The organism is Collinsella sp. SGI.241 (assembly GCF_050312955.1).
In the GTDB taxonomy this organism is placed as follows: Bacteria; Actinomycetota; Coriobacteriia; order Coriobacteriales; family Coriobacteriaceae; genus Collinsella.
On the sequence record NZ_JBNPKM010000013.1, the window covers coordinates 1 to 57,671 of the forward strand.

49 protein-coding genes (1 of these 49 running past the window's edge) are annotated in these 57,671 nt (G+C 59.8%); 34 read left to right on the plus strand and 15 right to left on the minus strand.

The window, feature by feature from the left end; translation table 11 throughout:
- Positions 1-850: IS3 family transposase (locus ACQQ92_RS06635; protein ID WP_427796099.1), on the plus strand; the 850-nt coding region annotated here is incomplete at its 5' end.
- 483 nt (positions 851-1,333) lie between these two features.
- On the opposite strand, the gene ACQQ92_RS06640 is transcribed toward ACQQ92_RS06635, so the two are convergent.
- Positions 1,334-3,634 carry an LTA synthase family protein gene (locus tag ACQQ92_RS06640; RefSeq protein ID WP_427747794.1) on the minus strand — a complete coding sequence of 767 codons (2,301 nt, stop codon included), beginning with the start codon at positions 3,632-3,634 and terminating at the stop codon, positions 1,334-1,336.
- Between the two features lie 213 nt (positions 3,635-3,847).
- On the opposite strand from ACQQ92_RS06640, the gene ACQQ92_RS06645 reads away from it, so the two are divergent.
- The 4 genes from ACQQ92_RS06645 (at position 3,848) to ACQQ92_RS06660 (ending at position 9,435) form a co-directional block, all read left to right on the plus strand.
- Complete coding sequence (locus tag ACQQ92_RS06645; protein ID WP_427796100.1) at positions 3,848-4,717, plus strand: nitroreductase family protein; 870 nt, start codon at positions 3,848-3,850, stop codon at positions 4,715-4,717.
- A 158-nt stretch (positions 4,718-4,875) separates the two neighbouring features.
- Entirely contained in the window at positions 4,876-6,903 is a 2,028-nt protein-coding gene (locus ACQQ92_RS06650; protein WP_427727659.1) for a KUP/HAK/KT family potassium transporter, read from the plus strand.
- Positions 6,904-7,091: 188 nt separating this feature from the next.
- Positions 7,092-8,717 carry a sensor histidine kinase gene (locus ACQQ92_RS06655; protein ID WP_427747796.1) on the plus strand — a complete coding sequence of 542 codons (1,626 nt, stop codon included), beginning with the start codon at positions 7,092-7,094 and terminating at the stop codon, positions 8,715-8,717.
- Positions 8,718-8,721: 4 nt separating this feature from the next.
- Positions 8,722-9,435, plus strand: coding sequence for a response regulator (locus ACQQ92_RS06660; RefSeq protein WP_370450656.1), 714 nt, complete (start codon positions 8,722-8,724; stop codon positions 9,433-9,435).
- A gap of 95 nt (positions 9,436-9,530) precedes the next feature.
- On the opposite strand, the gene rlmKL is transcribed toward ACQQ92_RS06660, so the two are convergent.
- A complete protein-coding gene (rlmKL, locus tag ACQQ92_RS06665) occupies positions 9,531-12,098 on the minus strand; it encodes a bifunctional 23S rRNA (guanine(2069)-N(7))-methyltransferase RlmK/23S rRNA (guanine(2445)-N(2))-methyltransferase RlmL (protein WP_427796101.1) in 2,568 nt (855 codons plus the stop codon).
- A 75-nt stretch (positions 12,099-12,173) separates the two neighbouring features.
- Between rlmKL and ACQQ92_RS06670 the strand changes: the two genes are divergently transcribed.
- Both ACQQ92_RS06670 and ACQQ92_RS06675 read left to right on the plus strand, forming a co-directional pair.
- On the plus strand, positions 12,174-13,001 hold the full coding sequence (locus ACQQ92_RS06670) for an HAD-IIB family hydrolase (RefSeq protein WP_427796102.1): 828 nt from the start codon (positions 12,174-12,176) through the stop codon (positions 12,999-13,001).
- Positions 13,002-13,194: 193 nt separating this feature from the next.
- Positions 13,195-13,899 (plus strand): transaldolase, encoded by a 705-nt coding sequence (locus ACQQ92_RS06675; protein WP_427796103.1) that lies wholly within the window; start codon positions 13,195-13,197, stop codon positions 13,897-13,899.
- A gap of 224 nt (positions 13,900-14,123) precedes the next feature.
- Here the strand turns inward: ACQQ92_RS06675 and ACQQ92_RS06680 are convergent, their stop codons facing one another.
- From ACQQ92_RS06680 to ACQQ92_RS06695, 4 genes are all read right to left on the minus strand, one after another.
- Positions 14,124-16,271, minus strand: coding sequence for a Tex family protein (locus ACQQ92_RS06680; RefSeq protein ID WP_427796104.1), 2,148 nt, complete (start codon positions 16,269-16,271; stop codon positions 14,124-14,126).
- Between the two features lie 344 nt (positions 16,272-16,615).
- On the minus strand, positions 16,616-18,535 hold the full coding sequence (locus ACQQ92_RS06685; protein ID WP_427719656.1) for an ABC transporter ATP-binding protein: 1,920 nt from the start codon (positions 18,533-18,535) through the stop codon (positions 16,616-16,618).
- Positions 18,528-20,351 (minus strand): ABC transporter ATP-binding protein, encoded by a 1,824-nt coding sequence (locus ACQQ92_RS06690; protein ID WP_427796105.1) that lies wholly within the window; start codon positions 20,349-20,351, stop codon positions 18,528-18,530. Before ACQQ92_RS06690 ends, ACQQ92_RS06685 begins: the two co-directional genes overlap by 8 nt.
- Positions 20,344-20,850, minus strand: coding sequence for a MarR family winged helix-turn-helix transcriptional regulator (locus ACQQ92_RS06695; RefSeq protein ID WP_154518326.1), 507 nt, complete (start codon positions 20,848-20,850; stop codon positions 20,344-20,346). The genes ACQQ92_RS06690 and ACQQ92_RS06695 overlap by 8 nt, the downstream gene beginning before the upstream one ends.
- 675 nt (positions 20,851-21,525) lie before the next feature.
- Between ACQQ92_RS06695 and ACQQ92_RS06700 the strand changes: the two genes are divergently transcribed.
- A complete protein-coding gene (locus ACQQ92_RS06700; protein WP_427796106.1) occupies positions 21,526-22,350 on the plus strand; it encodes a PfkB family carbohydrate kinase in 825 nt (274 codons plus the stop codon).
- Positions 22,343-22,672: a TIGR04076 family protein gene (locus tag ACQQ92_RS06705; protein ID WP_427796107.1), complete on the plus strand. Its 330-nt coding sequence runs from the start codon at positions 22,343-22,345 to the stop codon at positions 22,670-22,672. The genes ACQQ92_RS06700 and ACQQ92_RS06705 overlap by 8 nt, the downstream gene beginning before the upstream one ends.
- Positions 22,673-22,842: 170 nt before the next feature.
- Here ACQQ92_RS06705 and ACQQ92_RS06710 read toward each other — a convergent pair whose 3' ends face one another.
- The 9 genes from ACQQ92_RS06710 to ACQQ92_RS06750 form a co-directional block, all read right to left on the minus strand.
- Positions 22,843-23,289, minus strand: coding sequence for a low molecular weight protein-tyrosine-phosphatase (locus ACQQ92_RS06710; protein ID WP_117743459.1), 447 nt, complete (start codon positions 23,287-23,289; stop codon positions 22,843-22,845).
- Positions 23,290-23,450: 161 nt separating this feature from the next.
- A complete protein-coding gene (locus tag ACQQ92_RS06715; RefSeq protein ID WP_199407132.1) occupies positions 23,451-24,656 on the minus strand; it encodes a site-specific integrase in 1,206 nt (401 codons plus the stop codon).
- A gap of 72 nt (positions 24,657-24,728) precedes the next feature.
- Positions 24,729-25,334 (minus strand): hypothetical protein, encoded by a 606-nt coding sequence (locus ACQQ92_RS06720; RefSeq protein ID WP_117734894.1) that lies wholly within the window; start codon positions 25,332-25,334, stop codon positions 24,729-24,731.
- 63 nt (positions 25,335-25,397) lie between these two features.
- Entirely contained in the window at positions 25,398-25,919 is a 522-nt protein-coding gene (locus ACQQ92_RS06725) for a Rep family protein (protein ID WP_117743461.1), read from the minus strand.
- Between the two features lie 188 nt (positions 25,920-26,107).
- A complete protein-coding gene (locus ACQQ92_RS06730; RefSeq protein ID WP_427796108.1) occupies positions 26,108-27,034 on the minus strand; it encodes a hypothetical protein in 927 nt (308 codons plus the stop codon).
- A 447-nt stretch (positions 27,035-27,481) separates the two neighbouring features.
- A complete protein-coding gene (locus ACQQ92_RS06735) occupies positions 27,482-27,697 on the minus strand; it encodes a hypothetical protein (RefSeq protein ID WP_117743463.1) in 216 nt (71 codons plus the stop codon).
- A 154-nt stretch (positions 27,698-27,851) separates the two neighbouring features.
- Positions 27,852-28,079 (minus strand): hypothetical protein, encoded by a 228-nt coding sequence (locus tag ACQQ92_RS06740; RefSeq protein ID WP_427719661.1) that lies wholly within the window; start codon positions 28,077-28,079, stop codon positions 27,852-27,854.
- Between the two features lie 457 nt (positions 28,080-28,536).
- Positions 28,537-30,075, minus strand: coding sequence for an ATP-binding cassette domain-containing protein (locus ACQQ92_RS06745; protein WP_427796109.1), 1,539 nt, complete (start codon positions 30,073-30,075; stop codon positions 28,537-28,539).
- Between the two features lie 824 nt (positions 30,076-30,899).
- Entirely contained in the window at positions 30,900-31,649 is a 750-nt protein-coding gene (locus ACQQ92_RS06750; protein WP_427796110.1) for a MurR/RpiR family transcriptional regulator, read from the minus strand.
- Positions 31,650-31,947: 298 nt separating this feature from the next.
- Between ACQQ92_RS06750 and ACQQ92_RS06755 the strand changes: the two genes are divergently transcribed.
- The 25 genes from ACQQ92_RS06755 to murA form a co-directional block, all read left to right on the plus strand.
- Positions 31,948-33,273 (plus strand): 6-phospho-alpha-glucosidase, encoded by a 1,326-nt coding sequence (locus tag ACQQ92_RS06755; protein ID WP_089573127.1) that lies wholly within the window; start codon positions 31,948-31,950, stop codon positions 33,271-33,273.
- An 82-nt stretch (positions 33,274-33,355) separates the two neighbouring features.
- Positions 33,356-34,918 (plus strand): PTS transporter subunit EIIC, encoded by a 1,563-nt coding sequence (locus tag ACQQ92_RS06760; protein ID WP_427727684.1) that lies wholly within the window; start codon positions 33,356-33,358, stop codon positions 34,916-34,918.
- 224 nt (positions 34,919-35,142) lie between these two features.
- Positions 35,143-35,424: a hypothetical protein gene (locus ACQQ92_RS06765; protein WP_427794055.1), complete on the plus strand. Its 282-nt coding sequence runs from the start codon at positions 35,143-35,145 to the stop codon at positions 35,422-35,424.
- A gap of 138 nt (positions 35,425-35,562) precedes the next feature.
- Positions 35,563-36,879 carry an ATP-binding protein gene (locus tag ACQQ92_RS06770; RefSeq protein WP_427719709.1) on the plus strand — a complete coding sequence of 439 codons (1,317 nt, stop codon included), beginning with the start codon at positions 35,563-35,565 and terminating at the stop codon, positions 36,877-36,879.
- 125 nt (positions 36,880-37,004) lie between these two features.
- Positions 37,005-37,871 carry a hypothetical protein gene (locus tag ACQQ92_RS06775; protein ID WP_427794054.1) on the plus strand — a complete coding sequence of 289 codons (867 nt, stop codon included), beginning with the start codon at positions 37,005-37,007 and terminating at the stop codon, positions 37,869-37,871.
- Between the two features lie 114 nt (positions 37,872-37,985).
- Entirely contained in the window at positions 37,986-38,879 is an 894-nt protein-coding gene (locus ACQQ92_RS06780) for an aldose 1-epimerase family protein (RefSeq protein ID WP_427727722.1), read from the plus strand.
- A 339-nt stretch (positions 38,880-39,218) separates the two neighbouring features.
- Positions 39,219-40,145 carry a transporter substrate-binding domain-containing protein gene (locus ACQQ92_RS06785; RefSeq protein ID WP_427727724.1) on the plus strand — a complete coding sequence of 309 codons (927 nt, stop codon included), beginning with the start codon at positions 39,219-39,221 and terminating at the stop codon, positions 40,143-40,145.
- A gap of 9 nt (positions 40,146-40,154) precedes the next feature.
- Entirely contained in the window at positions 40,155-41,303 is a 1,149-nt protein-coding gene (locus tag ACQQ92_RS06790; RefSeq protein ID WP_427727726.1) for an amino acid ABC transporter permease, read from the plus strand.
- A gap of 22 nt (positions 41,304-41,325) precedes the next feature.
- Positions 41,326-42,111 (plus strand): amino acid ABC transporter ATP-binding protein, encoded by a 786-nt coding sequence (locus ACQQ92_RS06795; protein WP_427794051.1) that lies wholly within the window; start codon positions 41,326-41,328, stop codon positions 42,109-42,111.
- A 72-nt stretch (positions 42,112-42,183) separates the two neighbouring features.
- Positions 42,184-43,611, plus strand: a complete 1,428-nt coding sequence (locus ACQQ92_RS06800; RefSeq protein WP_427794050.1) for a M20/M25/M40 family metallo-hydrolase — start codon at positions 42,184-42,186, stop codon at positions 43,609-43,611.
- A gap of 299 nt (positions 43,612-43,910) precedes the next feature.
- Positions 43,911-44,978: a peptide chain release factor 1 gene (gene prfA / locus ACQQ92_RS06805; RefSeq protein ID WP_154518366.1), complete on the plus strand. Its 1,068-nt coding sequence runs from the start codon at positions 43,911-43,913 to the stop codon at positions 44,976-44,978.
- A 632-nt stretch (positions 44,979-45,610) separates the two neighbouring features.
- Positions 45,611-46,861, plus strand: coding sequence for a N5-glutamine methyltransferase family protein (locus ACQQ92_RS06810; protein ID WP_427747816.1), 1,251 nt, complete (start codon positions 45,611-45,613; stop codon positions 46,859-46,861).
- Between the two features lie 209 nt (positions 46,862-47,070).
- Positions 47,071-47,874 (plus strand): L-threonylcarbamoyladenylate synthase, encoded by an 804-nt coding sequence (locus ACQQ92_RS06815; protein WP_427747817.1) that lies wholly within the window; start codon positions 47,071-47,073, stop codon positions 47,872-47,874.
- Positions 47,828-49,369 carry a glycerol kinase GlpK gene (gene glpK, locus ACQQ92_RS06820; RefSeq protein WP_427796111.1) on the plus strand — a complete coding sequence of 514 codons (1,542 nt, stop codon included), beginning with the start codon at positions 47,828-47,830 and terminating at the stop codon, positions 49,367-49,369. Before ACQQ92_RS06815 ends, glpK begins: the two co-directional genes overlap by 47 nt.
- A 123-nt stretch (positions 49,370-49,492) precedes the next feature.
- Positions 49,493-50,140, plus strand: coding sequence for a uracil phosphoribosyltransferase (gene upp, locus ACQQ92_RS06825; protein ID WP_427796112.1), 648 nt, complete (start codon positions 49,493-49,495; stop codon positions 50,138-50,140).
- Positions 50,141-50,421: 281 nt separating this feature from the next.
- Positions 50,422-50,733: a hypothetical protein gene (locus ACQQ92_RS06830; protein WP_055286330.1), complete on the plus strand. Its 312-nt coding sequence runs from the start codon at positions 50,422-50,424 to the stop codon at positions 50,731-50,733.
- Positions 50,734-50,736: 3 nt separating this feature from the next.
- On the plus strand, positions 50,737-51,540 hold the full coding sequence (gene atpB, locus ACQQ92_RS06835; protein WP_022094263.1) for a F0F1 ATP synthase subunit A: 804 nt from the start codon (positions 50,737-50,739) through the stop codon (positions 51,538-51,540).
- A 124-nt stretch (positions 51,541-51,664) separates the two neighbouring features.
- The gene (locus tag ACQQ92_RS06840) at positions 51,665-51,859 is read left to right on the plus strand and encodes an ATP synthase subunit C (protein ID WP_022094262.1); all 195 of its coding nucleotides are present in this window, start codon (positions 51,665-51,667) and stop codon (positions 51,857-51,859) included.
- 15 nt (positions 51,860-51,874) lie between these two features.
- Positions 51,875-52,477, plus strand: coding sequence for a F0F1 ATP synthase subunit B (atpF, locus tag ACQQ92_RS06845; protein ID WP_117716380.1), 603 nt, complete (start codon positions 51,875-51,877; stop codon positions 52,475-52,477).
- On the plus strand, positions 52,467-52,943 hold the full coding sequence (locus ACQQ92_RS06850) for a F0F1 ATP synthase subunit delta (RefSeq protein ID WP_154518375.1): 477 nt from the start codon (positions 52,467-52,469) through the stop codon (positions 52,941-52,943). The genes atpF and ACQQ92_RS06850 overlap by 11 nt, the downstream gene beginning before the upstream one ends.
- A complete protein-coding gene (atpA, locus tag ACQQ92_RS06855; RefSeq protein WP_427796113.1) occupies positions 52,943-54,541 on the plus strand; it encodes a F0F1 ATP synthase subunit alpha in 1,599 nt (532 codons plus the stop codon). Before ACQQ92_RS06850 ends, atpA begins: the two co-directional genes overlap by 1 nt.
- 5 nt (positions 54,542-54,546) lie before the next feature.
- The gene (gene atpG / locus ACQQ92_RS06860) at positions 54,547-55,455 is read left to right on the plus strand and encodes an ATP synthase F1 subunit gamma (RefSeq protein WP_427747818.1); all 909 of its coding nucleotides are present in this window, start codon (positions 54,547-54,549) and stop codon (positions 55,453-55,455) included.
- Positions 55,455-56,909, plus strand: a complete 1,455-nt coding sequence (gene atpD / locus ACQQ92_RS06865) for a F0F1 ATP synthase subunit beta (protein WP_055286334.1) — start codon at positions 55,455-55,457, stop codon at positions 56,907-56,909. The genes atpG and atpD overlap by 1 nt, the downstream gene beginning before the upstream one ends.
- A 3-nt stretch (positions 56,910-56,912) precedes the next feature.
- Positions 56,913-57,305, plus strand: a complete 393-nt coding sequence (gene atpC, locus ACQQ92_RS06870; protein WP_154518384.1) for an ATP synthase F1 subunit epsilon — start codon at positions 56,913-56,915, stop codon at positions 57,303-57,305.
- Positions 57,306-57,393: 88 nt separating this feature from the next.
- A protein-coding gene (gene murA / locus ACQQ92_RS06875) for a UDP-N-acetylglucosamine 1-carboxyvinyltransferase (protein WP_427796114.1) crosses the window boundary here: on the plus strand, positions 57,394-57,671 show its 5' portion. It continues 1,006 nt past the right edge of the window; only the first 278 of its 1,284 coding nucleotides appear in the window; the start codon lies at positions 57,394-57,396; its stop codon lies off the right edge, out of view.

Here is a 57,671-nt window from a genome sequence, read left to right on the forward strand (position 1 = left end):
GTGGTCCTTGAGAGAACTCACCGGCTTCTTGAGGATATCGAGGAGCTCCTATGACTACCAGCGCCGCGCGATCGCCAGGCCGGACCGCCTGGCGCCGCTGAGGGACGTCGTGCGGCGGGTGTTCCTGGAGGACGGCGACGGCGCGCGCGGCTACCGGTTCGTGGTGCGCAGGCTCCGCGAGCTCGACGACCCCGTGCGCGTCTCCGAGAAGGTCGTCCGGCGCATCATGCGCGAGGAGGGGCTCGTCCCGAGGTGGATGAGGAGGAGGGCCGGCGCCTACAGCTCCTACGGCGGCGAGGTGACCCCCGCCCCGCCGAACCTCGTGCGCCGCGACTTCCGCTCGGCCCTGCCGAACTTCCTGTGGCTCACCGACATAACCGAGTTCAGGCTGCCGACGGGCCGCAAGGTGTACCTGTCCGCCATCAGGGACTGCTTCGACTCCTCGATCGTCGCCTGGCGGGCGGGCGAGCGCCCGGACGCCGACCTCGCGAACTCGACGCTGTCGGACGCGTGCTCCCGGCTGGCGCCCGGCGAGCGCCCCGTGATCCACTCCGACCGCGGCGTGCACTACCGCTGGCCGGGCTGGATATCGATATGCGAGCGGAACGGCCTGGTCAGGAGCATGTCGGCCAAGGGCTGCAGCCCCGACAACGCCGCGATGGAGGGCTTCTTCGGCCTGCTCAAGAAGGAGTTCTTCCACGGGAGGGACTGGTCCGGCTGGTCGCCCGGGGAGTTCATCGAGGCCCTCGGCGCGTGGATAGGGCGCTTCAACTCCGAGCGGGCAAGCGACGCGCTCGGTGGCGCGACACCGGACGACTACCGGTCGTCGCTGGGGATGGCCGCGATTTAGCGGTCCAGGAAATCGTCCGCAGTCCCCGCTCAGACTGGGATACACTTTCCGCTTTACGCCTTGTCCGGAAACTGTGTCCCGGAATTAAGGCTTGGAATGGGATGCACTTTCCGGTTGAGAGCCTTAGCGGAAAGTGTGACCCGGAATTTACTCTTGAAGTGGGATGCGCTTTCCCAACAGGCCCTCAAGCGGAAACTGCATCCCACTCCGGACGTGAATTCTGGGACACAGTTTCCGCGATTCGCATGACAGGCCACGCTTCTACCATGAGGTGAGCGCAGTTTCTTTATCAGCCCACTCAACCCGCAACGGGTGAGGGGCGGCGGCAGGCGAAGGCACGGGAAAGGTCTGTCGCGAGTTCCGCACGCAAAGGGGGCCACTTAATGTGGCCCCCGTCTTGCGCAGGACTGTTTGAGCAGCAGACCTTTCCCGTACCTCCGCCTGCCGCCGATTCGGGCCCCCGACCCCGTTACTTGATCCCCGCTACTTGATCTTGGTCGTACCCGGCGCCAGGTTGGGGTCGGTCTCGTTGGCCTCGGTCTGGAGGTGTTCGGTGTACACGTTCTTGCCGTCGCGGAACATCTCGTAGTACTGCATCTTGGCGTAATCCTCGCGCGCCTTGGTGGCCGCTGCGGCGACGGTGTCTTCGCCGGTGACGTTGGAGGAGAGCGCCCAGCGCAGGCTAGCGTCCTCGTAGCCCACCGAGTTGATGGCGGGCAGCGACTTGCGCAGCGTCATGTGCGCTTTCTGGTAGTCGGTCAGTGGTGCGCCGATCAGCTGCATCAGCTGGGTGGACAGGTAGTTGGTGGACAGGTCGTCGACCTCGCTTGTCTGGTCGCAGCCGGCAACGTCGTAGTTGGCCCAGATGATGTAGTCGGTCTGCCACAGGCGCTCCTGATGCGTAGCGTCGTCCTCGCCGGTAAACCACTTATCGTTGAACTTGGACGGGAAGAACGGCTGATGGTCGCCCCAGAACACCACGACCACCTTGCGGTCAAGATTGCGCAGGGCATTGAGGAAGTAGCGCAGCGCCTGGTCGGACTGCTCGATGCACGAGACGTACTCGTCGACATCGGAGAGTGTGCCGTCCTCGATGGTCTTGGCGTCCAGATCGGTCGTGTCGATGTTCAGGTGCATCTGCTTATCTGCCGGCAGCAGGCCCGTATCGTAGCCCGAGTGGTTCTGCATGGTCACGTCAAAGATGAACTGCGGGTCGGCGTTCTGGTTGAGCAGCTCAAGGATTTTGTCGTAGGTTGCCTGGTCGGTCACCATGCCGCGCAAGGTGTCGGCTCCCTGGAAGTCGTTGATAGACAGGAACTGGTCAAAGCCAAAGTCCTTGTAGACGTTCTCACGGTTCCAGTTGGTTGCGTGGTTGGGGTGCATGGCCGTTGTGGAATATCCGAGCGACTTGAACTGCTCTGCCAGGTTTCCGGTCGTTTCCATGTTGTAGATGGTGTAGGGGTACACGCCCGAGCCCAGGTTGGCCATGGAGTTGCCGGTCATAAACTCAAACTCGGTATTGGCGGTGCCGCCGCCGTAGGCGCTCACGTAGAGCTTGCCGCGGCTGAGGCAGTCGGACAGGTTCTTAAAGTACTGCGGGCCCTCGTAGCCGGCGTGCATCTCCTGATAGATCGAAAGATCCGAGAAGGTCTCGTTCATAATGGCGATGACCGTGGGCTTCTCGCTATCGAACTGCTCTTGGGCGGCGGTACGGGCGTCGCTTGTGGCGGCATCGGACTTGTCATAGGCCTTGGCATACTTTTTGAGCGTTGCCTTGGCGTCGTCGGCGGAGTAGTTGGCGGGTTTGGGCGGCTTGATGGACTGTGCCGCACTAATAAAGGCAGGAAGATAACCCTCGCGCCAGTAGCTCTCGAGCGGGCGCCAGGTGTAGACGGTGATGCCGAGGGTGTTGTAGTAGTCGATAAGCGTGACATGCGCGGTCACGCCGCCCAGGCACAGCACCGCCACGAGCAGGTTGGTGAGCAGCATGCGCTTGGCGTTGGCGGCACCCTTCTGACGGTGCGGTGCTACCAGGCCGGCGTACTCGCATAGCAGCATGGCGATGGCGGTAAAGCCCATGGACAGCACGCAGAACAGCGAGATCGAGTAGGTGTAGCCGTTGCCGGCGACCGCGGCGGCGGTGGAGATGGCCGAAAGGTCGCCCGGCTGGATGGGCATGGATTTAAACGTGATGACGAAGAACTCGGCAATGCCCAGGATAAAGAGGGCGAAGGCCAGGGCGGCGGGAGCTGCGCCGCGGCGCTGGAACAGGAAGAACAGGCCGACCATGAGCGTGGTGATGATGGCCCACTCGAGCAGTATGCACAGGGGGTAGACCCAGGTAAAGTCGTGGTTGGACGAGACCTCCATGCCCAGCAGCGCAAAGACGCCGGCGAGCAGCAGGCACAGCACGGCGGCGACGAGCGGTTTGCCCACAAAGGCTCCGCGCAGACGGGCGAGCTTGCCGGTGGGGGCGGGGGCGTCGGGCGCGGCGAACGCAAAGACGCGCGGGGCGATGCGGTCGCGTGCGATGCTGGCCCAGGCGCAGCCGGTGAGGATGGCGTTGGTCAGGATGAGCATCACAAAGGCGAGCGGCTCGTTTTGGGCGACGAGGCCCATGGCGCCCCAAATGGTCAAAAAGACCTGGAACAGACCGAAGGCGACGCTCCATCCAAGAGCGCCCTTGGCAACGGTGCCCGACTGCGCGCGAATGGCCTTGGCCTCGCGCAAGACAAGGAAGACGGTCGCCGCAAGACCGACGAGCGAGATGGCGGCTGCGAACATGCTGAGACTCCTCACAAACTTAAAACTACGAAAGCGGGGGTTTACCCGATTGTTACCAAGATATGCGCTGCGATTGGTGGCTGCGCACAACAACCAGCCATATTAGCGCGCATGTGTGGCGGTGTGGCGCAATGTAGTGGCGACCTGCGCGATAATGGACGGGAATTACACGGAAACGTAAAGGCTTCTTAAAGAAATGGCGAGGTTAAGGCGATGAACGAGCAGGTTTGTATGACGAGTGCGGGCGACGTGGGCGCTGGCATGGGCGCGGGCGGCTATCCGGTCGAGACCACGGGCAACGCGGTGCTGGACACGTTGGAGCACCGTTCGTCCACGCGCGCTTTTGCGCGCGATGACAACGACCGTCCCGTAGCGGTGACCGACGAGCAGCGGGCGGCGATTCTGCATGCGGCGAGCCGCGCGCCGTCGGCAGGCGCCATGATGATGTATTCCATCGTGAGTATCCGCGAGCAGACAACGCTCGATCGCCTGGCCGACCTGTGCGACCACCAGCCCATGATCGCCAAGGCGCCCTGGGCACTTATATTTGTGGTCGACTATGCCAAGTGGATCGATCTGTTTGAGCACGTGGGTTGCTTTGAGCCCGAGTTTGTCGAGCGCGCGGGCAAGGCGCCCCGCCGCGCGCCGGGTTTAGGCGACTTTGCCATCGCGGCGCAGGATGCCGTGATCGCTGCCCAAAACGCCGTGGTCGCCGCCGAGGCCCTGGGGCTGGGGAGCTGCTATATCGGCGATGTCGTCGAGAACGCCGAGGAAGTTGCTGCGCTGCTGGACTTGCCGCCCTATACCATGCCGCTGTCGATGCTCATCATCGGCACGCCCCGCAAGGAGCGCCCGGCGATTGCGCATCCCGTGGTGAACCTGGTGCACGAGGAGCGCTATCGCCGCGCCGATGCCGCGACCATGGATGCGCAGGTGGCCGAGATGGACGCGATGTTCCGTCCGCATGCCCGCGAGGTGGGGGAGCGCGTCGTGGATATCTACACCCGCAAGCACACGAGCCCCTTTATGGCCGAGATGAGCCGATCCATGGAGTGGTGGTTCAAAAACTGGCTCGGAAAATGACGAATGTGACAAAGGGACAGTCCCTTTGTCACATTCCATATCGCCGCGGTGGCCTAAAGGCCGTATAAATGTTTATCTAGCTGGGAAAACAGTGCATTAAAACATGGGACGATTATCTATAATCCCCTCGAACGTTAAAGTTGGGAGGAAACCGGCTTATGGAACAAAAGGCCAAGGAGGCAGCCTCGCACGCTGCGATTCCTGTGAGCATCTCGGCGATGCTCGTCACGCTGGGCGTGGTGTATGGCGATATCGGCACCAGCCCCATGTATGTAACCAAGGCGCTCGTTGCCGGCAACGGCGGCATCGGAAGCGTCACGGAGGAGTTCGTGCTCGGCGCGCTCTCCCTTGTCGTGTGGACGGTCACGCTGCTGACGACCGTCAAGTACGTGCTCATCTCGCTGCGCGCCGACAACCATGGCGAGGGCGGCATCTTTGCTCTGTACAGCTTGGTTAAGCGCTGCGGCAAATGGCTCATCATCCCCGCCATGCTGGGCGGCGCGGCACTGCTCGCCGATGGCATCCTCACGCCTGCCGTTACCGTGACTACGGCTATCGAAGGCCTGCGCACCATTCCGGCAGTCCATGCCGTGCTGGGCGACGATCAGGCCCGCGTCGTGGCCATCACGCTTGCCATCATCATTGCGCTCTTCTTGGTGCAGCGCATCGGCACGGCCAAGATCGGCCACGCCTTTGGCCCCATCATGACGCTGTGGTTCCTGTTCCTGGGCGGCACGGGTCTGTTCTTTGTCTTCCAGCACCCCGCCGTGCTGCTGTGCCTCAACCCGGTGCGCGGCATCGCCTTTTTGTTGAGCCCCAACAACCATGCGGGCATCATGATTCTGGGCAGCTGCTTCCTCGCCACCACCGGTGCCGAGGCGCTCTACTCCGACATGGGCCACGTGGGCCGTGGCAACATCTACGCAACCTGGCCGTTCGTTAAGTGCTGCTTGCTGCTGTCCTACATGGGCCAGGGCGCGTGGCTTATCAACAACGCCAGCAACCCGGAGCTCATGGGTATCGCCGACCTCAACCCCTTCTACCAGATGCTCACCCCGGGCCTGCGTCCCTTTGCCGTCGGCCTTTCCACCGTCGCGGCCATCATTGCCTCGCAGGCGCTCATCACCGGCGCTTTCTCGTTGGTGTCCGAGGCCAGCCGCCTGGACCTCATGCCGCACATGCAGGTCTTCTATCCTGCCGAGACCAAGGGCCAGCTCTATATTCCCATGGTCAACAACGTCATGCTTGTGGGCTGCGTCATCGTGGTGCTGCTGTTCCAGAGCTCGGCGCACATGGAGGCCGCCTACGGCTTGGCGATCACCCTGACCATGATGTGCACGACGGTGCTGCTCTTCTTCTACCTGCATGTTGATCGCGGCCTTAAGGTCGTCCCGTATATCTTCGTTGCGTTCTTCCTTTTGCTCGAGGGCTTCTTCTTTGTGAGTTCGCTCACCAAATTTTTCCACGGTGGCTATTTCACTATTCTTATGGCCATGCTCATCATGGGCGTTATGCTGTGCTGGTACAACGGCACGGCGGTCGAGCGGCGTCAGTTTACGCTGCTGCCGCTGCGCAGCTATCTGCCGCAGCTCAAGCGCCTGCGCGACGACGATCGCTATGAGCTTATGAGCGACAACATCGTGTACCTGACCAAGGACACCAATACCGACTACATCGACCGCGATATCGTCTACTCGATTCTGGACAAGCATCCCAAGCGCGCCCGCGCCTGGTGGTTCGTGAACGTCGAGACCATGGACGAACCGCATACCTTTGCCTATTCGGTCGAGACGTTTGGCACCGACTATGTTTTCCGCGTGCATCTGTACCTGGGCTACAAGGTTAACCAGCGCGTGAACGCCTACCTGCGCCAGGTTGTTCAGGATCTGGCCGCCACTGGCGAGCTGCCGCCGCAGATGCATGACTACTCGGTCTACAAGGATCCGGGCAACATCGGCACGTTTAAGTTCGTCATGATCCGTAAGCTCCTGGCGCCCGAGAGTGACGTGGAGCCGAGCGAGCGCACGGCCATCACGCTCAAGTACATCATCCGCCGCTTTGCCGGTACGCCGGCGCGCTGGTATGGCCTGGAGAACTCCAACGTGAGCTTTGAGTATGTGCCGCTGTTCACCAAGTTCAAGGCTGTGAACAAGATGCAGCGCCTGGCCCCCAACGAGCGCCCGTAGTCGCCGACAGGTTGCATGGAGTTGGTCTTCGATGGACAGGAGTGTGCGCCCTGCTCGCGCACATGCTGTTTGTCTAACGACCGCAGACTGCAAAGGCTATACACTTGGAACCACCACAAGGGAAACCACCACAAAGGTGCTGTCCCCTCTGTGGTGGTTTTTGTTTTTAAGAGAGGGGCGGGGTGCCGATGGACGTCCGTGCGGACGGCGATATTGCCGATAGCTTTTGGTGGCGGCGCACAACGCTGACACGTCGCAGCCCTCTGTATGACGCCTGCGTATCGGCGGGGCTGCTGATCGCGGCGACGATTGTGGGTGCGCTGCTCGACCATCCTGGTCTCGCGCCGAGCATCATGATCGTCTATGTGTTCGCCGTGCAGCTGTGCGCATTCTTTACCTGGAGCCGCCTGTATTGCCTGCTGAGCTCGGCTGCCGCCGTAGCGCTCTACAACTTCTTGTTTGTCGACCCGCGCTGCTCGCTATCGTTTATCGACCGCGTCTATCCCGGCATGTTCTTCATCATGTTTGTGGTCTCGCTTGTGTCGAGCTCGATTGCGTTGGCCCTGCGCCGCGCCTTGGCACAGGCTGCCGCCAGCGACCGTCGCACGCATATGGTGCTCGAGACCAACCGCATGCTGCAGCGGTGTCCCGATCAGCAGCAGATTGTGCATGCCATGGCAACGCAGCTGGCGCGTCTTTCGGGCTGTCCGGTCGTGTGGTACAGCGCCGACGCCGACGATGATGACTTGCTGCCGCGTGCGACGTACACGGCCGTGGGTGACGCCGCGCCGGTGCACCAGCTGACGCCCCAAATGCCGCCGCGGCTCTCTGCGTCCGCCTATGTGGGAACGCCGCTCGATGCCACCTATGGCGGCTCGGCGTTTTATGGCATCTACCTGACGGTTTGCACGGGCGACGGCTTCGTGCGCTCGGGCGACCCCGCCTCGGTGGTGGGCGTGCTGGCTATCGTTGCCGAGCCCGACATGCTGACGCACGAGGAACGGACACTTGCCGACGCCATCGTGAGCGAAGGCGAGCTGGCACTCGATCGCGCCCGCGCCATGGAGGCCCGCGAGGAGGCGGCGGTGCTCGCCAAAAACGAACAGCTGCGCGCCAATCTGCTGCGCTCCATCTCGCACGATCTGCGCACGCCGCTTACCAGCATTTCGGGCAATGCCGACGTGCTACTCGACCAGGGTTCGACCGGCACGGCCGTGCTCGATAGCCAGACGCGCCGCAGCATGCTCCTTTCCATTCGTTCGGATGCGCAATGGCTCAACGCCACCGTCGAGAATTTGCTCGCCATCACAAAGCTCGAGGGCGGCGGCATGCATCTGTCGACCACGCTCGAGCTCATGGACGATATCGTCGAGGAGGCGCTGCGCCACGTGAATCCGGCTGTACGCGAGCACGATCTTAAGGTGGTGCCGTGCGACGAGCCGGCGCTCGTCAACGTCGATGCGCGCCTGATGGTGCAGCTGGTGGTGAACCTGGTGAACAACGCTATTGCCTATACGCCGCCCGCCTCGCATATCGTAATCTCGATTATGGCGAACGATGGACAGGTGGCATGTTCCGTCGCCGATGACGGTCCCGGTATTGCACCCGAGGAGCAGGGCCGGATCTTTGAATCGTTCTACACTGTCAACCATGGCTTGGCTGATAGCCATCGCAGCGTGGGCTTGGGACTTTCGCTCTGTCGATCCATTATGTTGGCGCATGGCGGTAGCATAGAGGTTGCCGCGGCGGACCCGCACGGCTCGGTCTTTACGATTGGGCTTCCCGCCGCCGACGTTTCGTTTGATAAGGAGTAACGCTGTGTCGAACTCTGCCATGAAACCGCTTATCTTGGTCGTTGAGGACGACCCCGCCGTCCGCAACCTTATCGTTGCCGCGCTCGAGGCGCACGGCTTGCGCCATATGGCCGTGGAGACCGCCCATGCCGCCATCGCCGCCGCCTCATCGCAGGCACCGAGTATTGTGCTGCTCGATCTGGGCCTGCCCGATATGGACGGCGTCAAGGTGGTGGAGTCGGTGCGCGCATGGTCGGGCATGCCGATCATTGTGGTCTCGGCGCGCAGCGAGGATGCGGACAAGATTCGCGCACTCGATGCCGGTGCCGACGACTACCTGACCAAGCCGTTTTCGGTCGAGGAGCTGCTCGCGCGCATTCGCACGACGCTCAGGCGCCTTTCGTATGCGCAAACGGGTGGCGTTGCCTCCGAGGGCTCGTTCGATACCGGTGAGCTGCATATCGATTTTGATGCCGGCATCGCCACGATGGATGGCGAGGAGCTGCATCTGACGCCGATCGAGTACAAGCTCTTGTGCCTGCTGGCGCACAACGCCGACAAGGTGCTGACGCACCAGTTTATCCTGCACGAGATTTGGGGCACGGCAACTAAGAGCGACCTGGCGAGCCTTCGTGTCTTTATGGGCACGTTGCGTAAGAAGATCGAGTCCGATCCGGCGCATCCGCGCTATATCCAGACGCACGTGGGTATCGGCTATCGCCTGGTCACCCAAGGCTAGATCGCCAACCACCATCCCAATATGAGTTGCGGTGAAATACGGTCCAAATTTGCCTAATTCCAGGCAAAACAGTCCGTATTCCACCGCAACTTGGTTTATCTGCCCTTGGGCTTGCTGGCGTAGAACTTCTTCTTTTTGGGCTTGCCGGCGCAGGCAGGCTTGCCGTCGCCGCGCGACCCTCGGTCTCCGGCCTGCGCGTGCGCGGGCGCCGTTGCGCGGGGCTTGCGGGCCTCGGGGTTGCGCAGCTCTTCGGTTCGCTCTGCAATCTCCTCGGCGCTAAAGCCGACTTCGGCCATGGCGTCCTCGATGGGCAGGCGGCGCACGATATAGCAATGGTGGACCTTCTGGTTGCGCGCAAAGTCCTCCGGGATGGTCTGCGCCGTAATGTCCTCTAGCACGACGCCCGCGCGCGCGAGCTTGCGCGTCTCGGGGCGGAAGCCGCGCAGGTTGCAGCTAAAGATGGCGTGGCCGCCCTGTGCGAGCAGGCGCGATACGCCGGCCAAAAGCTCAACATGGTCGCGCTGGACGTCCCAGGTGCGGCGGCCCATCTTTGATGAGTTCGAAAACGTGGGCGGATCGACAAAAATTAGGTCCCAGCGGTTGCGCGTCTGGCGCTGGACGCGAATCCAGGCAAGCACGTCGTCGCGCACAAAATGATGCTGCGGACCAACAAAGCCGTTCTGGCGCATATTGCGCTCGGCCCAGTCCAGGTAGGTGTTGGAGAGGTCGACCGTCACAGTTTCCTCGACGCCGCCGTCTGCCGCATAGCAGGTAGCGGTGCCGGTATAGGCGAACAGGTTGAGAAAGCGCCGCGCCTGCTTGGCGTGCTCGCGCACCAGGTTGCGGGTGACGCGGTGATCCAAGAAGATGCCGACGTCCAGGTAGTCGTCAAAGTTGACGGCAAAGGTAAGGCCGCCCTCCTCGATGAGCGGCAGACGACGGCGTGCGATATTGGCGTGCTCGCCCGAGCCGCCCTTGCCGGCGCCCTGCTTGCCGTACTGCGAGCCGCCGCGCGAACGCATGCGGGCCTTGGCGTGCACGTGCTCGGCGGGAACATCTAGGATGCGCGGCGCGATGGCCAGAATGTCGAGCATGCGGGCCTGGGCAAGCGCGGGATCGATGGTCTTGGGCGCAGCGTATTCGGCGATGACGAGCCAACGGCCCGGCGTCTGCGGGCAGCCCTCGTATAGATCGATGGCGGCGGAGTAATCGGGCAGGTCGGCATCGTAGACGCGGTAGCAGCTCACGCCCTCGCGCTTTGCCCACTTGCGACGCAGACGGGCGTTCTTGCGCAAGCGGTTGGCGAACTGCTCGGACTCGGGGATGAGCACGGGCAGCGGCTTGCCGTCGCCCAGGTCGAGCGTGGCGGTAGGTTCGGGCATGGGGGTGCTGGCGGCTTTGTCGTTGACTTCGTTGGTATCCGCAACCTCGGCCTCGGCATCTGCGCCGGTCGCAGCCTCAAACGCTGCGGCGGCGTGGTCGAGCGAGGGCCAGACTTCGACGGTCGCCTCCTCGTTGTTGGGCATGACGGCGATCGAGCGCTCGGGCTCGGCGTGGAGCGAGCGGGCCAGCAATCCATCGCGGGTGAGCGCGGCGACCGGCGCCGCGGCAAGCTCGGGCGCGCGGCGCAGCTCGCCGACCAGCGTCATGGCGTCGTGCATGAGCGAAAGCGGGGTCTCGGTGGTGTCTGCGACCACGGCGGCACCGGCGACAGCGCCTGCATGGTCCAGCACGGTGGCTGGCTTGGCAGCGCAAAAGTCGACAAAACGCTTGTAGCCGGCGCACTTGACCATGCGCTCGGCAGTCTTGCGGGCAGCGGGGTCAATGTCCACGGCGACGATGCGCGCCTGGCGCTCGCGCGCCGCCGCCTCGCGCTCGCGTGCCTCGGCAAGCAGCTGCTCCCACAGGGCGGCGTCGTGCGGCTGCCAGCCCTCAAAGCCCCAGCGCTCGCGTGCAGCGCCCGGGGCGCGGTCGGTCAGAATGTTCACGGCCTCCAGTAGCAGACCGCCGCCGGCGCACGAGGCGTCGATCAGCGTGGGCAGGGCTTCGTTCTCGTAGTCATCGGCTGTGAGCTCGCGCTCGCACAGCGCGGTCCAGCCGACCTGCGCCAGCACCAGGGCGGCGTAGTCGGGACGCAGCACGTGTGTGCCCTCGCCGGTGCGGGTCGCGGCGGGCGGCAGGCGCTTGAACAGCGGGTCGCCCGAAAGGTCCAGGCTGATGCTCGCGCGGCGCTGACGCAGCGAAAGCAGCAGGTGAACATCGGGATCGGCGGCATCGACATCGGCGCGACGGCCCGTGGTTTCGGCCAGGCGGTCGCACAATGCGTCCTTGGCGCGCAAGGCAGAGAAGCGTGTGTTGCGCAGCTGCTCGGTCACGCCGCGGGCGGTGATGGCGATGGTTGCGCCGGGGCGGATGATGTTCTCCCAGGCGATGTCGTAAACGCTATCGTACAGCTCGTCGGCATCCTGCGCCTCAAAGCGCCCAAGAACCACGAACACGCGGCTCGCCAGGCGCGACCACAGACAGGCGCGGTAGCCTTCTTCGAGCTCGCCCTCAAACGTAGCGCGGCCCTTCAGCCGGCGAACATGCGAAAGCCCGAGGCGTTTAAGCTCATCGGCGAGTGCGGACTCAAAGCCCTCGGGGCAGCTTGCGTAAAATTCCATGGGTGACCTCTCTGGTTGCGTCGCTCCATTATATGATGGATGCTTCGTTTGCCCTCATCCCCGAAAGGAACCCATATGATTGATGCGTGCCCCGATTCCGCCGTGCTCTTTTTTGACGTGGACGGCACGCTGACGTCGTTCGATCCCGACGATATGACCGATAAGGACTTTTCGGCGGTTTACCCCTCGCAGACGGTGGTTGAGGCGTTCCGTGCACTGCGCGATGCAGGGCACAAGGCATTTATCTGCACGGGTCGCCCCCTGTGGCTTATCGCCGATAGCCTGCGTGCGCTCGACCCCGCGGGCGTCGTGGCCATGGCAGGCGCCACGCTCGAAGTCGAGGGACGCGTGGTACACGAGGATTGCTTTGACGAGGACGTTATCGAGGAGCTTGCGCGCCGTATGGCCGCGGCAGGGATTGAGGCCTTTTTCGAGACCAACGTGGCTACTTTTGCCCTGGAGCCTGTGGGCGTTGAGCAGTCGTCTCTGATCGGCACTTCTGTGGTGCACAGCACCGAGGAAATGCGCGTCGACGGCAGTCTGCGCGTGGGCAAGGTATGCCTCAATGTGCCCAGTTTGGCTCGCGTAGCCAACGATGACGGCTTTATCGATCGCGAGTTTGAGCTGTGCAACACCGGTGGTCAGAATCGCGAGCTGAGCCCCAAGGGCATTGACAAGGGCGTGGGCGTGGCGCGAGCGCTGGCGTATCTGGGCCGCGAAGGAAATGCGCGCACCTTTGGCTTCGGCGATTCGGGCAACGACCTGGGCATGCTCGCTTCGGTCGAGACGGCTGTCGCCATGGGCAACGCCATGCCCGAGGTCAAGGCGGTCGCCGACTACGTGACCGACGATGTCGCACACGACGGCACCGTCACAGCGATGCGGCATTTTGGCCTCATCTAATGAATCCCGCGTTCTGACGTTTGCTCAAACTGCGACTCTTTGCTTTTGCATGCTCAATCGATTTATTAATCCAAACACTGAGGTGTTTATACCGTTCGCCGAGAAGATAAAAAACCGCAGTTCACGCCTTGATAAACGTAGGTAAAGTGTTTAGCAGTTTATCGGCCGTATGCAAACGAAAGGAATCAGGCAGATGGCAATCAAGGTGTTCGCTGACGGTGCAAACCTCGAGGGCATGCTCGACATGTACGAGAACGGCAACGTTCAGGGTTTCACGACCAACCCATCCCTTATGAAGAAGGGTGGCGTGACGGATTACCGCGCGTTTGCCAAGGAGGTTCTGGCCCACATCACCGATGTGTCCGTCTCGTTTGAGGTCTTTGCCGACGACGTCGAGACCATGGAGGTCGAGGCCCGCGAGATTGCTACCTGGGCAGATAACGTCTACGTCAAGATTCCGTGCGTGACCACCAAGGGCGTGTCCACCGCCGAGCTGGTCCGCAAGCTTTCGGCCGACGGCATCAAGGTCAACGTTACCACCATCTTTACGCCTAAGCAGGTCGATGAGATGGTCGAGGCCGTTGACGCCGAGACGCCGTCTATCATTTCGCTCTTTGCCGGTCGCATCGCCGACACCGGCGTCGATCCCATTCCGTTTATGACGGAGTCGGTCAAGAAGGCCGCTGCCAAGCCCAACTGTGAGGTCCTGTGGGCGTCCACGCGCGAGCTTATCAACATTTACCAGGCCGAGGCCTGCGGTTGCCAGATCATCACGGTGCCCAACAGCATCCTGGCCAAGCGCAAGAACATCGGCCGTGACCCGTACGAGGTCTCGCTTGATACCGTGCGCGGTTTTGCCAAGGATATCGCCGCTTTGGGTTTCCATATTCTGCCCTAAGCAAGGGTACCCCCTGCAGCGACGTGCAAAATCGCGAGTTTTCAGCATGGTAAAGACTTTTACCAGCTGGTTGAAGCGCGGAACGGCCCCCGTTTTGGCCCTAAAACGCCAAAACGGGGGCCGTTTTTGCTTTTATGGCCCTCTGAAGCGCCGCGGGGCTATCGGGAGATGCTGAATACTCGCAATTTTGCACGCCGCGAAGAGGGGGACGTCCGCTTTGGCGGCTATTTGCCCTGAACCATGGTGAGCGAGATCTTCTTGCGGTCGCGATCGACCTTTTCGACCCACACCTTGACCGTGTCGCCGACGCGCACCACGTCGCTGGGGTGCTTGACAAAGCGGTTAGCCAGCTTGGAGATATGCACGAGGCCGTCCTGGTGCACACCCACGTCGACGAAGGCGCCAAAGTCCACAACGTTGCGCACCGTGCCCTTGAGCTCCATGCCGGGTTCCAGGTCGTCGATGGAAAGTGCTGAGCGGCTAAAGACCACCTCGGGCGCGTCGTCGCGCGGGTCTCGGCCAGGCTTCTTGAGCTCGTTGACGATGTCGATGAGCGTGAGGATGCCGCAGTCCAGGTCGCTTGCCAGCGCCGAGATGCTGCCGATGCGTCGCTCGATGTCGGGCACGCCGCCGCGGCTGAGCTCGCTTGCCGCCACACCCGCACGCTCCAGGACGGCCGTGGCCACCTCGTAGCTTTCGGGGTGGACGCTCGTCGCATCGAGCGGGTTCTTACCGCCGCTGATGCGCAGGAAGCCCGCGGCGTTGAGATATGCCTTGGGTCCCAGCTTGGGGACCTTCTTGAGCTGCCGGCGATCGGTAAAGGCGCCGTTCTCCTCGCGGTAGGCCACGATGTTTTTGGCTACGCTCGGCGTGATGCCTGATACGTATCCCAGCAGGCTCGCACTTGCGGTGTTTACGTCGACGCCCACGCGGTTGACGACGTCCTCCACCACATGTCCCAGGGTGCGCGAAAGCTCGGCCTGGTCAAGGTCGTGCTGGTACTGGCCAACGCCGATGGACTGAGGCGGAATCTTGACGAGCTCTGCCAGCGGGTCTTGCAGGCGGCGGCCCAGGCTCATGGCGCCACGCACGGTGACGTCCAGATCGGGATACTCCTGACTGGCGAGCTCGGAGGCGGAGTACACCGATGCGCCGGCCTCGTTGACGATGGTGTATCGCAGTCCAGGCGCCTGTTCGGCGATGAACTCCGAGACGACTTCCTCGGTCTCGCGGCTGGCGGTACCGTTGCCGATGACGATGGTGTTGACGCCGTCCTTCTTGACGAGGCGGGCGAGCTCGCGCTTGGTGCCGGCGACGTCGTGGCGCGGCTTGGTGGGGTAGACCACGCCGTGGTCGAGTAGCTTGCCGGTCTCGTCCATGACGGCGACCTTGCAGCCGGTACGGTAGCCCGGATCGAGTGCGAGCACACGGGCGCCGCGCACGGGGCGTGCCGAGAGCAGGCCCTCGAGATTCTTGGCAAAGACGTTGATGGCCTCGGTCTGCGCGCGGACGGTGAGCTTGGCGCGGGCCTCGCGCTCCAGTGAGGGGGCCATGAGGCGCTTGTAACCGTCGGCGATGGCGGCTTCAAAGACGGGCGCAAACACGCCCTGGCGTCGGGGCCAACGGCTGCCGAGGCGCGCCGTGGCGGCAGTGCCGTCGACGTTCACGCGCACGCGGAGCTTGCCCTCGCGCTCACCGCGGTCGATAGCCAGCACGCGGTGGTTGGGTATACGGCGCAGCGGCTCGTCATAGCTGTAGTACGGCTCGTAGGGAGTCTTCTCGGTGGGGTCGGTGGCCTCGACGACGATGTCGGCGGTGTTCTGCGTAAAGGCGCGCAGGTCGGCGACGTTCTCGGGGTCCTCGGCCACCGTCTCGGCCACGATGTCCGCCGCGCCGGCAAGCGCCTTTTCGGGCGTGTCGAAGCCGGCCTCCTCGTTGACGTATGCCGCGGCGGCGTCGAGTGCGCTGCCCTTGGCCGAGGCCTGCATGATGATCATGTTGGCGAGCGGCTCAAGGCCTGCCTCGCGGGCCTTCTGCGCGCGAGTCATGCGCTTTTTGCGGTAGGGCTTGTAGAGGTCCTCGACACGCTGGAGCTGCGTGGCCTCGCGAATCTGCTGCTCGAGTTCGGGCGTGAGTTTGCCCTGGGCGTCGATGAGCAGGATGACGTCCTCTTTACGCTGCTCAAGATTGCGCAGGTAGGACAGGCGCTCGTCGAGTGCGCGCAGGGCGACGTCGTCCATGCCGCCCGTGGCTTCCTTGCGGTAGCGCGAAATAAAGGGGATGGTGTTGCCCTCGTCGATGAGCTTGACGGCTGACTCGATGTTGGCGGCCTTAAAGTTGAGCTCGTGGGCAAGCTGGGCGATAAGATCCATGGGACTCCTTGCGTTTAAGGTGCGTTTGCAGCACAGGGCTACCAAGGATACCACCCGACGTTCTGCCAAAGCAGTCTTTTTGGGACGGGGCTTTTTTAGCTACGGGACTGCGGACGGGAGACGGTGGAGTCCCTCCTTACAAAACGAGGCCCTGGCCAAACGGCCAGGGCCTCACCACTTCTTTTCAGGCTGCGAGAAAAGACCGTGTGCGCAGGCGCTCCCCGAGGGAGACGGGGGTGTTTGCTCCGCGCGCAGTTTCGCAGCGAAGCGAGAATGTTTGAGCACGGAGTAAACACCCCGTCTCCCTCGGGGAGGTCCGTTGGGAGCGTAGGGGATGTTTTGAGCTACTCCAGCTCAAACGCTCCGGTATAGAGCTGGTAGTAATATCCGCGCTTGGCGATCAGCTCGTCGTGGTTGCCACGCTCGATGATGCGGCCGTGATCCAGGCAGATGATTGCGTCGGCGTTGCGCACGGTGGACAGGCGGTGCGCGATGACAAACGTCGTGCGGCCCTCCATGAGCTTATCCATGCCCGCTTGCACGATGGCCTCGGTGCGGGTGTCGATGCTCGACGTGGCCTCGTCCAGAATCATTGCCGGCGGATCGGCGACGGCAGCGCGTGCGATCGAAATCAGCTGGCGCTGGCCCTGCGACAGCTGCGCGCCGTTGCCGGTGAGCATGGTGTCGTAGCCGTCGGGCAGGCGGGTGATAAAGTCGTCGGCGCCCGCGAGCTTGGCCGCCGCGATGCACTCCTCGTCGGTGGCGTCCAGGTTGCCGTAGCGGATGTTGTCCATCACAGTGCCGGTGAACAGGTTCACGTCCTGCAGCACCACGCCCAGCGAGCGACGCAGGTCGGACTTGCGAATCTTGTTGACGTTGATGCCGTCGTAGCGGATCTTGCCGTCGGCAATGTCGTAGAAGCGGTTGATGAGGTTGGTGATGGTCGTCTTACCGGCACCGGTGGCACCGACAAACGCGACCTTCTGGCCCGGCTTGGCATATACGGACACGCCGTGCAGCACCTCGTGGTCGGGCGTATAGCCAAAGTCGACGTTGTCCATGACCAGGTCGCCGCGCAGCGGCACGTACTCGATCTCGCCGGTCGCGCGGTGCGGGTGCTTCCATGCCCACATGCCGGTGCGGTGGTCGGCTTCCTCGAGCTGCCAGGTCTCGGGGTTCACCTGTGCGTTGACAAGCGTCACGTAGCCCTCGTCGGCTTCGGGCTCCTCGTCGAGCAGCTCAAAGATGCGCTCGGCGCCGGCAAGGCCCATGACCACGGCGTTGATCTGCTGCGAGATCTGGCCGATCTGGCCGCAGAACTGCTTGGTCATGTTGAGGAACGGCACCACGACGGCGATGGAGAGCGCCATGCCCGAGAGGCTCAGGTTGGGCACGCCCAGCTCCAGGAAGATGCCGCCGGTCAGCGCGACCAGCACGTAGAGCAAGTCGCCCAGGTTCCCGAGGATCGGCATGAGGATGTTGGCGTACATGTTGGCCTTCTGCGAGACCTCGAAGAGCTTCTCGTTGCGCTCGTCAAAATCGGCCTCGGCAGCGGACTCGTGACAGAACGCCTTGACGACTTTCTGGCCGTTCATGACTTCCTCGATATGGCCCTCGACCACGCCGAGCTCGGTCTGCTGCGCGATAAAGAAGCGCGCGGAGTTGGAGCCGAGCAGCTTGGTCATAAAGGTCATAAAGGCGACGCCGGCAATGATGACCAGGCACATCCACACGCTGTAATACAGCATGATGAAGAACACGGTGACGATGACGATGATCGTCATGAGCAGGTTGGGCAGCGACTGGCTGATCATCTGACGCAGCGTGTCGATGTCGTTGGTGTAGTGGCTCATGATGTCGCCGCGCTGGTGCGTGTCGAAGTAGCGAATCGGCAGGTCCTGCATGCGGTTGAACATCTTTTCGCGCAGCTTCTCGAGCGAGCCCTGCGTGATGACGGCCATGGCGCGGTTCCAGAAGAGCGAGGAGGCGACGCCCACGGCGTAGATGCAGCCGAGGGTGGTCACGAGCTTCAGAATCTTGGGCTGCGCGGCCGTCCAGTCGCCCGACTGCCACGATTCGCTAATGACCTGCAGCGCGCTCTGGAGAAACGTCGCGCCGATGGAGTTGATGATGGCGCAGAGCACAACGCCGGCGACGACGAGGGGCAAAAGCACCGGGTAGAAGCCAAAGAGCATCTTGATCAGGCGCGTCATGGTGCCGCCCTTGCGGTTGCGCGCGCGCTCGGCGGTAGCGGCCTTACTCATGTGCCTCGCCTCCTTCCTGGGTCTGAGCTTGCGGTGCGGATGCCTCGGTGTCGGCTGCGGCGGTCTCGCCCGCGTCCTCGCCTTCGGCACTCATCTTATTTTGCGAGGTAAAGGTCTCGCGGTAGATCTCGCTCGTCTTGAGCAGCTCATCGTGGTTGCCGATGTCCTTGATGCGGCCGCCCTCCATGACGATGATGCGGTCGGCGTCCTGAACGGAGCTGATGCGCTGGGCGATGATGAGCTTGGTCGTGTTGGGCAGGTAGCTCGCCAGGCCCTCGCGGATCTTGGCGTCGGTCTTGGTGTCGACGGCGCTCGTGGAGTCGTCCAGGATCAAGATCTTGGGGCGACGCAGCAGGGCACGCGCGATGCACAGGCGCTGCTTCTGGCCGCCGGAAACGTTGGAGCCGCCCTGCTCGATCCAGGTGTCGTAGCCCTTGGGGAAGCCGTCGACAAACTCGTCGGCGCAGGCCAGATGTGCGGCCTCGCGGACTTCCTCGTCGGTGGCGTTCGGGTCGCCCCAGCGCAGGTTCTCGGCGATGGTGCCGCTAAACAGCACGTTTTTCTGCAGGACCATGGCTACCTGGTGGCGCAGCGCGTCCAGGTCGTAGTCGCGCACGTCCACGCCGCCGACGCGCACGGTGCCCTCCGTGACATCGTACAGACGGGCGATCAGGTTCACGAGCGTCGACTTGGCCGAGCCGGTGCCACCGATAATGCCGATGGTCTCGCCGCTCGTAATGTGCAGGTCGATATCGTCGAGCGCCTGGCGGCGGGCATGCTCGGAATACTTAAAGCTCACGTGATCGAAGTCGATGGAGCCGTCGGCAACCTCGTGCACGGGCTCGGTCGGGTTAGCGATCGTGGGCTCGGCGGCCAGCACCTCGGTAATTCGGTGCGCCGACTCATCTGCCATGGTCACCATGACAAAGATCATCGACAGCTGCATTAGGCTCATCAGAATCTGGAAGCCGTAGGTAAAGATGGAGGAGAGCTGGCCCACATCGAACAGGGTGCCCTGGCTCGTGATGATGAGCTTGGAGCCCAGGTAGATGATGACGACGAACGCGCCGTTGACGCAGATGTTCATCATGGGGTTGTTGAAGGCGAGCAACTTCTCGGCGCGGGTGAAGTCCATCTGGACGTCGCGCGCGGCGGTGGCGAACTTCTCCTTCTCAAAGTCTTCGCGCACGTAGCTCTTGACCACGCGCATGCCGGTGACGTTTTCCTCGACGGACTCGTTAAGGGCGTCATACTTGTGGAACACACGCGAGAAGATGGGGCGCACCTTAAAGATGATAAAGAACAGGCCAAAGCCCAGCAGCGGAATGATGACCAGGTAGACCATGGCGACGCTGCCGCCCATGGCGTATGCCATGGTAAAGGCAAAGACCAGCACCAGCGGCGAGCGCACGGCGATGCGGATGAGCATCATAAAGGCCTGCTGCACGTTGTTGATGTCGGTGGTGAGGCGCGTGACGAGCGAGGAGGTCGAGAACTCGTCGATGTTGGCGAAGCTGAACGTCTGGATCTTGTAGAACAGGTCGCGACGCAGGTTCTTGGCAAAGCCGCAGCTGGCATGGCTGCAGGTGATGCCCGCAGCGGCGCCAAAGGCGAGTGACGTCAGCGCGATGAGTACGAGAAGGCCGGCGGTGGGCAGCATCTCGGTAACGGCGGTGCCGTCCTTGATGGCGTCGATCATGTCGGCGGTGATAAACGGGATCATCATCTGGCAGATTACCTCGCCAAGCACCAGCAGCGGCGTGGCGATCGTGACCTTCATGTAATCGCGGATGCTGCCCATAAGGGTTTTAATCATCCAGTTCCTCCCAGGTTTTGCGGATTTTATCGAGCATTTCGGCGAGCTGCTCGCGCTCGTCGTGGGTGAGCGCGCTAAAGGCCCGTTCTCTAAAGCGGATGCGGGCCGCCTGGTCGATGCGGGCGTTTTCCCGGCCGGTTTCGGTCAGTCGAATGGTGAGTTGCCGTCGATCCTTGGGGTTACGGCTGCGCTCAATGAGGCCGTTGAGCTCGAGCTTGGACAGGATCTCGGAAAGCGACCCCGGCTTGAGGCCGAAGTGCATGCCGAGTTCCTGCTGCGACATCTCGCCGCCGGGCTGCTTGGCCAGTAGGCAGATGATGGGCGCCTTGCCGGACACGCCTCCGCCATGAAAATGCATGTAATGGCCGCAAAAGCCCAGATTATTGAGGATGCGCTTGGCAAGCTTGTCTTCCGAGCTAACCGCTTCGGATACATCCGCCGGCTGTGACGGGTCGCCGCCGGGCTCGTGCGAACAAAGGCTAAGAGGTTCATCGCACATGAATTAGTGCTGCTCCTTTCTTTAGTTAGGTAGTGGAATTGTTTTGTGCCTAACCAATTTAGGAGCGTGAGAAATCAATGTCAAGGTACCAAACTAGTGGTTACGCGGTTTTACCAAACCGCGTAACGGCTCGACGCTGCAAACCCGCCAGAGCGGCAATTTGCCTTTCAACTTCGGCGGCATGACCAGAAGGTCAATGCCGCCTCGTTTCAAGGCACCTTGCTCACTCTGGCGGGTTTTCGCTGACTTCGCCAAAACATCGGCGTTGCCCTTGTTGGGATAGTCGTTGGGGACGTTCTTGTTTGACTAGTCGTTTAAGAACGTCCCCAACGACTAACTTAAAAACTATGCCGGATTACGGGGCTGAATGACGGATTGCCGACCATGCCGAAATTGGTAAAAAGAAAACCGCAGGTAGAAGGTTCGCTATGATTTGAAAATAAGGGGTGTGGTTGGCTCATTCAGGTTCAACCCCGTAATCCGGCATAGTTTTGAAATGGCACTGAATAAGTGGCGGCAAATGAGCCGCAATGAAGCAAGCTAGCCCCTCGTTTCCGAAACCTTTCCGCAACAATTTGCCCTTCGTGCCGCTCGACTCCGCTCGCAACGTCCCCTGCGCTACACTTAGTTGCACTGTGGCGCCGTTGCGCCGCGCCCGATCCAAGGGGGACACTCATGAAGAACACTCAGCTGTTGCTGATCAACGATATGTGCGGCTACGGCAAGGTCGCGCTTTCCGCCATGCTGCCGGTGCTGTCGCACATGGGTTACCGTATCCACAATCTGCCGACGGCACTTGTGTCCGATACGCTCAACTATCCCAAGTTCTACATCCACGACACCACGGAGTACGTGCGTCAGAGTCTTGCCATCTGGGAAGAACTCGGCTTTGAGTTCGACGCCATCTCGACCGGCTTTATCGTGACCGAGGAAGAGACGCGCATTATCTCGGACTTTTGCCACCGCCGTGCGCAAAAGGGCACCAAGGTGTTCGTCGACCCCATCATGGGCGACAACGGCAAGCTCTATGCGGGCGTGCCCGAGTCCACGATTGGCCTTATGCGGCACCTGCTGGAGTGCGCAGACTACGCGGTGCCCAACTATACCGAGGCGTGCCTGCTTGCCGATAGGCCTATTGCCGAGCAAATTACGCCCGAAGAGGCCTGCGCCCTTGTGGACGCCGTGCGCGAGCTGGGTGCCAAGTCGGTGGTCATTACGAGCGCCGTGGTCAATGGCACGAACGCGGTTATCGGTTACGACCATGTGGCGGGGGAGTACTTTACGATTCCCTTTGAGCTCATTCCGGTCTATTTCCCGGGCACGGGCGATACGTTCTCGGCAGTGCTCGTCGGCCGCGTTATGGCAGGTTGGAGTCTGCAGCGCGCGACGTCCGATGCCATGCGTGTGGTGGCCGAGCTTATCGAGCGCAATGCCGACCAAGAGGACAAGTCGGCCGGTCTTCCCATCGAGGCCTGCTTGGATGTGATTGACCATGAGTAATGCTGGCGAGGGCGGCATCAAGCCTGCGGGCGAGAACAAGCCGCTCGGTGCGCCGCGGGGCAAGCGTCCGCGTATCCGCGTGAGCTGCGTGGACCAGTTGGGGACGTGCCGCTGCCACCATGGTCACAAGCCGGGCGACGTCTTCGACTTCGACCGCGATCGCGGCAAGATGTGCGCCATGGCCTGTCACGTTGGCTTTCCCTATATCGACATTCTGCGCTATGGCGGAACTGTGCCCGGCAACGAGCCCGGCACGGCAAAGTTCTGCTGCCCCGAGGTCGATACGTTGAACGTCTGGCTTGCCGAGATCGTCGACGAGTAGTTGAGCGTGGATTTTCTCCCACCAAGATAATGAGCGTGGATAATCTCCCGTTTAGAGCGCCGTTTTGCGTTCAAAGTGGGAGATTATCCACGCTCAATTTGTATGCGGGAGATTATCCACGCTCATTTTATGCCGATGGCGTGGCTCACGCATCCGCGCCGCCCGGGCGCCTACAGTTGCTCGAGCATGGCCGTGCAGCCGGCGAGCACATCGCGGTAGGTGGCATCGAAGTTGCCGGTGTACCAGGGATCGGCGACGTCGCCGGGGCGATCGGTCCAATCCAGCAGCCGCGAAATCTTGCCGTCGGCATCGTCGCCGAAGATGCGACGCAGGCCGCGCGCGTTCTCGGCATCCATATAGACGATGTGGTCCCAGTCACCATACTCCGCGCGACGAACCTGGCGCGCGCGGTGCGCAACGACGGGAATCCCGACCTCGCGCAGCTTGGCGACGGTGCCATGATGCGGAGGGTTGCCAATCTCCTCGGTCGAGGTCGCGGCAGAATCAATGACGAACTCCGCCTCGCGCCCAGCACGGCGCACCAGCTCGGCAAACACCGACTCAGCCATCGTCGAGCGACAGATGTTCCCATGACAGACAAATAGGATTTTGCGCATTGGCTAAAACCTCTCGAATATCAGAGTTTTCGCAGATAATCGCACTGCTTTTTGATCCCTCGTCAAGGACAGAATATCAAATTGATTCATAAATGAGCGGATTATTCTTCTTTCCAGCGTCGTAAGAATTGTCGTAAAGAACGAGGGTTTACGACTTGTTGTCACAATGTTGACCGTCCTTTGCATCCAATTTTCAGCATATCCTCTCTGACGTCGTCGAAATCAAGATGGGTGTATGTGTTAAAAGTCACGTTGATGTCGGAGTGGCCCATGATGCATTTTAGCTTCGCAGGGTTCATTCCCCTGCGTGCCATCTTCGAGCAGAAGGTATGTCGGCAGACATGTGGTGTGATTTTGGGAAGCTCATCCTTGTAGATGCGATTATGTTTCTCTATCGCGTGGTGGAAGTACTTCTCCCAGTGCAGGGCAACACGCGGCATCTCGTTTTTATCAAGAAACAGAAAACCGCTAACACCGTCAACGACCGGCTCACTCGAAGGCTTTAGACGTTGCGCAAGGATACTCCTGAAACACTCTGTCACGGCTTGAGTCATGGGAACATAGCGGATCCCGCTCTCCGTCTTGGGACGTTCGATGTAGTATCGCATGTTGCTGGTCCGCTGAAGTTGCTTGTTTACCCGAATGCTTCCGTTTTTGAAATCAAGGTCTTCGACGGTAAGACCGCAGAATTCAGAAATGCGCAGGCCCGTATTTAGAAGGATGTAGATGGCGTCACGATAGCGGTGAAAGTGTTCATCGCCCTCCACGAAAGCAAGAAATCTGCGTTCTTGGTTAGTGGCCAAGGCCTTGCGTGTAACCATGTCGTTTGTCAGTATCGTTGCGAGCTCGAAATAGAAGGGATTTCGGCGAATCAGGCTGTTCTCCTCTGCCAGTTGAAACGCCGGTCTCAGAACACCACGGATGCTATGGATTGTGCTATAGCGCTTGCCGTGGATTTTTTGCAGGTTGATGAGCCATTCCTTGGCATCAAGGGAGGTGACACCGCATATTCGTCGCGAGCCGAATTCATCTGTAGCAAGAAAATTGAGGATTGTCTTGTAGGCGGCTCGAGTGGATTGTTTCACGGCAGTCTTTGTTTCAGTGTAACGAGATGCGAGTTCGTAGACTGTCATATTGTTCGGCGCGACCTTATCAAGCAGATCGCGCTGGATCTCATGCTCCAACGCGCGCAAGCACGGACTGGCTTTCTTCCCCTTCGGAGTTAGATCATGAGTTGTCAGGGTCCACGAGTAGACGCTCCGCGTTTTACCTCTTGCATCCACATACTTGAAGCAGTAACGGCCGTTTTTTCTCTGGCTTTCCCCGCGTCTGAGGATTCGCCCTTTGCTGTCTTTTCTCACAGTCACTAGCAGGCTCCTTCCTGTTCAGAAAAGAGCCCCGATGCGATATTTCAAGATTATCGCACGGGGCCCGATTGGTTAAGCTGTCAAGTGCGAAACGGTGTCGAGAAGCTCTTTATAAAGAGCGTTGGCGCAGGACGAGGGGGCGAGTCCTCGCGCATAACTCGAATATGGGTTTGTACGAGAGGAACCTTCGACCGGCCAGTATCCGTCGAGATCGTGCCTAAACTCAGAGAGACAGATCTCCCTCGTCTGCATCTCCGCAACGACGGAGAGGCGCCTCTCAAGTTGACCAAATCCGTCGACATCGTTTTGCGGACGATAAGTCGCGGATCGGCGCATCTGTTCTCCATAGAATTCCAAGGGGCTGTAGGGCGTCGTGACGATTACGAGATCGGCGGCTATCGCTTTGTCGGAATATCGGGACGGTGCCATCACCTCATGCTCCATCGCATAGGGATCCGTGATGCGAAGCAGGTCGGCGTAGGGGATGGATGAGGGACGAAGTTCGTCAAGAATCACCGTGTGCTTGCCCTCATACCCCTGAAAGATGTCTCTCGTAGATCCAGAGACGAAGAACGGTTCGCCCTTCCGCTTCGCATAGAGCTTTGCGAGGGTGGACTTCCCCGTTCCAGCAGGCCCGAAGATCCAAACTGATTCCACCCTTCTTTCGCCCTTGAGCATCAACCCCCGCCATTCCCGGGCCTGAACCTGAAGGCGGCGTGCATAAACGTCTTCGATCTGACGCTATGTCCGGGCATATTCGGATCCGGAGAGCTGAGAGATCAAGGACTCCTTGTCGATACGACCTTCGAGAAGGTCATCGAGAAGGACTTTGATGCTGCTATGGGACCTCGTTCGAGCAACGCGCGACTCAATAGAAGCAAGTAGCGCTGGGTAATCGAAATTGGAGCGCACGATTTTGGGGTCGTACTGATGCTTGGATCGTGCGCCATCCGTTCTGTGGCACAGGTAGGAAAAACCGTTTTCCACACCTGCCTTCCAAGCCTCGATGCGCTCAGGTTTATCTCCAAGGAGCTTCGCGATGCTATTGAGCGAGCGCGGATTCTGGAACTCCATCATCACGTGAAGATGCGCGGCTGCCGGACGTCCCGCGTCCGTCGTGTCGCTGTCGTGCACGATGCCCGCATAGCGCTTCGGGGCGAGTGTTTCGATTCTTCGGTACATTTCGTCCACAAGACGGGGCAGGTGATCGAGCTGCTGCTCGTACATCATCGCGCGGGTCTTCATGGGCAGAGAATTGGTCATGGTTCCGAGTCCTTTCTCGTAAATGAGCTATTTCGGGACGATTTTGGAACGCGCCCGAGGGTGCGCCTTGGGATAACAAGCTCCCCAAGGCGCATAAATGAGCAGAATTTCAAGTAATGGAACAATCGACGGGGTCCGCTTTTGCTGCGCGAAGCGGACCCCGCGGTGGTTATTCTCTGAAGTACAGGTCAAGGAGCCGCCCAAGCTCGCGGTACACGGGGAAGTCCATGATCGGAAAATGCACAAAGCCGATGCGGTCGTGCGCCCCGTCCGTACTGCTGAACCAAGCGTCGCCCGGGGAGAAGGTGCGAGGTGCACCGAGGTCGAGCAGGCGTTCCGCGCCCCATATGAGCCGCGCCTCGGGAAGCGTCGGCTTGAAGAGGACGCGGGTGCTGCACGCCGAGCGCAGCATCGACGGCAAGCCCCCCCTCCTCAACAGACGCCTCGGCGATCGAGATGATGGCGTAGCAGCCCGCGCTCGCCCCCATCGTTACGATGCGCTTCACCAGCCCATCAAACGTCGCGAGGCAGTAATCGGGGTCCTCCTTGCTCGCGCGCTTGGGAAACAGCGTGCGGAGTGCCACGTACTCATCCATGAAGAGAAGCGAAACGTGAAGCCCCGCATCCCACCAGTGCACGGCGTCTCCCGTCTCTGTCGACCTGTCGTTGAGGAAGCTCTGTCGCTCTTTGATGCTGTCGGCGAACCGTGATAACGCAGACAGGATTGCGCGAGCGTCCCCGTCAGCATTCAGTGAAACCACGCGAGGAAGTCGGGAGGGCTCGGCCTGCTTGGGGTCTATGATGAGGACTTGCGATCCGTGTCCGTCAGGACCAGCCAACAGGGCTTGGAGCAAGAGGGCGATCACGCCCGTGGTCTTTCCAGCGATGAGCATGGAACCGGAGGTGCGGAGGTCGATGCTCGTGCCGTTTTGAACGCGGAATTCGTAGGCGTTCGCCGGGCACAAATCCTCGACACGCGATGCCTTGATCTCTCGATGCAACGTCACATCTTCAAGGAAGAAGGTCACTTGATTGCATGCGACGTCTGCTTCGGCAAGTACGACGGCGTAGCGGGAGAACCTTCCGCGAAGTCGGGAGCTAATGCTAGGTCCCATCTTCGATATTTCTTCTGCCGTTGAGGATGAGGTTGAGATGGCGAGCTCGAACTGTCCAGGAGCCGTCTCTTTGCAAGAGATGTCGGGAAGAAGCTCGCCTTCTCGCAGGTGTAGAGGATTCCCGTAACGTGGATCAAAGAGCCCCTTCCTAATGCGTGCATGCAACCGTGTTGATTCAGATAGCATGACGTAATGTGTGATCCCTCCCGCAAACAACATGGTCCCAGCGAGGCTAAGAGTGGCCGCTGCGGAGGTAAGGTTGCCGCCAAACGCCATCACCGTACTGGGCTCTATGGCGATGGGCGCAAGAATGGTGTTCACGAATAGCCCGATGCAATAAACGCACGCGGCGACCGCAAATAAAGCGACCCCCAGCACACAAAGCTTTGCGCTGGGGGTCGAATACACGATCGCCGGTGCGCCACTGGAGTAACGCACCACAATCACCTAGCCCTTCGCGGGGATGACGGTAATGCCGTCCGCCGTGATGGACAACTGGTTGCGATAATCACCGTAAACCTTTGCGACCACGCCGGTGGGAATGACGTGCTGATTGACGGGAATCTCGATATCGTTCGAAACCTTGATGGAAAGCTTCTCGAAACGATTGCTGACCACCTCGCCTTCGTTTTGGTGATACTGCGTGTTATCGGTTGTGATCACCACGTCGATCTTGGTGCCGCGATGCTCTTTGGTGTTTTAATCAACCCATTTACCACCTCCGACACAAAGGAAACGCTTGCCTTTCGCAAAAGCTTCCCAATCGAACTTCATAAACTGATTCAATTTCCTCATACTCGAACTCCTCTCAATCCAATTATTTGCTGACTCCGCGTTGCGGCTCGCCGTGGACATCGAGATAGAGGCGCAGGACGTTGCGCAAGATCTCCTCGACATTTCTTGTTGCGGCATGAAGATCATCGTCCCCAAACATTGCCCCATGGAGCTTCGTGTGGGCACAAAGAATCTGGCGATACATGACGCGAGAGAACATCTCTTCGGCCTTCAGGGCATGTCGAACAGCTCGTTCAGAACAAGTCGGCATGCTCGCCGAAGACTCCTTTATAGACGACATTGCCGTACTGGTTGTTGAGATGGAGCCGCATTCAAACGGTCCGCGCATGATCTTCGGTCGGGTCATACACACCTCTTTCCTAAAATTGGATATTACCGACGATTCGTCAACCGTCATCGAGCACTCGGTGAGCACATCATGCCATAAGCTTCTGAGCTGGGATTATTTCGCAAGGACCTGTCGTTCTCGACGTCCTCTGATGAGAAGAAGTGGGGCGTAATGATGACAAAGTATTCAATCACGGAACAAACACAATTTAATAATCACCCAGATGGGGCAAATATGGACATCCAGATATTGAATCGTCGGTATCGTTGGTGTCGCTGAGCCTTCAGGCTGAGGGGGATGGGCCATTTGCGCTGAGTTGCTTGCAAAACGGGGGAGGGGATATCAGAAGAAGGCGGCTTGCAGAAGACATGCCTGAGCGCTAGAGGAGGGGCTGACCAATAGTGTGCTCCTCTTCTGGGGCCAAATCCAAGCGGAGGGGGCATGAGGCCGAGAGGAACTGCTCGTCATGGCTCACCAAAACAAGCGCGCCGGGAAAGGCGGAAAGCGCTCGCTCGAGTGCCTCCACCGAGTGCAGGTCCAGGTGATTCGTGGGTTCGTCCATGACGATGATTTCGGGGGCATCTAGTATACCGCGGGCGAGCATGAGCTTCCGCAGCTCCCCCGGGCTGATGTTCTCGCCGGACAATATTCGTTCGGGATCCGAATTGAGTTGCGCAACGATCGAAAGCAGGGCTCCACGTTCGGCTTGGGGCAGGTCCTTGATTTCCGAGAGGAATTCAATTGAGGATGAATCGTCGACTTCCTGAGGGATATACAGCGTGCGAATGTCCAATCCCGTGGCCTTGCGGCCTTCCAATATCTCCAGGATATGCTTGACCAGTGTTGTTTTCCCCGCTCCGTTGGGGCCGCTTATGCCCAGATGATCGGTATTTCCCAGATAAATCTCGGGAACCCGCAAAGATTGCCTCGGGCCGCACGGTATGCGATCTGAGCTGACGTGAATCAGTGTTTTGCGCGGGCTGGGTTGCGCTTCCATCCACAAGGTGCTTTCGTAGCGCTTTTCGACATGGTGGGCGTCGACGGCGGCTTGCGCGCGCTGGATTCGGGAGTCCATGCGCGAAGCGAGCTTGCCCGCAACGCCGTCTCTGCCAGTGAGAATGGCGAGTCCGATCCGTGCTTTCGCGTCGTGATCCTTCGGATCGACATGACGGGCGCTTCTCTTGGATGCGGACCGTGAGGCGTTTTCAACGCGCCTGATATACTCAGCCTTCATGCGCTTTTCTTCGGATCGCGCAATCGATTTGGCCCGCGCCGCGCTTTCGCGCTCCAGATTCGCCTGCGAGCGAGCTTGGGAGTAGTTGCCGGGGCGCATGGTGACGTGCCCCGACTCAAAGCACAGGCAGTCCTTTGCCAAGGAGTCGAGCAACGCACGGTCGTGCGAGACGAGGAGGCCAATACCCTTGTACTCGGCGAGTGCTTTGCAAATCTGCCTTCTGCATTCTGCGTCCACATGGTTAGTCGGTTCATCCATTGCCAGAAGATCGGGATTCTGCCAAAGCGCGACGGCTATTTGAATTTTCTTCTGCTCGCCACCGGAGAGCTCGGAAAAACGCCAGAGCATATCATCGGTGATGCGGAGCATCCTTCTGAGGTGCGTGGTCGCCGGGGCGAAGTCGCACGCAAAATCGAAGAGCATGGGCGGTTCGACTCCGGCTTCTTGCGCGCAATATGCGGAGACGAGACGCGGTGAAACGACGCCGCGATCTGGAATCAGAAGTCCGCACGCAATGCGGACGAAAGTTGATTTCCCGCACCCGTTGTCTCCGACGATGCCGTGCCAGCCGGGGGCAAATGTCGCCGACACGTTGTCGAGTGCGGGCATTGCGCTGCCAGGATATGCATAAGTAATATGGGAAAGAACGAGGGTGGTGGAGCTGTTCAAATTGGTTCTTGACATTGTGCCTCCTCGGCATGGGAGGCCGCGTTTTGCCGCATATGCTCTGATTGGCTCGTTCCGACCAACGTGAACGCCCGTCGACTCGAGTCAAGCTGAAAGAAAATGAGTCGACGGCAATGCTCGCAAAGGTAGTGTTTAGGATATACGAGGATCAGTGAAAAGACGATACGACAAATGTGCAGCCAGATTTATTCTTGGATAGATGGCAATTTGCAAATTGGCGTCGATATGTATCGTCTACAGCTTCACGAATCCTTTTCCTTTCCGGGGCGCTGGCTTGGCATATGGGCCTGCGCTGAATTCTTCCGTAGAGTCTAACAAAGCAATAATGCGGACGCAAGGAGGCGTTGCGTCTGAAAGCACGCCATTGCGTTGGACGCTTGAAGGGGTTTGCAAGTCGATTGAAAGAATACTAGTGCATCCGCTTCTTGTAACTAGCATGCGATGGTGGGCATCGTGAATGTTGAGCGAGGTCATCGACTTGATTTTTCTGGTGTTTGAGATATTAGCTTTCGCGATTTACCCTCCAAATTGCAGAGGTTTGAGACGACCGGAAAGGAATGCTTATGCTCGATTCTCCGTTCTTCAGCTACTGGGGAAAGGCGAAAGGAGTTGCTTTTCTCCATCACGGCAATATCGCATCGGGGCTCAAAGTCGTAAAAACGTCGTAAGGTACGCGATATGGTTCGCCGGGATCCTAACTAGCTAGGCATTTTTCTGAATCTGCAGATGTTCCCATGACAGATAAACAGTACGCGTTGCATAGAACGATACCTTTCATATAGGAGGCTGCTAAAGAGTCGAAGCCGGGCACATACAGAGTTTTATTTCCTGGCCAGTTTGAAATAGCGCTCAAATATCAATTCGAAAACGTAATAGAACATCAATCGGCTGTCGAGGTCCATGCTGCCCAAGCGGATTTCTTTTTGCACGGTGTAGATGGGGTAGTCGGCTAGTTTCGAGAGGGAATTTCGAGAAAAGCCGGTGAGCGTGACGACCTTGCATCCGCGCGTTTTGGCTATCGATGTGGCGTCAATAGACACCTGCGTCTCGCCGCTTACGGAAACGCTGAAGACCAGGTCGTTTTTGCCGAGGAGTTCTGCGTAATGCCTCATGACGTGGCGTTCACTGAGCGTGTCGGTATTCTTGCCCATTATTTTGAGCTTTTCAGCCATCTCGAGGCACGGGTATTTCGAAAAGCCCGAGCAGAAGAACACGATATGCGAGGCGTCCTGGATAAGACTCACAACCGAATCGATGACCCGGTCGTTAAGCAGATCTTTGGTCTGTACGAGCTGGGTATCAAGAGGAAGTGCCTCGATAGTGAATCGATTGCGATCGAGCGAGGCGGAATACGATTGTTTGAGCTCCGTAAACCCCGAGAAGCCAAGTTTATGGGCAAGCCTGACAATTGTATTGGGAGCGACGAAGAACCGTTCGGCAACGCTCTTAAGCGTGACATCGTCAATATCATCACGCAGCTCGATGATGTAGCGCATGATCTCGCTTTCGAGATCGTTGAGCTTGCTCTCGCCAGCTCGCACATGATCATAAAAGGATTCTTGATCTTTCATAAGATGTTTCAGCCCCTCGCACCTCGCCGTACATATGGTACCGCTTTGTGTAGCCAGGTGAGAAATCGGTAATCGGTCAAGATTGCCTATTGCCCATGAACTGGGCAAACGCGCGTGTCTGCCTACACATATCTGTGTCGTGAGCGAAATCATGTGTCCCCGTTTCGCATTGGCCCACACGGGGACTTGCAAACGACCTTATGTCGCAAAATACCAATCGAAACGAAGCAAGCCGAGGACAGCCGCGGAGCCCAAGGTCTTCGAGAACACCGATCAGCCAACCCTGGAGGGACGGAACATGAAGGATAAGCTCAATATTGTGATCGTTGGCGGCGGCTCCACGTGGTGCCCTGGCATTCTTAAAGCCCTGACCAAGCACATGGACATTCTGCCGCTGAACCGCGTGATGCTCTATGACATCGATGCCGAGCGCCAGCGTCCGATCGGCGAGTTTGGCAAGATCCTCTTCGCCGAGGAGGAGCCCGGTGTGGAGTTTGGTTACACCACCGATAAGGACGAGGCTTACACCGACGTCGACTTTGTGCTCTGCCAGATTCGTACCGGCGGCTACGAGATGCGTAGCAAGGACGAGAAGATTCCGCTGCATATGGGAATCATCGGCCAGGAAACGGTGGGCCCTGGCGGCATGGCTTACGGTATGCGCTCCATGCATGACATGGTTGAGATCGTCAACGACGTTCGCGCCCATAGCCCGGAGGCGTGGATTATCAATTACACCAATCCGGCTGCTATTGTGGCATATGGTCTCGAGCGCGTCCTGCCCGATGAGCATCGCGTTCTCAACATCTGCGACCAGCCTGTCAACCTCATGCGCTCTTACGGTCGCCTGCTCGGTCGCGATATGAGCAAGACGGAGCCCGTGTACTTTGGCCTCAATCACTTCGGTTGGTTCAAGCACATCTACGATGAAGAGGGCCATGACCTCGTCCCGCAGATTAAGGAGTACACGGAGAAGAACGGCTTCCTTCCTGCCGATGCCGAGCAGCGTGACCAGTCCTGGCTTGATACCTACGCCATGGTCAAGGACATGCTCGAGGACTTCCCCGACTATCTGCCCAACACTTATCTGCAGTACTATCTGTATCCCGAGTACAAGGTCGCTCACCTCGACCCCGACTACACTCGCTCCGACGAGGTTATCAACGGTCGTGAGAAGCGCGTGTTCGCCGAGTGCGAGCGTGTTGCCAAAGTCGGCACCGCAAAGAACTCCTCGGTTGTGCAGAACGATGCTCATGGCGATATGATCGTGGAAATCACCTCGGCCATTTATCGCAACACCAATAAGACCTTCATTGTCATCGTGCCCAACAACGGCATTATCGAGGGTATGCCCGATGACGCCATGGTCGAGGTCGCGGCAAGCGTGGGCGCCAATGGCCCGCAGCCCTATGCTGTTGGCAAGATTGGCACCTTCTATCGCGGTCTTATGGAGAACCAGTACGCCTATGAGCGCCTGACTGTTGAGGCTTGGATGGAGGGTTCCTACGAGAAGGCCCTGCAGGCACTCACGCTTAATCGTCTGGTCGGTGACGCAAAGAAGGCGCGTAAGGTGCTCGATAAGCTCATCGAGGCCAATAAGGATTACTGGCCGGAGCTTAAGTAGCTAGTTCCATAGCGTTTGATAACTGTTATGGGGCGTGTGGGTTGTAGAACTGCACGCCCCGTTTCTTTAAGAGGGGTATCCCATGAACAAAGATGAGCTGCTGGCAAAGTTCCAGCGCCTGGGCAAAGTCCTCATGACGCCTGTCCTGATCCTGCCAATCGCCGGCATCCTTCAGGGCTTTGGCAATGCCTTTACCAGCCCCACCCTTACGGCAGCTGTTCCCTGGCTTGCTGCTCCGGGCTTTGCGATTTTCTTTTCGATTCTTAAGGCCGCAGCCGGCATCGTTATGAGCAACATCCCGGTTATCTTCTCGATTTGTCTCGCCTATGGCTTCGCCAAGTCCGAGAAGGCTACCGCGGCGCTTTGTGGCTTTTTGGGCTACATGTGCATGAACTCCGTGATGGGCACGTTCCTCACGGCGACCGGCGTTATCGATCCCGCCAATCTTACGACGGGTCAGAGCACGATCCTCGGTATCACCACGCTCGACACGGGCGTTATCGGCGGTCTTCTGGTGGGTGCAATCGTCGCATGGCTGCATAACCGTTACTACAAGATTGAGCTGCCTGCCGTGTTCTCCATCTTCAACGGCACGCGCTTTATTCCGGCGGTAACGCTGCTCTCATGCAGTGTCCTCGCATTGGTCATGTCCTTTGTTTTCCCGTTTATCCAGAACGCTCTCGGTGCGCTGTCCGAGTTCATCAAGACTACGGGTGCCTTTGGTGCATTTGTCTACGGCGCTGGCGAGCGCATGCTCCTGCCTTTTGGTCTGCATCACTTTGTCTATTTACCGTTCTTCTTCACGTCGCTCGGTGGCGTCGAGACCATCGACGGCCAGACCGTTCAGGGCGCTATCAATATCTACAACGCGATCCTGGGCTCTCCTAGCACGCCGTTTAACATCGAGGTCAGCCGTTTTGTCATGAACGGTAAGGTTATCTTCGCCATGTTCGGCCTGCCCGGTGCTGCACTCGCCTTCTACAAGACGGCGCTTCCCAAGAACAAGAAGAAGACCGCAGCGCTCATGATTGCCATCGTGGTGCCTTGCATCCTCTCCGGCATTACCGAGCCGCTCGAGTACTCCTTCCTGTTTATCGCGCCCATCCTCTACGTGTTCCACGCTCTCATGGCTGGTCTTGCCTATGCGCTGACCTATATCCTGCAGTTCAACGTGGCCGGCTCCGCATCCTTTGGCGGCCCGCTCTTGTCGTTGATCTTTAACGGCATTATGGGTGCAGCCAAGGGCTCCAACTGGCAGGTTATCCTGTTCCTCGGCCCCATCTACTTCGTGGTGTACTACTTCGTCTTCAAGTTCATCATTCTTAAGAAGGGCCTTAAGACCCCCGGCCGCGAGGAAGAGTCCGACGATGAGGCCGAAAAGGCTCCCAAGACCGTGATCAGCGACCTCATTCCCGCCATCGTTGAGGCAGTGGGCGGCGACAACAACATTAAGTCTGTCGAGGCCTGCTTCACCCGTCTGCGCATCCAGCTCAATGACTGTGACAAGGTGGTTGATGACGCCGAGTTTACCGAAAAGCTCGAAGCGCGTGGCATCGTGCATGTTAACGGCGGCGTGCAGATTGTCTACGGCAACATGGCATCTAACTACGCAACCCAGATGCGCGAGCTGCTGGGTATGGAGTAAACGCCCCACATATCTATAAAATCCAGTATAAAAGGCGGTGGCAGACAATGTGTCTGCCGCCGCCTTTGAGTTGCCCCACGCGCATTTCGTGTATTTGAAATACACGAAATCGCACTGTCGGAGCTTGCAGGCGGATAGACACTACTCGTATGGGACGGTTTTCACCGGTTGCTCGCCACCTTGGGCTATGTTCGCCCCTATGCCTGCATCCGGGGCTGTGTTGATTGACGACGGCGTTCCCAGCGGGCGAGCTTAATCGTCACCAGCGTGAGCGCCCAGGCCACAAGCGAGAACGCGGCGCCCGCTGCGCCTACGTACGCAATGCCAACGCTGCCTACCACGGTGCCGCCCACTGCGGTGCCAAACGTGATGCCGACGTTAAACCCATGGGCTTAACCGAGCTTGCGAGTACCATCGACTTGGGATGGCGGCGGCGTGCCACGTCCATGAAGTGCGTGATGCATGACACCGAGAACAGGCACATGAGCAGCGCCAAGCTAATGTGACAAAGGGGCAGTCCGTTTGTCACATTCCATGCCTTATAAACTTGCAAATTCTGCAAGTTTCTAAGGTAACATCTTATAAACTTGCAAAAAATGCAAGTTTATAAGATTTCATGTCTGGTCGGGCGCTAGGGAGACTCTATGGATATCGTTCGCCGAAGCCGTTATCTTGATCGACTCATTGCTTTTCAGGATACCGACCTCATCAAAATCGTGACGGGCATACGCCGTTGTGGCAAATCAACGTTATTGGACATGATGAGGGACTATCTGGCGCAACAGGGGGTGCCAGCCGAGCGTTTGCTGACCTTTAAGATGGAATCTCTAGAGTACGCGGGAATTACGGATTATCTGACGTTTTATCGTATGGTTCGGGAGCGCATCGACGGCATCGATCATCCCTACCTGTTCTTTGACGAGCTCCAGAATGTCGAAGGTTGGGAAAAGGCGGTCAACTCGCTCCGAGTGGATTTGCCGTGCGATATCTATGTCACGGGCTCCAATGCCTTTTTGCTATCGAGCGAGCTCGCAACTCTTATCTCGGGCCGATATGTCGAGGTCAAGATGCAGCCTCTCACGTTTGGCGAATATCTTGATTTTCGCTCGATTGATGCGGTCGCCGCTGAAGGGCTTGGTGAGAGGGTCGAACTTGTTTCCAAGACGGGCGATCGCCTTAATTCAAATACCGTGCTTGAGCAGTACATAACCTATGGCGGCATGCCGTTTCTGGCCCATGATGAGCCGAGACGTGAGCTGTGTCGCGACTATATCCGTAGCCTCTACCAGACGATCGTCGCGCGCGATATCCTGTCGCGTGTGACGCGTAGGGGTCGCGGAGCTATCACCAAGCGCGATGTTCTCGAGCGGCTCTGTGCGTATCTGGCAGACAACATCTCCAACCAAACCTCGGTCAACAAAATCGTAGGGACGCTCAACGAATCAGCGGGCGGTAAGACCAACGCATCGACGGTGTCGGCATATATTGACGCTCTGGAAGAGACGTACCTGTTTACCAAAGTAAAAAGGTATGACATCAAGGGGCGGGAGCTTCTTAAGACAGGCGGTAAATATTACATAGCTGATACGGGAATTCGCAGCTATCTTGACGGATATAGAGGTAGCGATAGCGGAAGGATGCTCGAGAACGTTATCTACAACCAGCTTGTCTTTGAAGGATACGAAGTGTTTTGCGGCCATCTACGCGCGGGGGAAATCGACTTTGTCGCAATCGGCGAGGGATCAGACCGCAAATATATCCAGGTTACCGAACGGATCGATGCCGAGGCGACGAGGGAACGCGAGCTGCGACCGCTCAAGCTAAGCACGCTAGGAAAAATTCCTGATTCGTATGAGAAGATCCTGATTGTCAGGGATGGCGACCATCCAACGGACATCGATGGCATCAGAATCGTGGGGGCAGTCGACTTCTTGTTGAGAAATAAGATTACCCGCGGCTAAACGTAAACAGATCCGTTTCGATGCGACAAAGGAGCAGTCCTTTTCGCATTCCGTGCGAGCCCTCGTGCCGTCTGGGGGTATAAGGCTAGCAAGTGTTTATTTGCGAGGCCTAAGGGGCGCCCCGTATGGATATCGATAACTTTGAATGGTGGTATAGCGAGGGCGAGGTTCCGGACGAGGAGTGGGACGAGCCCGCGCCGCATGACGTGTCGAGCGACGAGGACGAGAGCGGCAACGATGCCGTCGAGACGGATGCCGCTTCCGACTCGGCCGAACCCCTAACCTTTGAACAGGCCTGGGCCCAGGCTGAGGCCGACGAGGCAAAGGCCGATGCTACGGCCACACTGGGTGAGCCGGCCGACATGTCCATCTCGCCGGCAAAGACCCCGCAGCCGCGTCACACTATCGACCCCGACAGCACGGCATCCTTTAGCATTCTCGACGTGCCCGCGCAGGGCGCCCAGGCGCCTGCGCCCACGCATCGCCCCGATCTGGCTCGCGAGGAAGGCGCGGGCCGGCGCTCTCCGCTCGGCCCCATCCTCATCGCCTTCATGGCCGGCGTTATCGCCTGCTCGGCAATCGGCAGCGTTTGGAGCCATGTTGAGCAGCAGCGCCAAGACGCCGCCAAGGTCGAGATCTCCGTCGAACAATCGCTCAACCGTACGCGCTCGGTGCATGTGTCGGTCGAGGTCAAGGACGGCGCGACGTGGGATACCGCGCGCGGCGACAGCCAGATGCTCATCCATATCGTAGGCCGCACGCTCAAGGGACAAGCGATCGACGAGCACCAATACGTCAATTCCGAAGGTGACGGTATCGAGCTCAAGCCCGGCGACTACGAACTTACGGTCGATGAGCCACCTGTCGCCACCGACGGCACGCGTTTTCGTGCCTCGAAAAGAATGGTTCCCGCGAGCTTTAACTCGCGGGCGCCCGATACGGTCGACACCACCTCGCAGGGCGGGTTTGACCTTTACGTGGATACCCAGTAGGCGCTCGCCGCCCATTTCCGCTATGGCTACTCAATAATCGCCTGCCGTCCCGTCCCGCCGCCAAGAGTGGGACAATAGTCCTCGACACTATTGTTTACTTTTGGAGGAAGTAGCATGTCTACCGTCACTACCATCAGGCGCGGCGGCCTCACCGCGGCCATCGATTCCATGGGCGCCCAGCTCACGAGCCTTGCCCTCAACGGCAACGAGTATCTATGGCAGGGCGATCCCGCTTTTTGGGGCAAGCATGCGCCCATCCTGTTCCCCATTGTGGGCTCGCTGCGCAACAACACGGCGACGTCTGCGGCCGGCAGCTGCGAGATGGCGCGCCATGGCATCGCGCGTATCGTGGAGCACAAGCTGGTCGAGGTGTCGGAGGACGGTTCGTCCGTCACCTACGAGATCACCGATACGCCCGAGTCGCTCAAGGCCTTCCCGTTCCACTTTAAGCTCAACATGACCTATGCCCTGACTGGCGACGCCACTCTTACGCAGACCTTTGCCGTCACCAACACCGGCGACGTGGACCTGCCGTTTTCGGTGGGCGGCCACCCCGCATTTAACGTGCCCGTTCCCGGTGCCGAGGACGAGGCGTTCGAGGATTACGAGCTGGCGTTTACCGAGGCTTGGACTAACGAGGCCCCCATCATCACGCCCGATGGCCTTATGACGTTCGAGGGAAGTTACAAGGCTCCCGATAACTCGGACGTGCTGCCCATCACACACCGTAGCTTCGACAACGACGCCATCATGTTCACCGATACCCCGGGCTCCACGCTCACGCTGCGCGGTCGCAAGTCGGGCCACGGCGTCAAGATTGACTTTGAGGGCTTTAAGTACATTGGCGTGTGGTCTGCCGCCAACGACGCCCCGTTCGTGGCGCTCGAGCCTTGGACCGGACATACCACCATGGACACCGAGGACGACGTCTTCGAGCACAAGGTCAACACCATCACCTTGGCTCCCGGTGCCACCGACAAGCGCGCCTTCGAGGTTACGCTGCTCTAGAGGTTCCGCCGTTCTAACGAACGGCGGACCGGTCGACGCTGCGCGCCACCCAGAGTGACAATTTGTCATTCAAAAGGCAAGGCATGACCAGAAGGTCTATGCCTTGCCTTTTTCATGCCAACTTGTTCGCTCTGGGTGGCGCTCGCTGGCATTGCCGAATCATCGACGTCCCCAACGACTGTCCCCGATGACTACTTGTTTGACCCGTCGTTTAAGAACGTCCCCAACGGCTACCAATCGTTTTCAGTTTGTTAATCTGTATATATGCATCTGCTGGAGGTAACGCTGAGCGGTATCCTGTTAAGTCATTAGCATACGATTCAACAGGGAAGGCAGATTATGCATTCTCCCCATCAGCGCGACGTGCATCCACAGCCGGTGTGCAGCCGTCGCATCTTCTTGGGTAGCGCTCTTGCCGCGAGCGCTTCCGTCGTTGCCGGCGCGCTCGCCGGCTGTCAGCGCCCGTCCACGCTCAAGGTGGTTCAGCCCACGACGGGCGGCGGTCGCGACGACCTGTCCGATTCCGTGATCGGCAAGGATAAGATTCGCATCGGCATGGAGGCGGCCTACGCCCCGTACAACTGGCAGGTTTCCGAAGCCAGTGAGTACACCATTCCCATCGACAACGTACAGGGCGCCTATGCCGATGGCTACGACGTGCAGATCGCCAAGATTGTCTGCAAGGCCTTCGGTGGCGAGCCCGTTGCCGTCAAGCAGAGCTTCTCGGGCCTTATCGATTCGCTCAACAACGGCCAGATCGACCTCATCATCGCCGGTATGAGCGCCACGCCCGAGCGTGAGGAGTCGGTCGGCTTCTCCGACCCGTACTTTATTGGCTACTTTGGCCTGTTCGTAAAAGAGGGTTCCCCCTACCAAAACGCCACCAAGCTCAGTGACTTCAGCGGCGCCACGGTGCTCGGCCAAAAGGACACCATGCTCGATACCGTCATCGACGAGATCCCGGGCGTCGTTCACAAAAACCCGGTCGACTCCGTCCCCACGGTGTTCTCGAACCTGCTGCAGGGCACCTGCGACGCCGTGACGTACAACACCGAAAACGAAAAGGGCTACATGGCCCAAAATCCCGGTATCGTCCCCATTCATTTTGCCGAGGGCGAGGGCTTTAAGCAGGAGGTCGCGGCAAACGTCGGCTGCCGCAAGGGCTCGGACAAGCTGCTTAAGCTCATCGACAAGACGCTCAAGGGCGTCAGCCAGGAGGAGCGCGACCAGATGTGGGACGCGTGCCTCGACCGTCAGCCGGCATAGGGAGGCAGCATGAAAGCCATTAATCGTCTGGTCTCCTTTATCAAAGCCGACCATCGTTATGTGTACCTGGGCACGAGCGTCATCGCGGCGCTCGGACTGGCGTTTAGCCAGCGCAACCCCACGCCGCTGAGCTTCCTGGCCCCCACGGGCGTGTTCCAAGATTGCCTTTGGGCGATCCTGTGGGCGTGGCTCGTCGTGTCGGCGGCGGCGCTGGTCACCAAGCTTATGCACTGGAGCGACTATCGCGAAAAGTCGCCGTTCGCATCCGAGCGTTTCCGTCGTGGAGCACGCTTGGGCAGCTACGTCGCGGTCGCCATCGCGGTGGTCTTTTTCGTGGATCGCTGCGTCATGTCGTTTATCGACTTGGTGCAGGTGAGCATTGTCTCGGATTCCAACCCCAGTGACTTTTTGTCGAGCCTGGTCTATATGACCTACAAGAGCGGCGACTTCTTTATCCGCGGCATCGAGATTACCATCGCACTTGCGACCTTCGGTACCGTTATCGCCTTTTTCCTGGCACTGCTCTTTGTGTTTTTGCGCATTCAGACCTTCGATCGCGTGGACAACGACCTGGTGCGCTTCTTTAAGAGCATCGGCCGCGGCTTTACGACCGTCTACTCCACCATCGTGCGCGGTACGCCCATGATGGTCCAGGGCCTGCTCATCTATTACGCGGGCTTCACCGTTTTGCGCGGCATGGGCTTCGAGACCGCCCAGGCCAACCAGATTTGGAGTACCTTTACCGCCGGCCTCGTCACCATCTCGCTCAATTCCACCGCCTACATGATGGAGGTCCTGCGCGGCGGCATCGAGTCCATCGATCCCGGTCAGGCCGAGGCGGCGCGCTCGCTGGGTCTGTCGCAGTGGCAGGCTATGCGTAAAGTCGTGTTTCCCCAGGGCATTAAAAACGCGATTCCGGCGCTCACCAACGAGCTCATCATCAACATCAAGGACTCGTCGGTGCTCTCGGTCATCGGCGTGTTCGACCTCATGTACGCCACTACCACCGTCGCCGGCGTGTACTACCGCCAGATGGAGGTCTACTGCGTGGCACTCGTGGTCTACCTAATCCTGACGCTCGTGGCGAGCCGCCTGCTCGAGGCCTTTGGCAAAAAGCTCGGCGCCGAGGCCCCGGCCACGCTGCCCAGCTCCAACTAGGCTCAAGACGAGGAGAATCATCATGGCAGATACCGCCACTACCGGCGCTGCGGCCGCCGCACAGACCAATGAGCCGCTCATCCGCGTCGAGGGCCTGCACAAGAGCTTCGGCTCGCTCGAGGTGCTCAAGGGCATCGACCTGTCCGTTAACCCCGGCGAGGTCGTTACCATTATCGGCGCTTCGGGTTCGGGCAAATCGACCTTTCTGCGCTGCCTCAACCTGCTCGAGACCCCGGACGCGGGCCATATCTGGTTCCATGGCCAGGACCTCACGGCCGAGCGCTGCAACATTAACAAGCTGCGTGAGGACATCGGCATGGTGTTCCAGGGCTTCAACCTGTTTAACAACATGGACGTGCTCGATAACTGCACGCTTGCGCCCGTCACGCTCAAAAAGATGACCAAGGCCGAGGCCGAAAAGGTCGCTCTGGAGCATCTGACGAGTGTGGGACTCGAAAAGTTCGCGCACGCCGCCGTGGGTCGCCTGTCCGGTGGCCAAAAGCAGCGCGTGGCCATCGCTCGTGCCCTATGCATGAATCCGCAGATCATGCTGTTCGACGAGCCGACCTCCGCACTCGACCCCGAGATCGTGGGAGAGGTGCTCGAGGTCATGCGCAAGCTCGCTGCCGACGGCATGACCATGGTCGTCGTCACGCACGAGATGGCCTTTGCCCGCACCGTGTCCGATCGCGTGGTCTTTATGGACAAGGGCGTGGTCCTCGAGGACGCCGCGCCGGCGGAGCTCTTTGGCAACCCCAAGCACCAGCGTACCCGCGAGTTCCTCTCGCGCTATCTCGAGGACAAATAACCAACCGCAAATGTTTGCATGGCAGGGCCGTTCCGGTGGGGCGGCCCTCGTCATCACAATCGAAAGGATGTCATGGCCGAGGTTTGGCGCTTCTTTGCGCATGAGGATGATTTTGCCGATTTGGACGAAGTTGGCGCGTGCGAGCGCCTGGGGCGCGTGCTGTCGTTTCCGACCGTTTCGAGTATGGATGCCGAGGCGGTGAACTGGCAGCCGTTCGATGACCTGCGCGCCTATATGCAGCAGGCGTGGCCACATGTGTTCGCGGCGGGCGAGGTCGAACTCATCGACCACTCGCTGCTGGTGACACTTGGCGGTTCCGACCCTGCCCTCAAGCCCGTTATGCTCATGGGCCACATGGACGTGGTTCCCGTGGTGCCCGGCACCGAGGCCGACTGGACGCAAGCCCCCTTTAGCGGTCACGTGGACGACACCTACATTTGGGGTCGCGGCGCTATCGACATGAAAGACCAGGTCGCAGGTATTCTCGAGGCGGTTGAGTATGCGTTGGTGCACGGCTGGGAGCACGAGCGGACGCTGCTGCTCGCCTTTGGCCAGGACGAGGAAACCACGCAGTATGGAGCGGGGGCCATCGGCCGCGTGCTCGAGGAGCGCGGCGTTGAACTTGAATACCTGATCGACGAGGGTGACTACCGTATTGTTTCGGCTGCCGAGTACGGCGCGGGCGAGGGCTGGCTTATGCATGCCGACCTTGCCGAGAAGGGCTATGCCGATATCGTGCTCAAGACGAAGAGCGAAGGCGGACATTCGTCCAACCCCTACGGCGGCACATCGCTCGAGGTATTGAGCCGCGCTATCGCCGCAATCTGCGATATCGAGTGGCCGACGCGCGTGACCGATCTGCTTGCCGCGCAGCTCGTCGAGCTGGGGCTTTATACCGCAGACGAGATTGCTGCCAGCAAGGATGCCATCGTGCGCGACTGCCTTGCCAGCAAAAAGCTGTACCCGCTTGTGACCACCACCTGTGCGCCCACGCAGATTGAGGGCGGCAGCACTGGCGCCAACGTGATGCCGCAGGATATGTGGGCCAATATTAACTTCCGCATGCTCGAGGGCACGGGCGTGGCTGATGTTGTTGACCGTTGCCGCGAGGCCGTTGCCGCTGCGGGCCTTACCGGGCGCGTGGAGGTCGAACTTGGCCCCGGCAGCTCAGAACCTTCGCCGTCCCCACGTGTTGGCGGACCGGGGCTCGAGGCCGTTCGCACTATTGCCGCCCGCTACTTTCGTGATCAAAAGGGGGCGGAGGAAAACGTACCGAATGCGGCGGGCGGGGCTGCTGTCGGCATTGTGCCCTCAACTGTGATCGGTGCCACCGATGCGGCTAACTATCAGCGTATTTGCTCTGAATGCATTCGCTTTTCGGCGTTTGTGGTCGACGATGACGAGTGCGATCGCGGTGTCCACGGCACCAACGAGCGCATTACCCGCCGTGCCTACCTCCAAGGTGTCCACTTTTTCATCGCTCTGCTTCAAACGCTCTAGAATGTGACAAAGCGACAGTCCCTTTGTTAGCCGTTGTAGTCGTTGGGGACGTTCTTAAACGACTCGTCGTTAAGGAACGTCCCCAACGACTACGTCCACTCATTCCGTGCGGGTTATATGCAGGTTTGCCTGCGCACGCTATCATATATGGGTTAGACCGCAACTATGTACCCTATACGCGAAGGGATGCGCATGTATCTGAAAATCGACATGTTCTAGCTGGGCTTACCCCGCAACGGCGCCATGCGCCCCATCAATTCCGCCGATTTTCACCTTCACGCATATAAAGGAGTTCCGCCATGCGCGACAAGCTCGAAAAGATCATCAAGGCTTACGAGGAGCTCGAGAAGAAGCTTTCCGACCCGGCCGTCGCCTCCGACATCAAGGAGTTCACGCGTCTCAACAAGGAGTACGCGCACCAGTCCGACCTCATTGCCGCTGCGCGCGAGTACATCGGCGCGCTCGACGACATCGAGGCTGCCAAAGAAATGCTCCGTGACACTACCGATGCCGACGAGAAGGAGATGCTCCAGATGGACATCTCCGAGAACGAGGACAAGCTTCCCCAGCTTGAGGAAGACATCAAGTACATGCTCATCCCGAGTGACCCCAATGACGACAAGAACACCATCGTCGAGATCCGCTCCGCCGCAGGTGGCGACGAGGCGGCCATTTTCGCCGGTGACCTGTACAAGATGTACCAACGCTTCTGCGAGTCGCGTGGCTGGAAGACCACCGTGCTCGACTCCAGCCCCAGCGAGGCCGGCGGTTTTAAGTCCATCGAGTTCAAGGTCGAGGGCGACCGTGTCTACTCCGTCATGAAGTTCGAGTCCGGCGTGCACCGTGTCCAGCGCGTTCCCAAGACCGAGTCCCAGGGCCGCATCCAGACCTCCACGGCAACTGTCGCCGTGCTTCCCGAGGCCGAGGAGATCGACGTTCAGATCAACCAGTCCGACCTGCGCATCGATACCTACTGTGCCTCCGGTCCTGGCGGTCAGTGCGTTAACACCACCTACTCCGCCGTGCGCATTACCCACCTGCCCACCAATACCGTGGTGCAGTCGCAGGAGCAGCGTTCCCAGATTCAAAACCGCGAGGTCTGCATGCAGATGCTGCGTGCCCGTCTGTACGAGATGGAACTCGAGAAGCAGCAGGCCGAGCTCGGCGCCGAGCGCCAGAGCCAGATTGGCCACGGAAACCGTTCCGAGAAGATCCGTACTTACAACCAGCCCCAGGACCGCGTGACCGACCACCGTATCGGTTTCAACTCCACCTACAACGGCGTCCTTCTGGGCGACCAACTCGGTGCCGTCATCGAGGCGCTTGCCGCCGCCGAGCGTGCCGAGAAGCTGGCACAGGCCGTGTAGTAGGTTCCGCCGTTCTACCGAACGGCGGACCGGCCGACGCTGCGCGCCGCCCAGGGCGACAATTTGTCATTCAAAAGGCAAGGCATGACCAGAAGGTCTATGCCTTGCTTTTTCCATGCCAACTTATTCGCCCTGGACGGCGCGCGCTGTCCGTCCTCTACCTGCGGCGGGTAGTCATTGGGGACTTATGCTCAGCCTGCGGCGCCTTAGAGGCAGTCATTGGGGACGTTCTTAAATGACTAGGTTGGGTAAATTACTTTTCGAGTTTATTTAATCTACTTTGTTGGAAATTAAGCTGCCTACCTACTCAAAGTAATTAACAGCCTTCATCAGCAATTGAAAATATTGCTCGAAATATCGTCCAAGAAGTCGCGGGGCCCTTTTTGGTGCGTCGCTCGTCAAGTGATTTGGCAAGTTCTTGGTTAGATATTGGTTAGTTTTGGGGCAACCTTGCCAAAAGCTTGACGAATGCAAATCTAGACGTCGGCGAATGAACACTTTGACCGAGCCCGGTGCAAAATTCTGGGCTGATTCTCGATAATCGCTTCCAATCGTCTCTCGCCGCGTGCCGCCCTCGCGTACAATCTGCTCCGACATTCGCGCGCCGCCCGGCGCTTAAGGGGGGAGGACCCATGGCAAACGAGATCTGGACCATCAGGCGTTGTCTCGAGTGGACCAAGGAGTACCTAGCCGAGCGCGGCGAAGAGCACCCCCGGCTTTCTGCCGAGTGGCTGTTGTGCGCAGCCACGGGCCTAGCGCGCATCGACTTATATATGCGTATGGACGACACGCTCGATGCAGCGCAGCTCGAGACCATGCACGCGGCGGTTGTCCGTCGCGCCAAGGGCGAGCCGCTGCAGTACATCACCGGCAGCACGCAGTTCCGCATGATCGACGTCGCGTGCGCCCCCGGCGTGCTCATTCCACGTCCCGAGACCGAGATGCTCGTCGAGGAAGTCCTCAATTATCTGGATGCCGAGGTTCTGAGCCCCGAGGCTGCCACCCGCCAGCGCGTAGAGTTGCCATGGAACGACGAGGTCGAGCAGGCGCGTAAAGCCGAAGTCGCATTGGCTGACGAACGCGCGACCGCCGAGCGTCGTGCCGCCAACCTCACGGCTGCCGATGAGGCGGCGTTGGGCGGAGACGTGCTGGGCAGCCGAGCTTATGCCGAGGAGCTGGCCGATCGTGAGGCCGAGGAAGCCGCCGCGCAGGCAGCTGAGGCCGAGACCGTGGAAGTCGCTGAGCCCGAGCTCGACGAATACGGCATTGCCATCGAAGGCGTCGAACAAGAGACGGCCCTAGTGCAGGATGCCGCCGCGTCTGTGCCTGCCGACCCCCGCATTGCCCGCGTTCTCGAGGTCGGCTGCGGCACGGGCTGCATTTCGCTCTCCCTTGCTTGGGAGCGTCGCGGCCATGTCGCCTGCACCGCTACCGATATCGAGCCGCGCGCCATCGACCTGGCCACCAAAAACCGCGATGCACTCGGGCTTACGTCCGATGAGGTCGCCTTCAGCCTCACGAACCTGGTGAGCTCTATCCCCCGCGAGGAGTGGGGCACCTTCGACGTGCTCGTTTCCAACCCGCCTTATATCCCGACTGACGTCATGCGCTCGCTGCCGCACGAGGTCAAGGACTTTGAGCCCGATTTGGCGCTCGAGGGCGGAGCCGATGGCCTTGATATCTTCCGCCGCCTGCTCAATGCGGCGCCCTATATGCTGCGCGCCGGCGGCCTGTTTGCCTGCGAGCTCTATGAGGGCGCCCTCGACGCCGCGGCCGAGCTCTGCCGCCAGGCGGGTCTTTCGGACGTACGCATCGTCCGTGACCTCACCGATCGTCCCCGCATCGTTCGAGCTATCGTCACCGAGCCCAAACAACGTCAGTAAAGTACGAAGCGTATTGGCGGCGCGGCGGTGGGAGCGCTGCGCCGGAAATGTAAAGAGGCTTGTCACGGCTCAATTACCCCTCACTTTCACCGACTGCTATAGCCGCTCACCAAACCAACATGCGCTGTGGACAAATAGGTTAAACGTTTCGTGCGAGAATGCCCCTCAGTAAACAAACTTTCACCAGAGCGTAAGGGGCTGGCATACACATGCAGACGGTCTATCGGGTATTCGAGGGAGCGCGCGAGCCGCATCGGCTCGCCGTCGAGCGTACGGCCGAGGTGCTCGGCCGTGGCGGCCTGGCCCTGATCCCGACCGAGACCGTCTATGGCGTCGCTGTGGCAGTCAACGCCTTCTCGGACGCCGTGCCCCAAGATACAAGCGAATCTCTGCCGTGGCCGCGCGATCCGCAGGCTGCCGTCAACGGCGCCGCGGTGCCCGCGCTCGGTACCGGCTACCGTCGCATCTTTACCCTCAAGCAGCGTGAGCTCACCCAAACGGTCGCCTGGCTGGTCGATGATGCCGAGGCCCTCGACCGCTACGGCGTGGATATCCCAGAAGAGGCACGCATACTTGCCCGACGATGCTGGCCGGGCGCCCTGACTATTGTGGTCAAGGCGGCTCCCTGCGTGCCGACCTTTATGCGTGCCGCCGACGACACGGTGGCTCTTCGCGCGTCGGCATCGCCCGTGGTACAGGCGCTCATCTGCACCTGTGGCAGCCCACTTGCCTGTACGAGCGCCAATACACACGGCGCGCCCGCGCCGGCAAGCTTTGCCGACGTTGAAGACCGCATTCTAGAAGGGGTCGACGTGGCCGTCGACGCGGGCGAGACGCCGTGCCGCGACGCTTCGACCATCGTGTCGTTCCAGCACGGCGGGCTCCAGATCCTGCGCCAAGGCGCACTTCCCGCGTCAGAGATTGAGCGGGTCCTGTCCGACCCGATGCAACAGAAAGGTGTAAGCGATGTCGTTGAATCTGGGCAGTCTGGGCATGGAAGATGCCTCGTTTGACTTTGGCGGTTCCTACATCATGGCGCTCGACTGCGGCACCACCTCGGTACTTGCGACCATCGTCGACGAGTACGGCTGCATCGTCGCCCAAGCGCGCCGCAGCGTCAAAACCAGCTTCCCGCGTCCCGGTTGGGTGGAGCAAGACCCCATGGCGGTCCTTGCCAGCCAGATTGCGGTCATGATGGAGGTTCAGTTTAAGAGCGGGATTCATTCCGATCGCATCGCCGCCATCGGTATCTCCAATCAGCGTGAGACCACGGTGGTCTGGGACCGCGTGAGCGGCCAGCCCATCTATAACGCCATCGTATGGCAGTGCCGTCGCACCGCGTCTCTGATCGATAATTTGGTTGAGCAGGGCGCAGAAGAGCTGGTGCGCTCCCGCACGGGGCTTACGCTCGACCCGTATTTCTCGGCCTCCAAGGTGCAGTGGATTCTCGACAACGTCGACGGCGCACGCGAGAGCGCGGCGGCGGGCGACCTCATGTTTGGCACCATCGACACCTGGCTCATCTACAACCTCACCGGCAGCCAGGTGTTTGCCACCGACTACACCAATGCCAGCCGCACGGCACTCTTTAATATCCATACGCTCGATTGGGACGACGACCTGCTGGCGCTCTTTGACGTTCCACGTTCCATGATGCCCGAGGTTCGCTGGAGTTCGGGCGACTACGGCCGCGTCGCGAGCGACATCATGACCAACATGCCACCCATCATGGGCGTGGCGGGCGACCAGCAGGCGTCGCTGTTCGGCCACTGCTGTTTCCATCCCGGCCAGACCAAAAACACCTATGGTACTGGTTGCTTTATGCTCATGAACACCGGCGACGAGGTCGTCGAATCCAAGAACGGTCTGGTCTCCACCATCGGTATCGCCGCGGACGGCAAGATCAGCTATGCGCTCGAGGGTTCCATCTTTGCTGCCGGCTCCACCATGAACTGGCTTCGCAACAACATGGGCATCATCTCGAACGTGAGCGAGTCTGCACAACTCGCCGCTTCGATTAACGACAACGAGGGCTGCTACTTCGTTCCCGCCTTTGCGGGTTTGGGCGCCCCCTGGTGGGACCCGCGTGCCCGCGGTATCGTGTGCGGTCTGACCGGCGCCTCGAGCCGTGCGACCATCGTACGTGCCGCCTGCGAATCCATGGCATATCAGAGCTACGACGTGCTGCGCGCCATGGAGCAGGACGTGGGGCTTTCGATCGAACGCCTGTCTGTCGATGGCGGCGCGTCGCGCAACGAGTTCATCATGCAATTCCAGGCCGACCTGCTGGATATCCCCGTGCTGCAATGCGAGACGGTGGAGACCACGGCAATCGGCGCCGCGTACTTGGCGGGCCTTGCCGTCGGCTATTGGGAAGACCTGGAAGAGCTGGAGCAAAATGCCCAGATCGTTAGGACCTTCCTTCCTCACATGTCCGCCGAGCGCCGCGAGCAAAACCTTGCGGGCTGGCGCGATGCGGTCAAGCGCTCGCTCAGTACCGCACAGTAGGGCTGCGACGGGCCACTCGATACAGCAAACCGCTAAACTTGTGTATGGCGCGCGGCGGCAACATCGCTGCGCGCCATGCCAGCAAGGTCGTTTTACGGCCGCAACGAAAGGGGCAATCAACTCATGACCGTTACCTACGATGCGTCCCGTGTGACGCTTGTCGATCATCCGCTCGTCCAGCACAAGCTGTCGATCCTGCGCGACAAAAACACCGGCACCAATCAGTTCCGCCAGCTCGTGCGCGAACTCGCGCTTTTTGACGGCTACGAGGCCATGCGCGACCTGCCTATGGAAGACGTCGAGGTCGAGACCCCCATCACTACCGCCACGTTCAAACAGCTCGCCGGCAAGAAACTCGCCATCGTGCCCATCCTGCGTGCGGGCCTTGGCATGGTCGGCGGCATCCTCGACCTGGTGCCCTCCGCTCGCGTGGGACACATCGGTATGGAGCGCGACGAGGTTACCCACGAACCGCATGAGTATTACTGCAAGATGCCCAAGGATATCGACCAGCGCATCTGCCTGGTTGTCGACCCCATGCTCGCCACGGGCGGTTCGGCCGAGATGGCCATTAGCTACCTGCGCGAGCGCGGTGTCAAGGACATCCGCATGCTGTGCATCGTCGCGGCCCCCGAGGGCCTCAAGTCGCTGACCGAGAAAGACCCAGATGTGCATATCTATACCTGCGCCATCGACGACCATCTCAACGAGGCTGCCTACATCGTTCCCGGCCTCGGCGACGCCGGCGACCGCATCTACGGCACGCTCTAGTCGCTGGGCTAAGACGGCCGCGGCTGCAAATACGAAGAAACGGTGCGCGCGGACGAACAAAAGTCGACCGCGCGCACTCCTGTTAACGGACGTTTTGCCCTGCAGGGTTCGAGAAAAACGTATTACCGTACCTGCGGCATAAAGAAGGTCTTAAGAAAACGAACAGGTGCGTATTAACCGATGCTTTTTCGGTTGTACTTTAGCGATTGGCTCGTACAATAGTCACCAATGTTTGGCGGGAACTGTTCTGTGAAGCGTTAAAATAGAAAGTGAGGACGCCAGTGTTTCAGATAGCCGATCTGCTCGCTATCGTTGCAGGCGCCATCGCGGGCGCGGTCGCCTTTCTTCCCTTTGTTTTTACGCTCAAGCCGGTTCTTGACGATAAACAGAATGCGGACATGCTCAAGGGTATGGTGAGTCTGGCGGTCTCGGCAATCGCCCTGCTTGTCTTTACCTTGGTTGTGTTTGTGTTGTTCGGAGAGGCATTTCGCATGTTCCTCCTGGGCGAGGCGATCGGCTTCGTGGCCTTTATGGCCGCCTGCACGGTTCGTGTCGCCAAGGCGCTGCGAGATCCTCATGAGGTCGAAAGGTAAGTCGTGGAAATTTTTGAAAAGCTGCCTGATGAGATTAATCATCTGGTCAGCGAGTTCAGCTCCACCCCCGTCGTGGGCGATCTGAGCTGCGGCATCACGCAGTACTCGTTTTGGCTGATCGTCTCCACGATCGTGCTCCTGATCGTCCTGGCCGTGTTCAAGAAGAAGCAGACCCTGGTTCCCAAGGGCTTCTTCGTCAACGGTTTCGAGTACATCATCGAGTACGTCGAGAACGATATCGGCAAGGGCGTCGTGGGTGAGAACTGGAAGAAGCACTTCCCGTTCCTGTGCTCGCTTTTCCTGTTCATCCTGATCAACAACATGATCGGCCTGATCCCGGGAATGAAGCCCGGCACCGGCGCAATCGGCTCCACCGCCGCGCTCGCCATCTTCGCCTTCGTGTACTTCATCTACTACGGATGCAAGGCTCACGGCGTGATCGGCTACATCAAGAGCCTCGCCCCGCAGGGCGTGAGCTTCCCGATGAACGTGCTTGTGTGGGTCGTCGAGCTTTTCTCGACCTTCCTGCGCCTCATCACGCTCGCCGTCCGTCTGTTCTGCAACATGTTCGCAGGACACGTGGTCATGGGCTCGTTCGCCATCATGGCGAGCATGTTCATGCAGCCGCTGCTTCAGCAGGTTTCCGCGGCCCACGCCGTCGGCGCCCTGCCTTCGCTGGCCTGGCTTGCCATCCTCATCCTGATCTATGCGATCGAGCTTGTGGTCGGCGCCATCCAGGCTTACGTCTTCACGGTCCTTACCGCCGTGTATGTCTCCGAGGCAGAGGAGGTCGCGGAGGAGGAGTAGTCTTCCGTTCGCGCCTTAAAGGTAAGGCAATTCGTTAAACCGCCGGTGCCCGTACCCATGGAGCCCGGCAGTTATAAAAAGGTTATCCTGCGTGAAATAAGACACGCACGACAAAGGAGGAATCGTGGGAGTTATCGGTTACGGTCTCGGTGTTATCGGCGCTGGTCTTGCTATCGGCCTGTCTGCTCTGGGTGCTACGGGTGCTATGGCCCGTCAGCCTGAGGTCCAGGGCCGCGTGTTCACCGTCTTCATCATGGGCTCCGCCTTCGGCGAGGCTCTGGCTCTGATCGGCTTCGTTGTCGCGCTGATCGTTAAATAGCACGGAGCGTCAAGTATGAATCTTTCATCCCAGAAGAGCGCGATCGCACTCTCCGCGTCCGCGGCCGCGCTGCTCATGCCGGTTTCCGCGTTCGCCGAGGACGGCGCTGCCGGTGCGGACATCCTCATCCCTAAGATGGCGGAGTTCATCCCGGCGCTTATCGCCTTCCTGATCATCTGGATCGTGCTGGCCAAGGTCGCCCTACCGGGCATCATGAAGACCATGGAGGAGCGCGGCAAGAAGATCGAGGAAAGCCTCGACGAGGCCGAGAAGACCAAGCAGGAGGCTATCGCCAAGCGCGCTGAGTCCGACTCGATCGTCACCGACGCCCGTCGTCAGGCTGCCGACATTGTTCTCGAGGCCCGTAAGGACGCCGAGTCCGAGCGCGCCCGTATCATCGAGGCTGCTCACAAGGAGGCCGAGGAGATCATCGCCAAGGCCCATACGACCGTCGAGGACGAGCGCAAGTCCATCTACGCCGGTGCCGCGAGCTCCATCGCCGACCTGTCCGTTGCCGTCGCCACCAAGATCGTGGGCGAGGCGCTCGAGGACGAGACCGAGCAGAAGAAGCTCATCGAGCGCTACATCCAGGAAGCAGGTAGCCTGAATGCCGACTAGCCGCTATCAGGACAAGGTGCTCGAGACCTACGCGCGCTCCCTCATGGAAGCCGCCAAGGCCGAGAACCATGTGTTCGAGGACCTCGAGATGATCGAGCGCCTGGCTTCCGCCAGCCCCGAGATCATCGCCGTGCTCGACACCATGTCCAAGCGCGACCAGCTCGACCTTCTTCCCAAGGTGGCAGCTGCCTTTAAGCATGTTGCCGAGGAAGACGAGGATGTAGTGGGCGTGACCGTCACCACGGCGATCCCGCTCGACGACGAGCTGCGTCAAACCATCACTAAGAAATGCGAGCAGGACTTCGGCCGCAAGGTATTCCTTATCGAGCAGGTCGATCCGTCTATCGTGGGCGGCCTGGTGCTCGAGGCCCGCGGCGAGCGTCGTGACATTTCCGTCAAGACGCAGCTGCGCATCGCGCAGGAGACCCTCGCAAACTCTGCTAATTCGTACGGAGGTGAAGCCTAATGTCCGAAACCCTCAATGCCCAGGATATCGCCAAGAAACTGCAGGAGCAGCTCACGAACCTCTCCGCGACGGTCGATACGCATGAGGTTTCAACGGTCGACGAGGTAGGCGACGGCATTGCGCGCGTCTCCGGCCTCAAGAGCGCCATGGCAGGCGAGCTTCTGGAGTTCAAGAGCTCCGATACCGGTGAGACCGTCTTCGGCCTTGCCCAGAACCTTGACCGTGACGAGGTCGGCGCCGTTCTGTTTGGTGCCGTCGACTCCATCAAGGAAGGCGACGAGTGCCGCACCACTGGCCGCATTATGGATATCCCCGTGAGCCGTGCCATGCTCGGCCGCGTCGTCAATCCGCTCGGCCAGCCCATCGACGGTTTGGGTGACATTGTCGCCACGCACCGTCGTCCTATCGAGTTCAAGGCCCCCGGTGTCATCGACCGTACCCCGGTATGCGAGCCGGTTCAGACTGGCCTGTTGGCTATCGACTCCATGGTGCCTATCGGCCGCGGCCAGCGCGAGCTTATCATCGGCGACCGTAAGACCGGTAAGACCGCCATTGCCATCGACGCTATCCTCAACCAGCGTGGCAAGGGCATGGTCTGCATCTACGTCGCTATCGGCCAGAAGGCTTCCACGGTTGCCAACATCCGCGAGACCCTCGCTCAGCACGGTGCACTCGACTACACCATCATCGTTTCGGCCACCGCTGCCGATTCCGCCCCTATGCAGTACATCGCGCCTATGGCCGGTGCCGCTATCGGCGAGTTCTTCATGTACAACGGCGAGGACGGCAAGCCCGCCAGCGAGACCAACCCCGGCGGCCATGTGCTTGTCATCTACGACGACCTGTCCAAGCAGGCTGTGGCCTACCGTCAGATGTCGCTGACGCTGCATCGTCCGCCCGGACGCGAGGCCTATCCTGGCGACATCTTCTACCTGCACTCTCGTCTGCTCGAGCGTGCCGTCAAGATGTCCAAGAAGAACGGTTACGGCTCCATGACGGCTCTGCCGATCATCGAGACCCAGGACGGCGACGTCTCGGCCTACATTCCGACCAACGTTATTTCCATTACCGATGGTCAGATCTACCTGCAGTCCGAGCTCTTCTTCCAGGGCCAGCGCCCGGCAGTCGACGTGGGCATCTCCGTGTCCCGCGTCGGTGGTGACGCACAGACCAAGGCTATGAAGCAGGTCGCCGGCAACCTCCGTCTGGACCTCGCTTCGTACCAGGAGCTCGCTGGCTTTACCCAGTTTGGTTCCGACCTCGACGAGGCCACGCAAAAGCAGCTTACCCACGGCGCTCGCATGACTGAGCTCCTTAAGCAGTCGCGCTACAAGCCGTTCGAGGTTTCCGAACAGATCGTTGCGTTGTTCGCTGGCAACGAGGGTTTCCTGGATGACCTGGAGATTGCCGACGTGCTGCCTTTCCGTGCCGAGCTTATCGAGTACCTGGACAACGGCTTTGGTTCGCTGCTCGACAAGGTTCGCGCCAAGAAGATCGACGATGACACCAAGGCTGAGCTCCTGCGCGTCATCGGCGACTTTAAGCAGCAGTTCATGGCCAAACACCATGCCGATACGACTGGATCAGAGGAGAACTAAGCCCTATGGCCAACCTTCGCGACATTAAGAAGCGAATCTCCTCGGTTACCACGACCAAGCAGATCACGCGCACGATGGAGATGGTCTCTACGGCCAAGATCCGTCGTGCCCTCGATCGCTCCAAGCAGGCCGAACCCTATAAGGAGGCGCTGACCGACGTCATGTTGACGGTCGCCGGCGACGCCTCCTGCTCGGGCACCGATCCCATGCTGCAGAAGCATGAGAGCGTCAAGCATGGCCTGATTGTCGTTATCGCCTCGGACCGCGGCCTTGCCGGCGGTTTCAATACGACGGTGGAGCGCACGGCCGAAAAGCTCGCCGCTTCTTGGGCGAACGACGGCATCGAGTGCGAGATCATCGCGTGTGGGCGCAAACCGGCCACGTATTTCCGTGACCGCGCAAACGTCATCATGCACTTTGAGGGCAACTCCTCTGAGCCCGATTTCAATCAGGCCCGCATGATCTCCTCTCATATCTGCGATGCGTATCGTGCCGGTGAGCTTGACCGTGTCGAGCTTGTCTACCACCACGCCAAGAACCGCGTGGATCAGGAGCTTCGCGTCGAGCACTTGCTGCCGCTCGATCCCGAGATGATCGCTATGGCCCACGGTCCGCGTAAGAACGAGGCCGACGCCCCTAAGCGTATCTCGTCCACATTCGAGTTCGTGCCCTCTCCCGAGCATGTTCTCGGCAAGCTTGTACCGTCGTATATCCTGACGGTCATCTACCAGGCCTTGATCGATTCGGCTGCCGCCGAGCAGGGTGCACGCCGCAAGGCGATGCACTCCGCGACGGAAAACGCCACCGCGATCATCTCGACCCTTACCCGCACGTATAGTCGCGTGCGTCAGGCTTCGATCACGACCGAGATTAACGAGATCGTCGGCGGAGCCTCAGCATTGGAGGAACAGTAATGGCTAATAACACCGTAAAGCTTGCGGTCGAGGAAGCCACCAAGAAGACGACTGCCGGTGATGGTCGCATCGTGCGTATTATCGGTCCTGTCGTCGACGTCAAGTTTGACGGCGCGGTGCCCCCGATCTACAACGCGCTCACGGTCGAGGCCGAGACCCCGATCGGTCACCTGAGCACGATCCTCGAGGTCGAGAGCCAGCTTCCGGGCGGCGTCGTCCGCACGGTCGCCATGTCCTCGACCGACGGCCTGCAGCGCGGCCTCATCGCCACCGATACCGGTGAGCCCATGAAGATGCCCGTTGGCCCCAAGACACTCGGTCGCATCTGGAACGTCATGGGCAAGCCCGTCGACGGCAAGCCCATGCCCGAGGTGGAGGAGTTCTACCCCATCCACCATGCAGCGCCCCGCTTTGACGAGCTTACTACCAAGACCGAGATTTTCGAGACCGGCATTAAGGCCGTCGACCTGCTCGAGCCCTACATCCGTGGCGGCAAAACTGGTCTGTTCGGTGGCGCCGGCGTCGGCAAGACCGTTCTGATTCAGGAGCTCATCAACAACCTCGCTCAGGAGCACGGTGGCACCTCGGTGTTTACCGGCGTCGGCGAGCGTACCCGTGAGGGTACCGACCTTTATCTCGAGATGAGCGAGTCGGGCGTTATCGACAAGACCTGCTTGGTCTATGGTCAGATGAACGAGCCGCCTGGAGCGCGTCTGCGCATCGGTCTGGCCGGCCTTACCACCGCCGAGTACTTCCGCGATCGTGGTCAGGACGTTCTGCTGTTCATCGATAACATCTTCCGCTTCTCCCAAGCCGGTTCCGAGGTTTCCGCCCTTCTGGGTCGTATGCCGTCCGCCGTTGGCTACCAGCCCACGCTGGCTACCGAGATGGGCGACCTTCAGGAGCGCATCACCTCGACCAAGACGGGCTCCATCACTTCCGTTCAGGCTGTCTACGTCCCCGCAGACGACCTGACCGACCCGGCTCCCGCCACGACGTTTACGCACCTCGATGCCACTACGGTTCTTTCGCGTAGCATTTCGTCGCTCGGCCTGTTCCCGGCCATCGACCCGCTCGCGTCTTCCTCCGACGCCCTCGATCCCTCGATCGTCGGCGAGGAGCACTACCGTGTCGCCGTTAAGGTCCAGGAGCTCCTGCAGGAGTACTCCGACCTTCAGGACATCATCGCCATTCTGGGTATGGACGAGCTGTCCGAGGAGCAGCGCCTTACGGTCAACCGCGCTCGTAAGATTCAGCAGTTCCTCTCGCAGTCCTTCCACGTCGCCGAGAAGTTCACCGGCAACCCCGGTGTCTACGTTCGCGTCGAGGATACCGTCCGCTCCTTCGCCGAGATTGTCGACGGCAAGGCCGATGACCTGCCCGAGCAGGCTTTCCGCTATGCTTCCACGATTGAGGACGTGCGCGAGCGTGCCCGCAAGATGGGGGAGAAGTAGGTTATGCGTATCCGCATCGTGTGCCCCGTGAGCTGCGCCTATGAGGGCGACGCTGCGTTTGTGTCGATTCCGTCCACGGATGGCGAGTTTGGCGTTCTGCCTGCTCACTCCAGCGAGATCTGCACGATCGACCGCGGTTACGTTCGCGTCTCCGATAAGGCCATGGGCACTGTCGACCACACGTTTGCCGTGGCCGGCGGCTATGCCCAGGTTGCGGACGATGTCGTGACCGTTCTCGCCGAGCGCGCTTGCGATTTGGCGACCGTCGATGCCGACAAGCTTAAAGCTGATATTCAAGGTTTTGAAGAGAAGCTGGGTAATTTGTCGGAGGATGATGCACGCCGCGCCTACCTCTATAATGAAATCGCATGGTGTAAGCTCATGCTTGCCCAATAGTCAAACGATTTGGCGTTCGACCATTTGCGAACACATCATGCCCGGGATGGCCCAGCCATCCCGGGCATGCTTTTTGAAAGGGTAGACCTTGGATATCATCCGTGTTGAAGGTGGCCACACCATCGGAGGCTCCGTGCCCGTTTCGGGTGCAAAGAACTCTGCACTCAAACTCATGGCGGCAACGCTTCTGGCACCGGGGAAGACGACGCTGCAGAACGTGCCCGATATCTCGGATGTCCACGTGATGGGCAAGGTGCTCAAGGGCATGGGCGCCACGATCGATGTCCTCGACGAGCACACGCTCGAGATTGATACCTCTCAGGTTGATTCCTGGGAGGCTCCCTACGAGCTTGTCGCCAAGATGCG

What these genes read in the sequence shown, in the direction of transcription:
- ACQQ92_RS06640 (WP_427747794.1), bottom strand. Translation starts at nt 3,634, where the DNA reads ATGTTCGCAGCCGCCATCTCGCTCGTCGGTCTTGCGGCGACCGTCTTC.
- ACQQ92_RS06645 (WP_427796100.1), top strand. Translation starts at nt 3,848, where the DNA reads ATGAACGAGCAGGTTTGTATGACGAGTGCGGGCGACGTGGGCGCTGGC.
- ACQQ92_RS06650 (WP_427727659.1), top strand. Translation starts at nt 4,876, where the DNA reads ATGGAACAAAAGGCCAAGGAGGCAGCCTCGCACGCTGCGATTCCTGTG.
- ACQQ92_RS06655 (WP_427747796.1), top strand. Translation starts at nt 7,092, where the DNA reads ATGGACGTCCGTGCGGACGGCGATATTGCCGATAGCTTTTGGTGGCGG.
- rlmKL (WP_427796101.1), bottom strand. Translation starts at nt 12,098, where the DNA reads ATGGAATTTTACGCAAGCTGCCCCGAGGGCTTTGAGTCCGCACTCGCC.
- ACQQ92_RS06670 (WP_427796102.1), top strand. Translation starts at nt 12,174, where the DNA reads ATGATTGATGCGTGCCCCGATTCCGCCGTGCTCTTTTTTGACGTGGAC.
- ACQQ92_RS06675 (WP_427796103.1), top strand. Translation starts at nt 13,195, where the DNA reads ATGGCAATCAAGGTGTTCGCTGACGGTGCAAACCTCGAGGGCATGCTC.
- ACQQ92_RS06680 (WP_427796104.1), bottom strand. Translation starts at nt 16,271, where the DNA reads ATGGATCTTATCGCCCAGCTTGCCCACGAGCTCAACTTTAAGGCCGCC.
- ACQQ92_RS06685 (WP_427719656.1), bottom strand. Translation starts at nt 18,535, where the DNA reads ATGAGTAAGGCCGCTACCGCCGAGCGCGCGCGCAACCGCAAGGGCGGC.
- ACQQ92_RS06690 (WP_427796105.1), bottom strand. Translation starts at nt 20,351, where the DNA reads ATGATTAAAACCCTTATGGGCAGCATCCGCGATTACATGAAGGTCACG.
- ACQQ92_RS06695 (WP_154518326.1), bottom strand. Translation starts at nt 20,850, where the DNA reads ATGTGCGATGAACCTCTTAGCCTTTGTTCGCACGAGCCCGGCGGCGAC.
- ACQQ92_RS06700 (WP_427796106.1), top strand. Translation starts at nt 21,526, where the DNA reads ATGAAGAACACTCAGCTGTTGCTGATCAACGATATGTGCGGCTACGGC.
- ACQQ92_RS06705 (WP_427796107.1), top strand. Translation starts at nt 22,343, where the DNA reads ATGAGTAATGCTGGCGAGGGCGGCATCAAGCCTGCGGGCGAGAACAAG.
- ACQQ92_RS06710 (WP_117743459.1), bottom strand. Translation starts at nt 23,289, where the DNA reads ATGCGCAAAATCCTATTTGTCTGTCATGGGAACATCTGTCGCTCGACG.
- ACQQ92_RS06720 (WP_117734894.1), bottom strand. Translation starts at nt 25,334, where the DNA reads ATGCTCAAGGGCGAAAGAAGGGTGGAATCAGTTTGGATCTTCGGGCCT.
- ACQQ92_RS06725 (WP_117743461.1), bottom strand. Translation starts at nt 25,919, where the DNA reads ATGACCAATTCTCTGCCCATGAAGACCCGCGCGATGATGTACGAGCAG.
- ACQQ92_RS06730 (WP_427796108.1), bottom strand. Translation starts at nt 27,034, where the DNA reads ATGGGACCTAGCATTAGCTCCCGACTTCGCGGAAGGTTCTCCCGCTAC.
- ACQQ92_RS06740 (WP_427719661.1), bottom strand. Translation starts at nt 28,079, where the DNA reads ATGCCGACTTGTTCTGAACGAGCTGTTCGACATGCCCTGAAGGCCGAA.
- ACQQ92_RS06745 (WP_427796109.1), bottom strand. Translation starts at nt 30,075, where the DNA reads ATGTCAAGAACCAATTTGAACAGCTCCACCACCCTCGTTCTTTCCCAT.
- ACQQ92_RS06750 (WP_427796110.1), bottom strand. Translation starts at nt 31,649, where the DNA reads ATGAAAGATCAAGAATCCTTTTATGATCATGTGCGAGCTGGCGAGAGC.
- ACQQ92_RS06755 (WP_089573127.1), top strand. Translation starts at nt 31,948, where the DNA reads ATGAAGGATAAGCTCAATATTGTGATCGTTGGCGGCGGCTCCACGTGG.
- ACQQ92_RS06760 (WP_427727684.1), top strand. Translation starts at nt 33,356, where the DNA reads ATGAACAAAGATGAGCTGCTGGCAAAGTTCCAGCGCCTGGGCAAAGTC.
- ACQQ92_RS06770 (WP_427719709.1), top strand. Translation starts at nt 35,563, where the DNA reads ATGGATATCGTTCGCCGAAGCCGTTATCTTGATCGACTCATTGCTTTT.
- ACQQ92_RS06775 (WP_427794054.1), top strand. Translation starts at nt 37,005, where the DNA reads ATGGATATCGATAACTTTGAATGGTGGTATAGCGAGGGCGAGGTTCCG.
- ACQQ92_RS06780 (WP_427727722.1), top strand. Translation starts at nt 37,986, where the DNA reads ATGTCTACCGTCACTACCATCAGGCGCGGCGGCCTCACCGCGGCCATC.
- ACQQ92_RS06785 (WP_427727724.1), top strand. Translation starts at nt 39,219, where the DNA reads ATGCATTCTCCCCATCAGCGCGACGTGCATCCACAGCCGGTGTGCAGC.
- ACQQ92_RS06790 (WP_427727726.1), top strand. Translation starts at nt 40,155, where the DNA reads ATGAAAGCCATTAATCGTCTGGTCTCCTTTATCAAAGCCGACCATCGT.
- ACQQ92_RS06795 (WP_427794051.1), top strand. Translation starts at nt 41,326, where the DNA reads ATGGCAGATACCGCCACTACCGGCGCTGCGGCCGCCGCACAGACCAAT.
- ACQQ92_RS06800 (WP_427794050.1), top strand. Translation starts at nt 42,184, where the DNA reads ATGGCCGAGGTTTGGCGCTTCTTTGCGCATGAGGATGATTTTGCCGAT.
- prfA (WP_154518366.1), top strand. Translation starts at nt 43,911, where the DNA reads ATGCGCGACAAGCTCGAAAAGATCATCAAGGCTTACGAGGAGCTCGAG.
- ACQQ92_RS06810 (WP_427747816.1), top strand. Translation starts at nt 45,611, where the DNA reads ATGGCAAACGAGATCTGGACCATCAGGCGTTGTCTCGAGTGGACCAAG.
- ACQQ92_RS06815 (WP_427747817.1), top strand. Translation starts at nt 47,071, where the DNA reads ATGCAGACGGTCTATCGGGTATTCGAGGGAGCGCGCGAGCCGCATCGG.
- glpK (WP_427796111.1), top strand. Translation starts at nt 47,828, where the DNA reads ATGTCGTTGAATCTGGGCAGTCTGGGCATGGAAGATGCCTCGTTTGAC.
- upp (WP_427796112.1), top strand. Translation starts at nt 49,493, where the DNA reads ATGACCGTTACCTACGATGCGTCCCGTGTGACGCTTGTCGATCATCCG.
- atpF (WP_117716380.1), top strand. Translation starts at nt 51,875, where the DNA reads ATGAATCTTTCATCCCAGAAGAGCGCGATCGCACTCTCCGCGTCCGCG.
- ACQQ92_RS06850 (WP_154518375.1), top strand. Translation starts at nt 52,467, where the DNA reads ATGCCGACTAGCCGCTATCAGGACAAGGTGCTCGAGACCTACGCGCGC.
- atpA (WP_427796113.1), top strand. Translation starts at nt 52,943, where the DNA reads ATGTCCGAAACCCTCAATGCCCAGGATATCGCCAAGAAACTGCAGGAG.
- atpG (WP_427747818.1), top strand. Translation starts at nt 54,547, where the DNA reads ATGGCCAACCTTCGCGACATTAAGAAGCGAATCTCCTCGGTTACCACG.
- atpD (WP_055286334.1), top strand. Translation starts at nt 55,455, where the DNA reads ATGGCTAATAACACCGTAAAGCTTGCGGTCGAGGAAGCCACCAAGAAG.
- atpC (WP_154518384.1), top strand. Translation starts at nt 56,913, where the DNA reads ATGCGTATCCGCATCGTGTGCCCCGTGAGCTGCGCCTATGAGGGCGAC.